We start from the raw sequence: 57,671 nt of genomic DNA on the forward strand, positions 1-57,671 counted from the left end.
TTAGCACATCTGTAAGGTTTTTCATTGAACTTGTTGTGTTCCTGAAAGACCCTGTGCTTCTTCACCTCCTTGGCAATAGTGGTAGGATCTTTGCCGAGCTCTGCACCTATTGCTCTGAAAGATACGGATAAGTCCAACCGTTTCTCAATAACAACGCGGTCATTTTGGTTCATGTGTTTCTGACTGGTCTGTATTTTTTTAGACATGGTTTTCTCTTTCTACTGCGAATAAGAAACCTGTCTAAGAATACACACATATGAATCAGAGTGTAAGACTTAATTCCGCATAATATGGAATTTACTATTTCATTCAATGGCGCTCATTAAGTTTTTATAAAATTCTTGAAAAGTTTTAAACAATCTATTAGTATAGTACCATTGCGCCGATAATCTATTTATCGGCGCCTTTCTAAATATTTGGTGTGGATTTATTCCCGCCGGGCGCGATGCGCTGAGTTCAAAAATCCCTTATCCGGATAAATATCATAGATTAAGAAAGGAGATAAAATGGACGTTGTAAAAACACTTTCAAAGTCCATAAGAGAGTTTAAAAGTGTGGCCTGGAAGTCGCCCTTTTTTGTGGTATTAGAGTCTCTTGTGGAAACCATTATCCCGTTTGTTACTGCTGAACTTATAAATCAGATCAAAGCAGGATGTGGCATGGATGTCATCACAAAATTCGGTGTAGTTTTGATAATCCTTGCAACGATGTCTCTGACCTTCGGTGTCATCGCCGGCAATGCCAGTGCTACAGCCGCAACAGGTTTTTCAAGGAATCTTCGAAAGGATATTTTCTATAAGATACAGGACTTTTCCTTTGAAAATATCGACAGGTTCCAGACCAGTTCCCTGGTTACCCGTATGACCACCGATATCCAGAACGTACAGCTTGCATTCATGATGCTGATACGTATAGGTTTCAGAGCACCTATGATGCTGATCTTTTCCTTTGCAACAGCATTTATCATGGGTGGAAAGATGGCCTGGATCTTCGTTGCGGTTATCCCTATCCTCGGAATAGGACTCGCAATGGTAGTAAGGACAGTTATGCCGTTGTTCCGTGCAGTATTCAAAAAGTATGATGCCCTTAATGACTCTGTCCAGGAAAATGTCACCGGTATGAGAGTTGTGAAGTCATTTGTACGTGAAGAGTACGAAAAGAAGAAGTTTGAAGCTGCAGCAGCAGATGTTCAGAGGGATTTCACCAAGGCGGAGAGAATACTTGCCATCAACAATCCTCTGATGCAGTTCTGCCTCTATGTAGTAATGCTTTTTGTTCTGAGCTTCGGTTCTTATCTTATCATCACAACCAGGGGCTCAGCTCTTGACGTAGGTCAGTTCTCGGCTCTTCTTACATACAGTTTCCAGATACTCATTTCACTCATGATGCTCAGCATGATTTTCGTTATGGTGACCATCTCAGCCGAGTCGGCAGAGCGTATAGCAGAGGTACTGAGAGAAGAGAGTTCTCTTACAAACCCGGAGAATCCCGTTATGGAGGTTCAGAACGGTTCCATAGATTTTGACAACGTAAGCTTTAAATATTCAAAAAAAGCGGAAAGATATGTTCTTTCAGACATTGACCTTCATATAAAGTCCGGAGAGACTATCGGTATCATCGGCGGCACAGGTTCCTCAAAGTCCTCCCTTATCCAGCTCATCCCTAGACTTTATGATGTGACTGAGGGTACTGTCAGAGTAGGAGGTCTGGATGTAAAGCAGTATGATCTCAAGACTCTTCGTGATCAGGTTGCGGTAGTGCTTCAGAAGAATGTCCTTTTCTCAGGTACTATCAAGGAAAACCTTCGCTGGGGAAATCCGAAGGCTACTGATGAGGAGATCATCGAAGCCTGCAAGCTTGCCCAGGCAGACGAGTTTGTTCAGAGATTCCCGGACAAGTACGATACCTACATTACTCAGGGCGGTACCAATGTTTCCGGAGGACAGAAGCAGCGCCTCTGTATCGCAAGAGCACTTCTTAAGAAACCAAAGGTTCTTATTCTCGATGACTCCACCTCGGCGGTAGATACAAAGACAGATGCGCTTATCAGAAAGGGCTTTAAGGAATTTATCCCGGAGACCACAAAGATAATCATTGCACAGCGTGTATCTTCTGTACAGGAGGCAGACCGAATCCTCATCCTTAAGGGTGGAAAGATACAGGATATCGGAAACCATGAGGAGCTTCTTTCAAGAAATACAACCTATCAGGAGCTTTACAAGGCACAGAATAAGGTGACCGAGGATACAGCACCTGCTTCAGATGCTGAAGAAAATAACGAAGGAGGTGTTAACTGATGGAAAAGAAAAGAACACTTCCGAATAGTAAGGTTATGGGCAGACTGATAAAGCTCTTGTTTTCATTCTACCCGAAGCTGATCCCATTTACCCTTGTATGTATATTTATAAATGCCATAGTAAGTGCCATACCATCAATGTTTCAGCAGAAGGTAATTGCAATCATTGAACAGAACTGGCAAAGCGGAGACTGGGATTCGGTATCTGGAGAGATTCTTGGTCTTGTGGCAACATTGGCGGTTCTCTATACAATTTCACTCCTTGCAGGTTTTGTCTACAACCAGTGCATGGCCATCATTACACAGGGTTCTCTCAAGAAGCTCCGTGTTAAGCTTTTTGACGAAATGCAGGATCTTCCCATAAGATATTTTGACAGTCATGAGCATGGAGATATCATGTCTTACTACACCAATGACGTTGATACTTTGAGACAGCTCATATCACAGTCAATTCCTCAGCTTATGGTTTCTGCCATCTCTGTTATCACTATTTTCTGCCTTATGATGTACTACAGCATCTGGCTTACAATCATCGTTGTTGGCGGCGTTTTCGTCATGACAAAGGTAGTAAAGAAGGTGGGCGGAGGCTCAGGAAAATACTTCATGAAGCAGCAGGCAGAACTTGGAAAAACCGAGGGCTTCATCCAGGAGATGATGAACGGACAGAAGGTCATCAAGGTCTTTAACCATGAAGAGGCTGCTAAAGCGGACTTCGATAAGGTAAATGATGAGCTCTTCAGGGTTGCGGAAAAGGCCAATAAATATGCCAATACCCTGATGCCGATCCTTGGAAATATCGGAAACATCATGTATGTTATTCTGGCTTTCGCCGGCGGGCTTTTGCTTTTTCTCAAGGTGCCGAACTTAAGCTTTAGCGGAATTGCTCTGGGCATAAGCATTACCGTTCCTTTCCTTGGAATGGAAAAGCAGTTTGCAGGTCAGATAGGCGGTATATCACAGCAGATCAATGCTATAGTAATGGGACTTGCGGGAGCAGGACGTATATTTGCTCTTATGGATGAAATGCCGGAAGAGGATGAGGGTTACGTGACTCTTGTAAGCTGCAAAGAGGAAAACGGTCAGATATCAGAAACTTCGGAGTCTACGGGAATGTGGGCATGGAAACGTGCTAAAGAGGATGGCAGTTTTGAGTACAGAAAGCTGGCAGGAGACGTAGTTCTCAAGGACGTGGATTTCTCCTATGACGGAAAACACTCAGTTCTTCACAAGGTTAATGTTTTCGCCCGTCCGGGACAGAAGGTTGCATTTGTTGGTGCCACCGGTGCAGGAAAAACCACCATTACAAACCTTATCAACCGTTTCTATGAGATACAGGAAGGTACCATCACCTATGACGGTATCGACATTAAGAAGATAAAGAAGGCGGATCTCAGACATTCCCTCGGAATCATCCTTCAGGACACTGTGCTTTTCACGGGAACTGTTATGGATAATATCCGTTACGGAAAGCTTGATGCCACAGATGAGGAGTGTATGGCTGCGGCAAGACTTGCGGGAGCCGATGATTTTATACAGAGACTTCCTGAGGGCTATAACACGAAGCTCCTGTCCAATGGTTCAAACCTGTCCCAGGGACAGAGACAGCTCATTTCAATCGCAAGAGCAGCAGTTGCAGATCCTCCTGTTATGATCATGGACGAGGCTACCTCATCCATCGACACACATACAGAGGCAATAGTTCAGAGAGGTATGGATGCCCTTATGGCAGGACGTACGGTATTTGTCATTGCCCACAGACTAAGCACTGTCCAGAATTCAGATGTCATCATGGTTCTCGATCACGGTAATATCATCGAGAGAGGTTCTCATGATGAGCTGATAGCTGCAAAGGGAAATTACTATCAGTTGTATACAGGTGCATTTGAACTTGAATAATTGAAGATATGATGGTATAAGTTTAAAGTCCATCTTCCGAACTTGAGGATAACAAGTGGAAGATGGACTTTAACTGCGCTTAGGGGAATAATATGGAGCGCTGAGCAATGGTCCATACCATTGAAAAAACTAATAATCTTAAGAGGTAAGCTTTGAGAGAGCAATCGGGGAATGATCACCTTAGGTCAAACTACAAAGGACCAAGGGCTGAGAGAAATATTGGGGAAAGAGATAAAAATGCGGGCCGGGTAAAAAAGACGGATCGCATAAAAAAGACGGGCCAGATAAAAAAGACGGGGCACGTAAAAAGGACAGTGAAGTATCCTAAAAGAGTATTACTGTCTGAAGGGGAAGTTGAAAGGTTTCTGGAATCAGACTATTACGGGGAAAGTTCTGAATATACAGGACCCGGGAGACAGATAAAAGTAGAGAGTATCGGAAAAACTCTGGGAATAGATAAAAGCGGTGACTATAGTATTGAGAAGGTTGATCGTTCGGATTTCGGCAGGAGCCGTAGAAAATCCGATGGAAAAAGGATAAATAAGAGGAAAAACCCAGATAAGAGAGACAGGACAGTTAAGAGTAATAACATTGAGAATAAAGAAGTTGATCTGATCTTCGGAGAAGACCTGACAAAGGATAAGACCGGGAAATATTTATTTGAAAAAACCGGGGTACATGCAGGCGATAATTCAAAAAGCAGTTTAAATCATGGTTCCGGCAGTGATTCAGTTGTTGATTCTGAGAGAACCAGAGTATTTTTAAATACCAGACAGAGCAACTATTCAGGTTCACGTTCCGAAAGAATCCTGCAAAGCCGGGAAAGAAGAGAAACAGAAGAAAGATTCAGCGATGTAAGACCTTATTTGGAAGAAGATGAAGAGGAAGAAAGACTTAAGGGGAGAAGCCGGTGGAAACTGCTTTTCCTGGCAATAGGTTTGTTCCTTGTGATATATGAGATCATTATGATCACAGTGATTACCCTGAAACCTCAGTCGGGGGACAAAGTAAGATCGGTTATGCTTCAGCTTCAAAGTGCCGCTGCAGACAAAAATAAAGGTGATGAAACGGCGAATGCTGAAGGAGAAATTTTAACAGAATCCACAGAGGCTGCTGCAGAGGAATCATCTGAGCCTGAGACATTAACAGAAGAAACCACAACTCATGTTAATGAAAGCGGCGCCGTTTTTGTGGAAAATCCTGTTATGACTGAGGAAGCCGGAGCCATAGGAGCGGCTGAATTTCAACCTGTGGAACTTATGTTTTCCGGAGATGTGTACCTCAGTGACCATGTAATGGAAGCATATCAGGCTTCCGGAAATATTACGGGAGTGGTTTCTCAGGCATACCTTGATGAAATAAAGTCGGCAGATTACTTTGTTGTCAATGAAGAATTTCCGTTCAGTAACAGAGGAACTCCGGCAGAGGATAAGCAGTACACCTTTGAGGTTGACCCTTCAAAAGTGGACATGTTTAAGGAAATGGGTATCAATCTTGTTACCCTGGCCAATAATCATACTCTGGATTTTGGAACGGATGCCCTTCTGGATACTCTTGATACTTTGGATAAAGCCGGGATCAGTCATGTGGGAGCCGGAGAGAATATAGAAGAGGCATCAGAGCCTGTCATGGTAAACATTAAGGGCAGGAAGATTGCTTTTATCGGAGCAACCAGAGTTATGCCGGTAGGGGAATGGGAAGCAGGTAAAACATCACCGGGGCTTCTGTCAGCCTACGACCCATCAAACCTGATTGAAGAGATTGGGCAGGCTAAAGAGCAGGCTGATCTTGTTGTGGTTTATATTCACTGGGGAGAAGAAAGTAAGGAGATGCCTAATGAGATTCAGACGACATTGGCCCATGATATAGTGGACGCCGGTGCTGATCTTGTTGTGGGAGCTCACCCTCATGTTCTCCAGGGAATTGAGTTTTATAAAGATGTTCCTATCGTATACAGCCTTGGAAACTTTGTATTCGGAAGTTCCATACCGAGGACGGCACTTCTTAAGGTGACTGTCGATGAGACCATGGAAGGTGCGGAAGACCTGAAGCTGCAGCTTATTCCCGGAAAATCCTCGGCAGGATATACAAGAACCCTGTCGGATTCAGCAGACAAGGCGGAACTTTATTCCTACATTGAGAGCATTAGTACAGGAATCTCCATTGGCGAAGATGGTACAGTAACTGCATCGCAATAATTCTCATGTGACAGTAACTACCGGTGAGCAGCAGACAGCTACAATGGGGACGGGGCTGACTGTTATATCAGTGAAGATTTTTCTTTATGTGAGAATGCCATCATTGGTTGACAACCCCTTTTAAAATCGGTAAACTTATGTGGCATGAAAAACGAAGGGCAGAAAACCGTTTCTGCCCGGGTTGGCTACTGTAGCACAGTCGGTAGTGCATCTGATTCGTAATCAGAAGGTCACCGGTTCAAGTCCGGTCAGTAGCTCGATATTCTCTTGTGACAGCAGTATTGCCAATCAAACCATTTTGGCTACCGTTAAATCGTAAAGTGAATATTACCGAAGACAGGTCCTGGTTCCGGATGCGAGGAATCAGGACATTTTTTTGGCTATAAATAAAATATATACCTCGCCTACTTGCATATATAAACCCTTTAAGGTTAAACTAGGAAAGTCGTTGTGGAAAAATTTTTATAGGAGTCATATGAAAAATATTAAAAAAATTGTCACCGGCGTGCTCACAGTAATGATGATCACAGCAGCATCCGGCCTGGCATTTGCAGATAATAATGATATCACATGGATGGACGCCAACAACGATGGCGTTTCAGAACCTTATTATTTCAATGTTGATGGGACTTTTACATTGGCCTCAAACTGGGGAGATGTAAACACGTCATTTTCTTTTTCGCTGGGTGATTCAGCCCAAAGTAAAGCTGTAGGAGAGACTTCCGATGCCAACACAGGCTCCGTGGAGGCAGCCGTTTCTACACCGGCCATGAATATGACCCCGGGTGCCACAGCTTCCTCAGGTCAGTCTGATGCCTCAGCAGAGGTCAGCACAAACACTGCCGGACGTAAGGATATAGTGAATTTTGCGAGACAGTACGTAGGTGTCGGTGTTTTAAGATATGGAACAGGCAACAGCCTCAGCGGTCCGGCGGATTGCTCAGGATTCACACAGGCTGTATACAGAACCTTCGGTATCTCACTTCCGAGAAGCTCCAGAGAACAGGCTGCAAGCGCTCCAAAATATGTAACAGAGGCAGAGATGCTTCCCGGCGACCTGATTTTCTACGGCAGCAGTATTGGCAGTGTCAGACATGTAGCCATCTACACCGGAGATAATTCCATTGTTCACGCTACTAACAGCCGACGCGGATGGGTATTTGAGGATGCAGGCAGCAGTGCTATACACTATGAAAATATAGCTGCCATCGGAAGATACTGGTAAATTGTATAGAGCCTATCAGATCTCAGTCTGAGTGTCAGATATTCAGGCTCAAAAATCAGCGTTAACGGATAAGTTAAGATAAAGATGCAGTTTCCTTCGGGAGACTGCTTTTTTTGTAGCTTTATATGCTATAATTCTAAACGTACATTTTCTTAAAGAAGGACAGAGAATAATGTTTTTTATTTTTGGAATCAATAACGGTCGCAAGGACCTGGAATATAATCAGCAGATGACTTGTGATGTATGCGGGAGGATGGGGAGATTCAAGGTTTTTATGACCTATATGACATTAACCTTGTTTTTTATTCCTGTATTTAAGTGGGGGAAGACTTACTACGTGGAAACCTCCTGCTGCGGATCCCTGTATGAGCTCAGACCTGAGATCGGAAAAGCCATTGAATGGGGTGATAATGTTTCCATCAGTACAAATGACCTGTATCTGAGACAGCGCGGGGCAGGAGCAAAAAGTGAAAAGACTACAACAAAAATCTGCTATGGCTGTGCTTATGAGACTTCTGAGGATTTTGAATACTGCCCGAAGTGTGGGAAGAAGTTTTCAGAAGATAGATATGATTCTTGATTTTACTGTGAGGATGATGTGATATGGAATTGAGTTCAGCAGCTTTAGGACCGCTTTTGAACCTGGCGGTTTTTATAATAATAGGTGGTTTCATTTCTTATAAGATATGGAGATTTCGAAGATCCATCATGGGACAGGCACTGCAAATCCTGGCAAGGTCCATTGTGACCGGTGAAGGCATTACGGACGAAGAGGAAACATCCGCAACACCAAAGTCACTGTCTTCAATGGATTCACTTTACATTCCGAGGATAGAAAAGGACTTTCCGGAGTTCAGCTGGAATGAGTGGAGGTCACGTATCCAGAATGCAGTGGTTCTCAGAATGCAGGCAATTGATGAAAGGGCTCCTGAGCTTCTTAGCGAGTACCCGGTAATTATGAAAGAAGTTGAGACTCTCATAACAAACGATAGTGAAGTTTCTTCCGGGATGGCATACTCTGAGGATAAGCTTGAATACAAAAACAGATATGCTTATAAGACTGTGGTTTCAGGTTACTTACGGGGAGCAGGAGCCTGCACCATACATGCCCAGACTTCAGCCAGCTATGAACGAAAAGTTAAGGTGGGTACCAAAGCCAATGCTTCCAAAGAGTCAGATTCAGGCTGGAAGATGAGAAAGATTCAGACTGTTTTCCATACGGAGCTTGTGTATGTTCAGGATGCTGAGAAAACCCAGGGAAAGATGTTAGGCTATAATTGTCCTAATTGCGGAGCGCCTGTTAAGGGCCTCGGATCGAAAGTATGCCCATATTGCGGCACCGGACTGGAATCCTTAAACATCAGGGTCTGGACCATCAATAAGATAGTTGAAGACAGGAAATAATGATAAGTCATGGAGGTAACATATGAGATTCAGTAAATTTTCAGCGAAGATTCTTTTGACACTTTTAGTCACAGAATCAATGACTGTTCAGGCATTTGCGGGAGTAAAAGCCAGGGGAGTCGATTATATCAATAACCCGTCCGGTATTTCTGAGTCTGTAAGTACACAGGGGATGGAAAATATGCCACAGTCTGTACAAGGGGAGGCTGAAACCGGTGATTCCGCATCCTCAGCAGAGTCTGGCACCGGTTTAGTAACTATTGTAGACGGAATCCGTGTACCGAAATATGTTAAGCCGGATGCAGATATACAGGCGGATCTTTCACAGCTTTCCGGCGGAGGAGCAAATATGGACTGGGGAAACTATTACCCGGTTGCAAACTCAGCGCCTGTGGGAAATGCTGATGAAAGCTGGCTCAGAGCTTTTGACACATATTCCAAGGAGATGACTGCTGAAAAGGTATGCTATCTGACCTTTGACCTTGGATATGAGAACGGGCACACTGCGTCTATAATGAACACCCTTAAGAAGCATAATGCTCCTGCCACCTTCTTCGTCACCGGCGCCTGCACCAGGTCAGATCCCGGAATAGTACTCAGCATTGCCCAAAACGGTTTCACAGTGGGTAATCACACGCTCAGTCATAAAAACATGTCAACTGTCACAACAAAAGAGCTGTTCTATACAGAGGTAAATACTGTAGAGGAACAGTACGAAACACTGACAGGACATCCCATGAACCGTTATTATCGCCCACCTGAGGGAAAGTTTTCCGAGGCTCAGCTGATGCTTGCCCGTGCCATGGGTTACAAGACCATGCTTTGGTCAGTTGCATACAAGGACTATGATGATAAGGCACAGCCAAGCCGCAGCAGTGCCCTGGCAACCCTTAACAAGCGTATCCATCCCGGAGCAATTGTACTTCTGCATGCTACTTCCTCCACCAATGATGCAATCCTGGACGAGCTTCTCACCGGATGGGAAAGTGCCGGTTATACTTTCAAGTCATTGGATGATCTTCCGGAAAATGAATACTTGGGACAATAAGATGAAAGAACCGACAGATGCAAGTGCGACGCATCTGTCGGTTTTTTTGTTCTGTCACGATTTTTTAATCGTCATGCGGCTTTATGAAGCAGTTCAAGCGAAACTTTAACGATTATCAGTCCATCAATTATAAGAGATTTACAGCTGAGGTGTTGTCTCGTGCAGGTAACGTATAAATGTGTTTACTTCATGCTGAGTGCGGAGTCTTGCGACATATCGGGTGATCCCTGTGCCATATTCATCTGTTTCCTTTCGGCGTATCATGAGAACGTCATGGAATTTGTCAGCAATGCGGCTTTCAGGATGAACATAGGACGGGCCTTCCTTACGGCTTGCATATACACAGAAGCAGTCTTCATCATTTTCGGAAGTATGATGTCCAAGCTCCGATGAAGTCTGAAGACGACCGTCCAGGTAGCGCTTGTCTGTTGTGATCATATCTGCCCAGATTTTGTATACATCCACAGAATGAGCGTAGTTCATCATGTCGGGAGCATCACCACCTGCAGGACAGATGGAAGCATTAACGGCAACATAATCACCGGCTTTGCCAAGCTGACCGTGATCCTTTGTAAGATGCAGAAACTCGACGCGCATAAAGCGGGAACCGGTTCCGATTGCCTTCAAAGCTCTACGGCCAAGGAGGCGAAGTTTTGCAGGCATATTAGGGCAGGTGTAGTAGATTTCTCCGGTATCGATCAATACATCCGGATTCGTTGCGGGAGCCCATACGGTCATGGATTCGAACAGTGGATTACAATGACTGTCGGCAATGGCATCATATGAACAGAGCTCTGCTTCCACAGGGGCTGCCGTGGCACCAAAGGCATCTAGGTCTCTTGTGAAAACAGGGATGTCGGTTCTTGAAAAACGCTCCAGCAGTTGTATGGAATCCTTCACCCCTTCCAGCTCATCACTTTTCAGACCGGTTTTGATATTGAAATCGTTACGAAGAGAGGCATCCTGGCTGAGCCAGTATTCATTCATGGACTCAAGGTAGTCAATTCTTCCGTATTTGTAAGTAAAGAATGCAACTGCCCTGTAAACCTGATCGTAGTCGGAAAGATCCGAAACCTTGTAGTATTCTGTCAGACTGTCCTGAAGATCCTGATCCAGTTCAACAAAAGAAGCATCGCCGATTCCTAAAACATTAACACCATTTTCTCTGAGTCTTTTACAGAAATGCCGGTAGTTATGAGGATAATTTGGAGATATAAAAACGAAATTCATTATAGAAGCCTCCTGAATTGTATTATTGAGGTGAGGGACATAAGATTGCTTAGTATCAGATGCATGTCCAAAATACATTATAACCATTTTCGACCTAAATTAATATAAAATTTCGTAATAAAATTGCGCTAAAATGTCATATCATGGTATACTTTTCCTATCTGTTTGACAATGTTCGTGAATTTAAAAAATAGGGAGAGACTGATTATGAAACAGGAGCTTTATACATGGCACAGTAAGCAGTTGGATAAAGATATGTCGCTCTTCGTGTATGGTAAGAAGGGCATTCCTCTTTTGGCTTTTCCGAGTGAGAATGGCTCGGCTAATGATTGGGAAGAGCACGGAATGGTTGAAGCAATTGAAGAGTTTATTGAGAAAGGTCGTGTCCAGCTTTTTACGGTTAATACTGTGGATTCAGAAAGCTGGTTTTGTGAGAACGGTATAAATCCTTGGAGAACGTCCAGACAGGAAGCCTATTATAATTGCATAATAGAGGAAGTGCTGCCTTATATTCATAAGAAGAATAAGTCAAAGACCATGCCTATAGTGGCCGGAGTCGGTATGGGAGCAAATCATGCTGCCATCATTTTCCTGAGGAGACCGGATCTTTTCCAGTCTCTCATGGCGCTTTCGGGAATTTATGATGTCAGGTATTTCTTTGATGATTATATGGATAGTAATCTTTATGACAATGCGCCTGAACGTTTCCTTGAGAATATGCCGCCGGATCACGCGTACATAGAGCTCTATAATAAGAGAAAGATGATTTTCTGTGTAGGGCAGGGATATCAGGAGTTTGACGGTGTTAAGACACTGAAAAGTCTTGAAAGAATTTTTATTACCAAAAGTATCGACGCCTGGTGCGATTATTGGGGATATGATGTAAGTCATGACTGGTACTGGTGGAAAGAGCAGATTCAGTACTTCCTTCCGGAACTCCTGGGTGACAACGATAATTTAGATTGATATCCTGTTTTTGACAGTACAAGTAACTATCAGGTCTTGGGATTGGCTCTGTGAGCCGGTTCCAAGGCTTTTTTATTTTATGTCTTGACCAGGGACTTCCAGACATTTTTGGGGTCTGCTTTCCTTTCCTGGTCAGTTCACAAATTATACACAGTTTTCTCTATATTCTTTCAGTTTTCTTTCAGCTTTGTCTTGTATGATACAGCCATCCTGAGAGGAGGAAATGACATGGCAGGACAGATTTTTGAGAGAATTGAAAAGAAGTTTATGCTTACAGGGGAGCAGCTTGAGAAGTTAAAGCCGATAATTGATAAGTATATGTCTCCCGATAAATTCACTGATTACACCATTTGCAACATATATTTTGATACAGATAATTTTCAGCTTATAAGAACATCTTTGGAGAAGCCAAAGTACAAGGAAAAGCTGAGACTCAGATCCTACGGAGTTCCAACCGAGGATCAGGAGGTTTTCCTTGAACTAAAAAAGAAGTACGCAGGTATAGTTTACAAGCGTCGTGTGGCAATGAAGATGAGTGAGGCAAGAAAATATCTCTACGAAGATAAAACACCGGAAATAGAGATGAACTACGCAAACAAACAGATTTTAAAGGAAATCGATTATGCGAAAAAACTTTACGGTTTAAAGCCAAAGGCATTTATCGGCTATGACAGAGTTGCACTTCACGGAAATGAGAACAACGATTTAAGAGTCACCTTCGATAATGCCATAAGGGCCAGAGAAAATGACCTGGAACTGACACATGGCGACATGGGAGAGCATTTGCTTCCTGAAGGAAAGACACTTATGGAAGTGAAGATTCCCGGTGCCATGCCTATGTGGATGGCAGAGGCATTTGCAGAGCTTGACATTAACATGATGTCTTTTTCAAAATACGGAACTTACTACCAGCAGCATTTTGCCGAACGTACAGGACGGGAGGCAAAAATCATGGCTCTTAAGCAGTTTAATGCTATCGAACTCAGAAAGAATGGCGAGGCAGAGGCATTGAACCACGTCGGAATAGCAGGCCACAGAGCCATGGCGTGAATATGATCGGAATAATCGGATTATTTTATACGTGCTTGAAGATTTAATGAGAATATATCATACCGGGATATTTTTCGGATATTACAAATAAAAACAGTATCATCAGATGATAAAGGTTTGAAAAACTGTTCAGTATGGATTTTGGAGGTATAAAATGTTAGATACAATAATAAACGGAAACAATATCACATCAGAAGGCTTTATCGTATGCCTTATGGCATCACTGGTTTTGGGAGCGGTCATCGCCGCCTTCCACAGCTTCAGAAACAGATACAGCAAGAATTTCCTTATCACACTGGTTCTTCTTCCGGCCATCATTCAGTCGGTTATCATGCTGGTGAATGGTAATGTCGGTACCGGAGTAGCTGTAATGGGAGCCTTTTCTCTCGTGAGATTCAGATCGCTTCCGGGAAACAGCCGTGAGATCGCATCTATCTTTTTGGCTATGGCTGTGGGACTTGCAACAGGTATGGGTTACATCATGCTGGCAGCGGTATTTACTGTAGTCATCGGCGCAGTTACCATGGCCCTTGTGGCAGCGCCTATCAGTGAGACAAAGGAGCTTGAAAGAGAACTTAAGGTTGTGATTCCTGAGAATCTGGATTATGCAGGTATATTTGATGATGTTTTTGCCACTTATGCAGAAGGAACGCAGCTCGTCAAGGTAAAGACAGTTAACATGGGTTCCCTCTACGAGCTGATCTATAAATTGACACTTAAAAATGACAAACAGGAAAAGCAGATGATAGACGATCTTAGGGCAAGAAACGGAAATCTCGAGATAGTTTGCGGAAGAATTCCGGAAAAGACAGAATCACTATAAAATATATGAAATCTCAGTATTCGGTCGGAAATTCAGGTTGAATACAGAATATCAGTTATTAATAATCGGAAAAACCAAGATGGAAAGGATGCCCGGTTTTTAGTATCAGGGCAAAGTAAAAAATGAAAAAGCAGAATATTTCAGAAAAAATGTTTAGAAGAACCTTCAGAGGTGCCGCGTCAGTTCTGACACTGGCATGTGCGGCAGCTATGTTTGGTACCGGCTGCAGTAAGAAGCAGGCAGAGACAACAGCTGCTGTTGAGACAGAGGCTGCAAAAGCGGAAGATACAAAGGCAGAGACTGATAATGTATCAAAGGATGAGACTCTCATAACAGTGGAGTCAGGTGAGATCAAGGTTTCGGGCGCCAATTCAAAGGCCGTAAGCATTAGCGGTACAACCGTGACCATAACAGATGCCGGAATCTACAGGTTAAGCGGTGAGCTTCCGGAAGGTCAGATTTCGGTTGAGGCCGGAGACAAGGATGATGTGAGACTTGTACTTGATAATTTCAGCATTACAAACAGCGAGACAGCGCCGATAAGTGTTGTAACTTCCGGAAACTTTTTCGTGGAGCTTGCGGAGGGCAGTGAGAATCTGGTGGAGGATAAACGCGAAGCTGCTGTTCAGAACAGCAGCGAGACTGCTTCGGATACTCCTGACGCTGCTATTTACAGTAAGTCAGATCTTTACATCACAGGCAGCGGTTCACTTATAGTGAAGGGCGGCTACTGTGATGGTATCCATGGTAAGGATGCCTTGGTGATTTCCGATGATGTGAAGCTTGACATCACTGCGGCCGAGCATGGAATCAACGGTAAGGACAGTCTTGAAATACAGGACGGAAGCATAACCATCACATCAGGTGAGGACGGTCTTCATTCAAAGGGTGACGTTATCATAAGCGACGGAACCATGGAAATTCATGCAGAGGATGACGGTATCCATGCGGAAACTGCTCTGATCATTGACGGCGGAACTGTGGATGTGGCTGATTCCTATGAAGGACTTGAGGGACTTTCCGTGACCATCAACGGCGGTACAGTCAGGGTCAAGGCTTCGGACGATGGTGTCAATTCCGCCGGCGGATCTGATGAAACCGATGACATTTTCGCTGTTACCGAGGGTGCAGCTATCACCATAAATGGCGGTAATGTCTACGTTGCGGCAGCAGGTGACGGTCTGGATTCAAACGGTAATGTAGTTGTGACCGGCGGTGAGATCTACATCGATGGTCCCGAAATCGGCGCAAACGGTTCCCTTGATTATAACGGAACAGGAACTATCACCGGAGGAACCTTCGCGCTGACAGGCTCTTCAGGCATGTTCCAGAGCTTCAGTGAGGATTCAACACAGATCCAGCTTGTGGTTTACTATACTGAGAAGCAGGAAGCGGGAACGAAGATCACTGTAACCGATTCCGAAGGCAATGTGATCTACGAAAATGCCGAGTCTACCCAGGCATTTGAGGCCTTCCTTCTTTCAAGTCCCGAGCTTAAGCAGGGTGAAACCTACACAGTTAAAACCGGTGATCAGGAAGAGACTGTAACTGTGGAAGGAAACATTGCAACCATCGGTGAAAGAACCGGCGGCATGATGGGCGGCCGCATGGGCGGAGGCCACGGCGGTCAGGGTATGCCCAGACAATCAGGAAACAGTGAACAGGGTGAAATGGGCACGCCACCTGAAGGTATGCCTGAAATGAATGCTGCCGATGGCCAAAACGGTGCACCGGAAGGAATGACCGGCGGCTTTGGTCAAGGCGGCCCCGGTGGCCAGGGTGGCCCCGGAGGAAAGGGTGGTCCCGGTGGACATGGCGGAAATCCACCTGCTGACATGGGCGGAACCCCTCCCGATATGAACGGTGCTTTCGGCCAGACAGGAGCCGGAGAGACTCTGCCTGAGACCAGCGCAGCAGCAGGATAATCAATATAATTTATAATTGGGCTTTGGTAATGTACATTTAAACAGATATGTCACTCTAACAGAAAAAATATACTGTTTGAAAAACACCTTCTTGTGTTACACTTGAATACACAGGGAGGTGTTTTTATGTTGGCAGATGAAAGAAGATTAGCTGCAATAGAGAGAATAAAAGACCTTATACCACTACAAAAAAAGTTGAGTTTTGCCTTTCCGGAAGATGTATATAATGTGTTTGTATTTGGGAGTTACCCTACAGTGCGTTACGAAAAGGGCATAAGTGATGTGGATATAGCCGTCTATGCAGATGATATAGATATTTACATGAGAATATCCGTAATCATAGAGGAGTTTTTTGAGGAAAAGGGAATCCCGCTAGACTTATTCTTTATCGATGTAAGAAATCCGGCTCCTATATATCTTGCACCATTACATTCACAGATACAGTTTACTGATTACTATCCGGAAGAATTGATTAGATTTGAACAGGAATGTGAAGCTATGCTTTCACAGGTTATTTGAAGAACCATTCAGAACGAGGCATGTTCGTGTGGCTCTTTTTTTGTTGCCATTTTTTGCTTCTTCAGCATGGTTTAAGCTTCGCAAATTAAGATACAGCCATACAGGTCATGAGAAGAGATGGAAACTTATGATCTGGATTTTATTTCTACGAATATGTGAAACAGCGTTTGACCTTCTGAAAGGAGCAGTAATTATGTATATAGAAACAGCACTTATAAAGATAGCGGTGATACCGGCATATGAGCCGGATGAAATGCTTATAGAAGTTGCATCTGAGGCAGCAGCTTCTGGCTTTGAAGTTGTAGTGGTGGATGACGGATCTGCGTCAGGAAACTCTGTTAAGAGCGGAAAAGTTCCTGTAGAAAAATATGACAGAATTTTCGGAGACGTCATGAGTTTTGCCCATGTGATACGTTATCCTGAAAACAGAGGAAAGGGGTATGCCATGAAGCAGGCTTTTGCCTACATCAAAGAAGAGTACAAATATGAAGACAACTATGCGGTAGTAGTCATCGACTCTGACGGACAGCACAAGATAAGCGACGCCACAAGACTGGTGGAGCATGCTGCTGTACACCCCGGGACTCTTGTACTGGGAAGCCGCAAGCAGGGACCGAGTTCACCGCTCAGAAGCCGTATAGGCAATGGAATAACCAGAAATGTGTTCAGACTTCTTTCGGGAGTCAGAATTTACGACACTCAGACAGGACTCAGGGCCTTTTCAAAAAAACTTATGGACCGGATGCTTTCTGTTCCTGGTGACCGCTATGAATACGAGATGAATATGCTCATGGATCTTGCCCGTGAGCAGGTTCCCATGGAGGAGCTTACCATAGAGACTATCTATATCGATAACAATGCCGGCAGCCACTTTGATCCCCTTAAGGACTCAATCCGTATCTACAAGGAGCTTTTCAGGTTCAGCCTGTCTGGTTTCGCCGGTTTTCTCATAGATTTTGCTATTTTCGGATGCATCGTGGAACTTTTCGGAAAAACAGCTTATGTTATGCTTTGTGCCAATGTTTTCGCCCGTTTGATCAGTGCCACAGCGAATTACAGCATCAACCGGAATTTCGTTTTTGCAGGTACCGACAATGAATATATAGAGGCTGAAAAAAGGAACAAGGATAGTGTGGCAAATTCAGCGGGAAAGTACATGCTTCTTGCAGTAACCATTCTTGCTTTGAATACAACACTTCTTTGTGCAGTGACAAAATTTTTGCCTGTAAACCCCATGATCGCAAAAGTCTGTATAGAGATATTGATGTTTTTTGTGAATTTTACACTTCAGAGACGATTTGTATTTGCAGCATCAGGAAAGGGCGTTGAACAAAATAAAGTTTCTGCACAGCCTATGAGGGTTGAGGCAAAACATACCGGAGAGGATAGAGAATCGGTAAAAGGAAGTCATAGCCCCTTTCAGGATTACGGGGTAGCGTGAAAATAATCAAGGCTGACCTGCTTGAAATGAATCGAAACCCTAATTGAAACGGGAACAGGTCATCAAAAAATAAACAGAACGATAAGGAACATTATATGAAGGATTTTTTCAGCAGCTGGAAATACAGACTTACATCATTTCTGGCTCTTACAGCGTTTACGGGATATGCGCTATTGGATACATTTGTAATCCCAAGAAGCTACACAGAAGGAACAGTGCAGCAGTCGGTGGCATTAAATACAGAAGGAACAGTTGAAGTTGATAAAAGCGTGTTTGAAACCGCAAAGGGAACCGGTGCCAATGCTGAGAACCTGGGCAAATCGGAAGAGGATGCTTCAGAAGCTGAGAGTGGATCTGAAAGTGACACAGAAAATGCTTCAGAAGGGCATTTCAAAAAAGACAGACCGGAAAGACCTGAAGGCAGCAGCGAAGGAGAAAGCACTGAAGGAGAAAGCAAAAAAAGGATGAAAACGGGAGAGGATCTTTCCGGCTTCCCGCCTTCAGAAAACGGAGAGAGACCATCAGGGATGCCGGGGAAAAAGCCTTCGGGTAAGCCCGGCAGTAAATCCTCCGGAACATCTGAAAACAATGAAAGCAGCACATCCAAGGCTGAGGAGACAGTATCAACAACTATAGATACAGTTAGTTCAGATGAAGTTATCGGAACCTATACTGACAGTGTTAAGACCATAACCTTAAGTGAGTACAGGGCAAATGATACCTCCATTTACGTTGCGGACATACAGCTCCTGGGAGATGCCACCGAGCTTGATGAATCAGCCTTCAGTACTGCTGATCTGATACAGACAGCCTTTGCGGATGACACTTACGGTAAAAACGTAAAGGAAGCCACTTCTGTGACAGCAGAGGAAAATGACGCCATCCTTGCCATAAACGGAGATTTTTACGGGGCGCAGAATGACGGTTATGTTATAAGAAACGGAGTTCTTTACAGATCCACCTCTGGCGGAAATGAGGATCTTGCCATACTTGCAGATGGAAGCTTCGAGATTTTTTCGGAAAATGACCTTTCCGCAGAGGAGGTTCTGGCTGCCGGAGCGGTGGACGTACTCAGTTTTGGCCCCGGTCTTGTAGAGAACAGTGAGATAGCAGTAACAAAGGACGAGGAAGTAGGTAAGGCAATGGCTTCAAATCCGAGAACAGCTATCGGCATACTTGAGGATGGACATTACGTATTTGTGGTTACCGACGGAAGAACAGATGAGTCTGAGGGCTTAACATTGTACCAGCTTGCAGAGTTCATGCAGAGCCTGGGTTGCACGTCTGCCTATAATCTTGACGGTGGCGGCTCAAGTACCCTGTATTTCAACGGCGAGATCATCAACAAGCCAACCACAGGTGGTAACAATATAAAGGAAAGATCGGTCAGCGATATAGTTTATCTGGGAAAAGCAGAGGATTCCGCAACAGAAAGTACATGAGGTGTGAAAGTTAAGTGATACCCTTGTATGCAGTTCGATATTAGATTTAGATGGATATCTGAAAGGATAAAGCTAATGAAAGAAAAATGTATAAATGGAAATGTTTATAAGAGCGGTGTTAAAGGATCAGATATAAGCCAAAAGAATGAAATCATGGCAGCGAAGGGAGAGGATAAACCCGGCGAAGCAACTAAAAAAGTACTGGGCTACGTCTTAATCACCATAGCAGTTGCCCTGTTCGGCGCAGTTTATGAGTACTTCAGCTTCGGTGTTTATTCCTACTATATGATATATGCTTTCGCCATCCCGTTGATTTTGGGCGTACTGCCGTGGCTTTTTATCGCCTCTGCCCGAATGGGAAGGGGAGCAACTGAAAAGGATTACCCTCCAATGTACACCATAAATCTATGGGGATCCGGCATTGCCACCCTGACTGTGGGCTCGGTTTTTCACGGAATACTGGATATCTACGGAACCACAAGTTCTTTATCTAAGGTTTATTTCATAGTTGGAGCAGGACTCCTGCTGACAGCCCTCATGACATTTATAGGGTACAGAGAGAAGAAAATGACAGACGCGAGGATAGCATAATACTATATTTCACCAGAATCTGTACTGGAAAAAATCTTTTTTTGCCATTTTTGCTGTCGATCAAAAGCAGCGGAATGAAGATTAATATGAATTTGCAGCCCCCGTGAGTGAAACGCTGATGAAATCCGTTCACTTCGGGGGTTATTCATTATACAAAATCAGGTTATTTTTTTAAATACATATCGCATATTGTTACAATTTTGCAAATATTATGATATTTTTTAAATGCTTTTTATGAAATCACTCTATTTAAAAAGAGGATTGTAAGATATACTTAAGAGGAATGGCGTTTATGCAAAGTTCACAAAAACAGAACAGAGGAGAATCAAATGATTTCGATTTTGGTGAGCCTGATAGGAGGACTTGGTCTTTTTATAGCAGGTATGTACATGATGAGTCATGGTATCGAGAAGGTTGCAGGTAACAAGCTTCGAAAGATACTGGAGACGTTTACGAGAACCAGACTGACGGGAGTGCTTGTCGGAATGTTCTTTACAGCTGTTATCCAGTCGTCCAGTACGGCGACGGTTATGGTTGTAACATTTGTTAATTCCGGGTTGATGGCCCTTTCCAATGCCTGCGGAATTATACTCGGTGCCAACATTGGTACCACAATTACGGCAATGCTCGTAGCCTTCAGGCTATCTGCTATAGCACCTATATTTGTTTTCTTCGGTGCTGTGATGATGAACTTCATCCCCAATCCTACGGTGAAGAAATCCGGTGAGATAGTGATGGGATTCGGACTTTTGTTTGTGGGTATATCCACTATGTCCAGTTCCATGGCAGCCCTCAGAGAGATTCCGGCAGTCATAACCTTCCTGTCAAGCTTTACCAATCCGGTGCTTGGCGTACTTATGGGATTTGTCATAACATCGATTGTTCAGTCATCTTCAGTTACTGTTTCAATCCTCGTTGTTATGGGTTCCATGGGACTTGTGGATCTCAGGATATGTATGTTCATCATCCTTGGATGTAACATCGGAGCCTGCTCAAGTGCGGTTCTTACAGCGCTTCAGGGAAATAATAACGCAAAGCGTGCAGCACTCATTCACTTGCTTTTCAATATTTTCGGTACAATTCTGATGTTTGTTCTGCTGCTTATGTTCGCACCTCAGATCGAAACTATCATCAGAACTATCTCCGGAACCGGAGATGACCCGGGATCTCTGGGACGAAATATTGCGTTTGCCCATTTTATCTTCAAGGTATTCCAGGTAGTTGTATTCTATCCGTTTATGGATCAGATCATCAAGCTTACCTATGTTCTAGTTAAGGACGGCGAGGAACAGGAAGACAGCGAGGATGTTTTCAAGCTCAGATACATCAATCTCAACAAACTTCCAAACCCTGCGGTTGCCATCTATATGGCTAAACAGGAGATGGAGAGGATGGCTAATGCTGCCTTCACCAACCTTTCCACAGCCATGGATTGTCTTCTCAATGAAGATGCTTCGGGAATCGAAAAGGTTTATGAAACAGAAAAGTATATCGACTGGCTCTGTGAGCAGATCAATACTTACATGACTAAGATTAACCAGAACGCCATTCCTTTGCGTGATGCGGATCTCATCGCAGGTTATTTCCATGTTTGCTCGGATATAGAGCGAATCGGAGATCATGCAGAGGATATAGCTGACATTGTTAAGTATTTTAATGAAAAAGACGTTCATCTATCAACGGATGCCAAAGAGGAACTCAAAGGCATGATGGCTATTGTTAGGGAGCTTATGAAGGATTCTTTGGACATGTTTGTTACAGGTGATATGACAAACATGGAAAAGGTAAGAGATCTTGAAAATAAAACCGATGAGCTTGAGCGTGAGCTTCAGAACAAGCATATTCAGCGCCTCAGCGAAGGTTTGTGTTCTGCACAGGCAGGTGTATTCTTCTCAGATATCATTTCCGGAATTGAGCGTGTAGGAGATCACGCAACAAATATCGCTTTTTCACTTTATGATGCGAAAAACCGCAGAAACGAAAAGGCAGGATAATTCAGTTTTAAAAACAGCCAAGGCTGTTTTTTGATACTAAAAAACGTTATATAACAAAAAGCAGATAGAAAAAACGGCCTCCAATCATTAGATCTAAAGATTGGAGGCCGTTTTTTTATCTGCTTTTTTGATGTCTTGGATTATTGATTATCCTGCAATGTTTCCAATTGCATTGCCGTTCAAATCGGTTTCATTTACTGCATAGTCGCCGGAAGCTGCCTGTGTTTCAACTGGAACTTCAAAGCCTGTAGTTTCTGCAGCAGCTGCTTCTGTATAAGCTGTTTCTGCAGGAGTTTCCATAACAGTCTCTGCTGCGGTTTCAGCAACAGTTTCAGCATAAGACTCAGTCATAGCAGTTTCGGCTACTGTGGTTTCTTCAACAGCGGCAGTCTCTGTACCTGCAGCAGAAGAGGAATTAACTACCTCTTTGTTTGTGATTACTTCATGTGCAGATCTTGTAGGAGCTACCTGAGATTTTACTCCGATATCAGGGTTTCCTGTGTCATCATTTATAACTTCGTACCATTCACCATTGTGATACTCATAAAGAGCACCATCGATATATGTTGTGTCACCTTCCTGGTTTCCGTCAGGAACAGCCTCAGTTTCCTCAGAACCGGGTCCTCCTGCAGCGTCTTCGTCTTCACTTTCACCGAAAAGAGCTCTGATTTCCTCAGTGCTTAACTGATGGATTTCCTTTGTTTCGAATTCATCATAAGACATAGGGAGCTTAACATTACCGGAAACTATGATTCCTGCAAATGTATTGGCCTCATCTGCGGAAGCGAAGGACACGGTTATGGTTTCAGCGGGCTCAAAATCATCATTGATCAGTGCGATATGCTGTTCTGACTCTGTTCCCTTAAAATCCACTGTGGAGCGTCCGAAAGGATTGCCGTCAACAGTTACGTAAACATCATTTGAACCCGGAAGATATTCATAGTCGATAGCAAGTAATCCGGATACGGCGTTATCGTCATAATCACGGACATAATCCGCAAGGAGTACGTAAGTAGTGTCATCAACCTTCTCAAAGTCACTTGCAGATATATACGCAAAGTCTTCAAGGGTTTCGGAAGCATCATTGAGAGCATCTGAAGCAGTATTGAGTGTTTCACCATTTTCTGAATGCTCCTTGATTGCTTTAATGATCGCATCTGCAACTGCAGCATTTCCTTCAGCATTCTGATTTACCTTATCGTCATCTGCAGTATCTGCTGCGTTGCTGCCGTTTGCTTCCATTAGCTTTGCTACATCTACAGTCAGACCGTAGTAGTGATCTGTGATATTCTGGATTGCGGAAGCATTATCATCGGCGTAGCCTTCAGGGTTAGTGACAGAAGAAGGTTCGATGAGAGATATGAGGACTGCATCGGGACTCTTGTTTGCAAGAGCACGGATAAGACCTTCATAGATAATTCCGAAGCTTGAAGGATCATCGTAATTTCCAAAGCTAAGAATAATCGCATCATATTCCACATCTTCAGAGAGCTGATTTGCAACGGCATAGCCTGAAAAAACTGTGTTGTCAGAAGGAAGCGACAGGTTCTCCGGCAGAACCTCGGAACCGAAGGTCTCTGTGATCTTTGCAGAAAGAAGCTCGGCCCATGCATTAGAGGAATCCTCAAGATTGTTTCCGGCAGCAAATCCATCGCCTATTACTAAAATGGATACAGGCTTTCCGGCATTGAGTTTTGCGTAAAAATTTCCGGTTACTACGGATTCTCCGGTTTCTTTGGTCTCGTTCTTCTGATCGGATTCAGTTACAGCTATTGTTGTCTCCTGAGGTGTCTTAACGGAATTGTTCTGACCGCTGATAGCGGCGATGCCAAGCAGGATAACTGCTACACCGGCGGCTCCACCGATACAGGCTTTTTTGTTATTCTCAAAAAAAGTTTTAAAATCCATTGTTATCTCCTTAATATCAATGCTGTGGAAGGATAATGCTTTGACCATCCACGTTTGATGCGCAATGATTGTTACTTGTGCGCAAGGTGCTGATTAACACAGTGATTAATAATACTTTCATTGGCGATAAAAATCAATTAACTTTATTTGAATATTCTCGCAAAATCCCGTCATAAGGTAATAGTGCGCTGCGAATACATGCAGGTTGTAGCCGGCAGATATATATTTTACGGATGGATTGCACGTAAAAAACAGAGCCCCCGGTCAGTTTTTAACTGACCGGGGACTCCGAAAGTTCTGTATAGAATAGTTATGGAGCGATAGTAATGCCTATGGTTGGACCTGCGTTATTCCACTGACTTAAATCTATTCCCTGACCGGCCTCGACAGTGTAGGCTGTTGTCGGTATCGTGATTGTGGCAGAATCTGCGGGATCGCTGATGACAGCCTGCTCGGTTGATTCAGGGGTTTCTATAGCAGCAGTTTCAGGAACAACGGTTTCCTGGGGCAGTGCGGCTGTTTCTTCTACAGCAGTCTGTGCAGCAGCAGTTTCAGGAGCGGATGTCTCAGGAGCCGGGGTTTCTGCGGCAGCAGCAGTTGTTTCGGCTGCTTGAGCTTCAGTCTGCTTTGGAGCAGTTTTTTTTGCAGGAGCCTGAGTTTCGGAAGCTTTCTTTGTTTCCTTTGTAGTCTCGTCCTGTTTCTTATTATCATTGTCTGCCTTGGTTTCCTTGGCAGTTGTCTCCGGAACCTTGGTTTCTTCAGCAGTGGTTTCTGCTGCAGTTGTTTCCTTTGCCTTTGTCTCTGCTTCTGTGGTTTCTTCTACAGTTGTCTCTGCCTCTGTGGTCTCCGGAGCCGTAGTTTCAGGTGGAAGAGGAAGCTCATCGTACTTGTCCTTAGGCTGATTGAAATTGAGGTTTCCGGTTATGATGAGACCATGGAAACAGTCTGCCTGTTCTTTTGTGGCGAAGCTGACTGCGATACTGTCATTGATGGAAGCATTGTTATCCACTATACGGATATGTCTTTCCGGGGAAACACCTTCGCTTTCAAAAGAAAGACCTCCGAAGATAGTATTGTCGATGACTACCTGAGCGGTGTTGCTGCCGGTAAGGTAGTCATAATCAAGTCCGATCATACCGACGGTTTCTGAACCGAGAGTTGTAAGCTCCTGTGCGCTGATGATGAAGTTGCAGTCGTCGAGACGCTGGAAACTGTCTGATGCTATGTAATAGTAATGATCGTAAAGAACAGCGTCAGGATTAACAGGTTCTATTGTTCCGTCAGATTCCAATGTTGAAGTTGTTGAAGCCTCAGTATTATTATCAGGAACGATTCCCTCAGGATTCCGGAGCTTGTCGTTTATCTTACGAACTATCCAGTTTGCATAGAGCTTCTGGCCTTCAGCATTTGGAAGAACGCCGTCATCTGTGAAAGAGTTCACATCCTCGCCTGTAACCATAAAGGCTTCGCCCATGTTGGCAACGATGGCACCATAGTGCTCAAGAAGATTTCTGGCATAGGTTGCTGTTTCATCAGAATATCCACCCGGTTCTGTTAATGATGCTGACTCGATCATGCCGATGATCTCTGCGGAAGGATATTGCTGCTTTATGGAACGAAGAAGGCCTTCATACTGAAGATCAAATGTAAATGGCGCGTCATAGTAACCTAAAGCTACGATAACCGCATCATAGACAGAATCCTTGTTCCCTGCCGCCTCGTTCATGAGAGTTACATAGGCAGAATAGGCGTTGTTTCCATTAGGAAGGGAAAGATTCTTTACAGAAGCTTCAGATCCAAAACTTTCATTAATGCCTGATGCCAAAAGGTCTGTCCAGTTTGTTCCATCCTTGGCGCCTGCGCCTGTGCCGAAAACGTCACCGATAACAAGAATTGAAACCGGCTCTTTTGCACTAAGCTTATTAAGAAAACTATTGTCTTCCGGAATAACAGCAGAAGCTGCCTCTGAGCCATTACCCTTTGTGATGATATTTCCGTCTGCATCTGTCTCAAGCTGGAGTCGTTCATTTGCAGCATTGATTCGTTCTGCATTAACAGACTCATCGATGGCATCCTCAGTGATGGCAGTGTTTACCATATAACCAAAGGCACCGATTATGGCAACTATCATCAGTATGAGTACTGCAAGCAGTGCTGAGCCTTTCTTTGTAAGAGTGGAACCGGAGTTGTTCCCGGATCCTGACTCTTGTGGGGCAGATGTAGCTGGCTCGTTTGTTGTTTCGGAAATATTGTTCTTTTCGTCTTTACTCATAATTAAAAATCCCTCATCTATTCATACTTTTTCAATTATAAAAAGGAATAGTAATTTTTTCTAGTTTTTTTAATGCTTTTTCGGGCAATGTGGTATCATGGTAGCTATGTTGTACGATAGAGACATTAGAGAACCCCTGTTTTCCTTTCTTGAAGATACCTATGGGAAAACCAGGATAATAGAAGAAAAGATCATGGGCAAAAGCCGTGCGGATGTGGTTATGGTCACAGAAGACAGCCTTTACGGAATAGAGATCAAGTCGGATGCGGATACTTACGTGCGGCTTTCCGGGCAGGTAAAGGATTATGACAGATTCTTTGACTATAATTACATTGCAGTGGGAACAAGTCATGCCATGCATATAGAGGAGCATGTGCCTGACTACTGGGGCATCATAACCATAGATGAGGAGGATGGGAAACCTGACTTCTACATATTAAGAAAGCCAAAGGAAAACCCTCATATCAGATACGAGGATAAACTGAGCCTTCTGTGGAGGCCGGAGCTACAGCGTATAGTCGGCCGGAATCTCAAAAACAAGTATGACTATCTCAGCAAAAAAGAGGTCATAAAAAGAATATCTGCCCAAATTAGTTATGATTGTCTAAGAAAAGAGATATCGACAGAGCTGTTTGAAAGAGATTATAATACCGTTTTGGACGAAATTAATAAATTCCGTGTGGAGAAGAGGAAGGCGAAGCCCAGGAGAAAGAAAAAGCTTCCTAAAGCAGGACACTCATTGCTGACTTCTGACGGAAAACTGATCAAAAAGCCGGATCTTAAAGTTTCTCATACAGTTAAGGCTAAAAAGAAAAAAGGATCAAAGAAGGGGTAAAGGACAATACGATGCAGAGCTTTTTTATCGCAGCCAATGCAGTAATACCGTTTATTTGTTATATGTTGTATGGATACATCATAAGACATTTGGGATATGGAGACGACTCATTTTATACAAGGCTTAATCAGATAGTATTCAAGGCTTTTTTTCCTATTCTGATGTTTAACAACCTTTATTCTGCTGACATTGACTTAGGAGAAAATGCGTCCCTTATTGCAATATTTACCGGTGTTCTCATAGCGATAATCCTGCTTTGTATAGTACTGGTGCCTGTTTTCGTAAAGGAGAATCCAAGAAAAGGCGTTGTCATTCAGTCTATATGGCGCAGTAATACCCTGATGTTTGCATATCCTTTATGTGTAAGCATGTACGGAGAGGATTACGGAGCACTTGCGTCGCTGGTTATCGCAACGATTGTTCCTGTATACAATATTGGTGCGGTTATCATTTTTACACTTTTTGACAGAAGCGCAGGGGCAAAGGTGGATGTCAAAAAGATACTGATGAATATAATCACAAATCCTCTGATAGTCGGTGCCATTACCGGAGCTGTATTTAAATTTGCAGGCTGGCAGATTCCGGCATCAGTCATGAAACCCATCAGCAACTTTGCGAACATGACAACACCGCTTGCCATCTTTATTCTGGGAGCCACACTTTCATTACCTGATATTGGAAAAAATATGAATATCATTGTTGTGACATTATTCCTGAAGCTTGTGGCGGTGCCGGCATTTATTCTTGGTTTAATGTATATGCTTGGATATAGAGGACCTGAGCTTTTCATTGCGTTTATCCTGTATGCGACCCCTATTGCCGGAGCATCGTTCCCAATGGCCCAGAATATGGGAGGAGACGGGGAACTTCAGGGTCAGCTCCTTGCCATAAGTACGGTTTTATCATTGTTTACCATATTCTTCTGGATAATGAGCCTTACAGCAGTGGGGATTTTCTAAAAATGGTTGATTTTGAAGACGATAATCGTTTTCGACCATATCAAATGCAGAAATCATCAAAGATATGATAAACCGTAGGAAATCCTCGAAAATATGATAGATTAGTCATGTGAATGACGATGTTTCAAGGGGACATTATCGGTATAGACAGGATAGAATATCTAAGATTTTCAGATGTTTTTTCGCGTTGACTACGAAAGTTATCATTTTTATAATGTTCCATGAAAAGGTGACAAATTTTTATCAGTTTATATCAGGTGGGATTTTGTTCCCATACACAGGAGGATACACCTATGGATCTTTCATTTAAAGAAGGCGCTTTAAAAGCATTTCAGGAGAAATTCGGCACAGAAAGCCTTGATGGAGTAAAGTGTTATTTTGCACCCGGCCGTGTGAATCTTATAGGAGAGCATACAGATTATAACGGTGGACATGTTTTTCCATGTGCGCTTACTATAGGAACCTATGCGGCTGCAAAAAAGAGAGATGACCGTAAGCTGCGTTTTTACAGTGTCAATCTTGATAAGATCGGTGTAGTAGAAACCTCCCTTGATGAGTTCAGACCTTTAAAAGATGATAACTGGACATCCTACTTAAAGGGAGTTATGTGGGCCTTCGAAAAGAGGGGCTTTAAAATGGATAAGGGAATTGACTTGGTTATTTACGGAAACATTCCCAACGGATCAGGACTTTCCTCCAGTGCATCTATCGAGGTTCTTACAGGTTTCATTTTGAGAGACCTCTATGGTTTCGATGTGACTAATGTTGACCTTGCTGTCATCGGTCAGGATGCGGAGAATAACTACTGCGGTATGAACTGCGGAATCATGGACCAGTTCGCAAGCGCTATGGGTAAGAAGGATAATGCTATCTTCCTTGACTGCGCAACACTTAATTACGAGTACGCTCCTGTAGTTTTAAATGGAATGAAGCTGGTGGTTACCAATACAAACAAGAAGCATAAGCTCGTGGGTTCAGCTTACAATGACAGAAGAAGAGAATGTGAGGAGGCAAGAGAGATACTTGCTTCCGTTGCAGGAATTAAGACGCTTGGCGACCTAAGCAACGAGGATTTTGAAAAGCATAAGGATGCCATCAAGGATCCGGTAGTTCAGAAGAGAGCAAAGCATGCGGTATATGAGAATAACCGTACTCTGACAGCTGTTGCAGCTTTAAAGGCCGGAGACATTGAAACCTTTGGAAAGCTTATGAATGCATCACATGTTTCCCTGAGAGATGATTTCGAGGTCAGCTGTGAGGAGCTTGATATCCTTGTGGAAGAAGCCTGGAAGGTACCGGGAGTTCTCGGCTCACGTATGACCGGCGGCGGATTCGGCGGCTGTACAGTTTCCATCGTAAAGGATGAGGCGGTTGAAGACTTTAGGAAGCTTGTGGGTGAAGCATATAAGAAACGTGTCGGCTATGATTGTACATTTTATGTTGTAAGCATCGGCGACGGACCACATGTGGTTTAAATAATGCAATGGACTAACAGACAGGTAGTTTATGTGGCGTCAGCTCTTGAGAAGCGATTCTAAATGTGCTGTCGTTCCTATTATAGAGAGGAGACTATATGAGAATTCTTGTAACAGGCGGTGCCGGATACATCGGAAGTCACACATGTGTTGAGCTTCTTAATGAAGGCTATGAAGTAGTTATCATTGACAATCTTTATAATTCCAATCAGAAAGCAGTTGACCGTATCGAAGAGATAAGCGGCAAGAAGGTAAAGTTCTATCAGGAGGATCTTCTGGACAGAGCGGCCGTTAAGAAGATTTTTGATGAGAATGAGATAGATGCGGTTATCCATTTTGCGGGACTCAAGGCTGTAGGTGAGTCAGTTCACAAGCCGGTTGAGTATTACCGTACAAATATCGGCTCAACGCTCAATCTTGTTGAGGAGATGCGTGCTCACGGGGTAAAGAATATCATTTTCTCAAGTTCCGCTACTGTTTACGGAGATCCTGCCGAGATTCCTATCACAGAAAACTGTCCTAAGGGAACCTGCACCAATCCTTACGGTTGGACAAAGTGGATGCAGGAGCAGATTCTAACAGATGTTCATACAGCAGATTCTGAGTGGAATGTTATCCTCTTAAGATACTTTAATCCTATCGGAGCTCATGAGTCAGGTCTCATCGGAGAGGATCCTAAGGGCATCCCTAACAACCTTCTTCCGTATGTTGCACAGGTTGCAATCGGAAAGCTTCCCGAGATCAATGTTTTCGGAAATGACTATCCTACACCTGACGGAACCGGAGTTCGTGATTACATCCATGTAGTTGATCTTGCAAAGGGACACGTAAAGGCTATCGAGAGATTTGCAAAGAATGACGGTGTATTTGTATGTAATCTCGGAACAGGACATGGTTATTCTGTTCTTGATGTTATCCATGCTTTTGAGAAGGCTTGCGGCAAGGAGCTTCCTTATGTTATGAAGCCGAGACGTGACGGTGATATCGCAACCTGCTACTCAAGTCCCGCGAAGGCAGAGAAGGAGCTTGGCTGGAAGGCACAGTTCGATCTCGAGGATATGTGCAGGGATTCCTGGAACTGGCAGCAGAAGAATCCTAACGGGTATAATTCGTAATTCGGTGAAATGGTACAGAAAATGCAAGGGACGTGTGGCGGCCCACGAGATTGAAAGTACATCGCGGCTGTTGTGTTCGCCCCTGTCGCACTCACGTGCGCCCGGATGCGAACACAACATCCACGATGTTCTTTCAACTCGCAAGCCTAGCCACCCATCCCTTGCATTTTCTTCCGATTGTGGCTTAATAAACGTTTTTGAAGGTGCAAATATATGGATTTACAGTGTGGAATAAAAAATTTAGTTGCGTATGCGTACAGAACTACGCTTATAGAGGAAGAAGACATTACATGGGCGCTTAATACTGTTGCGCTGAATTTGAAGGTGGATGAAGTGACATGCACCAAAGACGAGGTCATGGAAGAGGCGGAGAAGATTCCGTTTGATGAGGTTGAGGCAGAGGAGTTTAAGACTACTACGGAAACCGGGATCGTTGACGACGGGTCGTATCTTGAGAATGTTTTGAAGGTTCTTAATGATTATGCGGTGGAGCAGGGCCTTACGGATGGGGATTCTGTTGTATACAGAGATCTGTTCGATACAAAGCTTATGGGGGCTCTGACTCCGAGACCTTCAGAGGTTCAGGCAAATTTCTTTGATCTCTATGAAGAGGATCCGAAGGTTGCCACTGACTGGTACTATACATTTTGCAGAGATACTGACTATATAAGACGCTACAGAGTAAAGAAGGATCTTAAGTGGAAGACTGAGACAGAGTACGGGGAGCTTGACATTACCATAAATCTCAGTAAGCCGGAGAAGGATCCGAAGGCCATTGCGGCAGCAGGAAAGGCTAAGCAGACGGGGTATCCCAAGTGTCAGCTTTGCTGTGAGTGCGAGGGATATGCCGGACGTGTTGACTATCCGGCAAGAGAGAATCACCGTATCATTCCTATCGAGATCCAGGGTCAGGAGTGGGGATTCCAGTATTCACCATATGTTTATTACAACGAGCATTGCATCGTTCTGAATACCAAACATACTCCAATGAAAATCGATAAGAGCGCATTTTTGAAGCTTTTCGATTTTGTCCGTCAGTTCCCGCATTATTTTGTAGGGTCCAATGCTGACCTTCCCATAGTCGGTGGCTCCATCCTTGCACATGAGCATTTCCAGGGGGGTAACTATGAGTTCGCCATGGCAAAGGCTCCTGTAGAGAGAAGCTTCACAATTCCGGGATACGAGGACATTAAGGCAGGAGTTGTAAAGTGGCCTATGTCTGTTATCCGTCTCACCGGTGAGAATATCGCAAAAATGGCTGATCTTGCAGACCATATCCTTGTGGCATGGAGAGGCTACACCGATGAAGCTGCATTTATCTTTGCTGAGACTGATGGTGTTCCTCACTCAACCATCACTCCTATAGCGAGAAAGGTTGGAGAAGAGTACCAGCTTGACCTGGTGCTTCGAAACAATATCACCACCGAGGAGCATCCTCTGGGTGTTTACCATCCACATGCGAAGCTTCACCATATCAAGAAGGAAAACATCGGACTTATAGAGGTTATGGGCCTTGCGGTTCTTCCGAGCAGATTAAAGCAGGAGATGGCAGAACTTAAAGAAGCATTCCTTACAGGCAAGGATCTTCGTGACATTCCTGAACTTGAGAAACACGCCGACTGGTTCGACGCATTCATGGAGGAGTATTACAGACGTGACATCGAGGTCACAGCCGAGAATTTCGATGAAATCCTTCAGGACGAAATCGGAAAAGTCTTCATGCATGTCCTCGAGGACGCCGGAGTTTACAAGCGTACCCCGGAGGGCCAGGCAGCCTTCGACAGGTTTATTAAAACGCTTTGATGTGAAATAAAAAAGAGGCTTCATTCATGAAGCCTCTTTTTTGTATGGCTAGATCATCGAAATTCCGAAAGAGTTAACCAGACCGTCGATGGGCTTGCCGGCCTTGCAAAGCGGGCAATCATTGTAGTCGGCAAAAGCATAGTCCGGAAGATCATTTGTGCCGTAAACCGAAACCACAGGGATGCCGTTATAAGAAGTGATAGCACTGAATACAGCGGAGACACCACTTAACTTGCCGCCGTAGTATTTTACAGCCTCGATGACCTTGTTGATTGATTTACCGGTGGAAACGGAGCCTTCAAGGATGAGAACATTCTTGCCTCTCACCATGGGCTTAATGTTATCTCTGAAAATGATCTGTGAGTTGGAATTGAACTCCGGCTTTATTATATAGATTGTCTTATGGGCGTTGGTGTTCATGGCACCGCTCTTGGTAAGCTCCTCAGCAACGAAAGCGCCGATAACCTCTGTTCCTTCGTCACAAATGATGGTATCCACCACCAGACCGAAAAGGTATCTCTCTACAAGCTTGGCAGCAACCATATGAGCTTCGGACGCTCTGGTCTTAACTGTTGTGAGGTCTATGTAATAGTTTGTGTGAGAATGGTTTGTGGCAAAATGTCCCCTTGTAACCTTCAGTGGTAATGATATTCCCGTAACTTCGATTTTCTGATAGCTGTTTTCCATTTTTACTCCTTATCCTGTTTCCTGATGAAACATAATTTGATCATATTCTATGATCCGTGTCACGTAACCTGATGAATTCATTATATCATCTAGGTTGATAAAATAAATATTATTTTCAAAAATACATAAATTTGGAACATCATATCCCTGGATGGGATTTCGGATGAAGGAGACTGACGGATATGTAAGAAAAACGTAAGTATAAAAAAGAACGTACGTGTGGAAAATTCGGAGAAGAGAGGGTATTATTAAGAAAGCAGGTGGTTTTGATAAAATGCCACAGCTTGATAAAAATGTCATATTTATGATATAGTTCAAGAAATTGCGTGCAAAAAAACAGCAAGATTTTTAAGGAGTTTTTACATGGCAGAGAAATACGATGCGTCGAGTATCACGGTCCTGGAGGGACTTGAACCGGTCAGAGTGAGACCCGGTATGTACATCGGTTCCGTAGGTTCAAGAGGTCTAAATCACCTCATTTACGAAATCCTGGACAATTCGGTGGATGAGCATCTGGCGGGATATGCCAAGAATATATGGATAACATTGGGAAAGGATGGCTCCTGTACCGTTCGTGATGACGGTCGAGGCATTCCTGTAGGCATGCACCAGAAGGGAGTTTCCGCAGAGCGAGTAGTTCTTACCACACTTCATGCCGGCGGAAAGTTCGACAGCAAGGCATACAAAACCTCCGGCGGTCTTCACGGTGTAGGTTCATCAGTTGTTAATGCTCTGTCATCCTACCTCAGGATCCGTGTTTATCAGGACGGAAAGATTTCGGAAGATACTTATGAGCGCGGAAAACCAACAACCGAGCTTGTAAAGGGACTTCTTCCTGTTGTGGGAAAGACAAAGGAGACCGGAACAGAGACCACATTTATACCGGATCCGGAGATATTTGAAAAGACAAGATTCAAGGAGGACTGGCTTCAGTCAAGACTCCATGAGACTGCATATCTTAACCCGGAGCTTACCATTCATTATCGGGATGACAGAGATGAGATTCCTGTTATCAAGGAGTTCCATGAGCCGGAAGGAATCATTGCCTTTGTTAAGGATGTCAATAAAGAGAAAGAAAAGGTTACTCCCGAGATTTACTTCAAGGGCGAGTCCGAGGGTACAACACTTGAGTGCTGTATTCAGTTTACGGATGACTTTGAAGAGAATGTTCACGGCTTCTGTAACAACATTTTCACCCAGGAGGGCGGAACACATATCACGGGATTCAAGACCAAGTTTGCCCAGCTTATAAACAGCTATGCAAGACAGCTTGGACTTCTCAAGGAAAAGGATGATAACTACACCGGTGCTGATACCCGTAACGGTATGATGGCTGTAGTTGCTATAAAGTATCCGGATCCTATTTTTGAAGGACAGACCAAGACAAAGCTTGCAAGCCAGGAAGCAGGAAAGCATGTTGCGGCCATAGTGGATTCAGAGCTTCAGCATTATTTCGACAGAAATGTTGAAGTTGTGAAGTCCATCATCACCTGCGCAGAGAAATCAGCAAAGATCAGAAAACAGGAACAGAAAGCCAAGAGCAACATGCTCAGCAAGTCAAAATACAGTTTTGACTCAAACGGAAAACTCGCTAACTGCATTTCCAAAAATCCCGAGGAGTGTGAGATTTTCATCGTAGAGGGAGATTCTGCGGGCGGTTCTGCAAAAAATCACAGAGACAGACGTACCCAGGCTATTCTTCCCCTTCGTGGAAAGATCCTGAACGTTGAGAAAGCTTCCATAGATAAGGTTCTTGCCAATGCTGAGATCAAGACCATGATCAATACCTTTGGATGTGGATTCTCAGAGGGTTACGGTAATGACTTTGATATCACAAAGCTCCGCTATGACAAGATCATACTTATGACCGATGCGGACGTTGATGGTTCACATATCGATACATTGCTCCTTACCTTCCTTTACAGGTTTATGCCTGACCTTATCACAGAAGGACATGTTTATGTTTCCATGCCGCCTCTTTATCAGGCTATACCTCACAATAAAAAAGAGGCACCGGAGTACCTTTATGATGAATCTGCGCTTGTAAAGTATCAGAAGAACCACAAGGTTGGAAGCTATGAGCTGAAGCGATTCAAGGGTCTTGGTGAGATGAATCCGGAGCAGCTTTGGGAGACAACCCTCAATCCGGAAAACAGAATTTTAAAGAGAGTTGAGATAGAGGACGGACGTCTGGCATCGGAGGTTACCAGTATGCTCATGGGATCAGAGGTAGGACCTCGCCGTGATTTCATTCATGATCACGCTGATGAGGCTGAGATTGATGCTTAAAAAGTTCATCGGTTAATGTCCTTCGCATATGACGGTTTTGTGAGAAAAACGTACTGCGTAAGCAGAATTCGCAGGCATCAAACGAAGGGTGACCGTGAAACCCCAAAGTAAAGAGAATAGATATAATTAAGGATTAATTATGGCAGAACAGATTTTAACAACCGAATATTCGGAGGAGATGCAGAAAAGCTACCTGGATTATTCCATGAGCGTTATCACTTCAAGAGCGGTACCGGATATTCGTGACGGACTTAAGCCGGTACAGAGAAGAGTACTTTTCGACATGGATCAGCTTCATGCTAACCATGACCACCCAACCTATAAGTCAGCCCGAATAGTGGGTGACACCATGGGTAAGTATCACCCTCACGGAGATGCATCCATATACGATACACTGGTTGTCATGGCGCAGGATTTCAAGCGTATGCAGCCGGTTATCCATGGACAGGGTAATTTCGGTTCCATAGAGGGAGATTCCGCAGCGGCTCCACGATATACAGAGGCGAAGCTTGAAAAGTTTACCGATGACTGCATGCTGGCAGATCTTGATAAGTCGGTGGAGTTTCAGGCGAACTATGATGAGACTCTGACAGAACCGGTTGTGCTTCCTGCCAGAATACCGTATTTCCTTTTGAATGGTTCCGAGGGTATCGCGGTAGGTATGGCTACATCAACTCCAAGCCACAATCTGGGAGAGATCATTGACCTTATCCTTGCTTATCTCAGAAATCCTGCCATGGGAACTGCTGATATGATGGAGTATCTTAAGGGACCTGATTTTCCTACAGGCGGAATCATCGCCAACAAGTCGGAGCTTGTGGATATTTACCGTTCCGGAACCGGAAAGCTGAAGCTCAGAGGAAAGCTTGTATTCGAAAAGAAGGAAGGAAGATCCGACAGAGATAAGCTTGTGGTGACTGAGATACCATACACAATGATCGGTCAGGGTATCATGAAGTTCATGCAGGATACGGCACAGCTTGTGGAGAACAGAGTGCTTCCTGAAATCACAGACATTTCCAACCAGTCAGACAAGAACGGTATACGTATCGTTCTTGACCTTAAGAACGGCGCTGACATTGAAAGGATACAGAATGTCCTTTATAAGAAAACAAAGTTGGAGGATACCTTCGGCGTAAATATGCTTGCCATCAATGAAGGACGTCCGGAGACCATGTCTCTTCGCGGAATCATCAAGGCATACCTTAAGTTCCAGTATGAGATTCTCGGAAAGAAGTACAAGAATTTACTTGATGCCGAGATAGACAAGAAGGAGATTCAGGACGGTCTCATCAAGGCAGTTGACCTTATTGATGCCATCATTGCACTTCTCAGAAGCTGTAAGTCCCAGGCTGATGCAAAGAAAGCTCTTATGACGGGAGACATTGAAGGCATCAAGTTCCGTGACAGAGATAAAGAGTTTGAAGCAACCATTAGGGAGTTTACATTTACAGAGCGACAGGCTCAGGCAATCCTTGACATGAAGCTCAGCAAGCTCATCGGTCTCGAGCTTATCGAACTGAAAAAGCGTCATGCAGAGACTCTCAAGAAGATAAAGGAGTACAGGGGTATCCTTGGAAGCCGTGACCGTATGAACGAGGTTATTTCCGAAGACCTTATGTTCATAAAGTCCCAGTATGCAAAGCCCAGAAGAACACTTATAGAGGACGGTAGGGAAGCTGTATTCAATGATAAGGAAGTCCAGGAGATAGACGGATACTATGTTCAGGATAAGTTTGGATACTGCAAGATGATAGATGATGCTACTTACCAGCGTAATCAGGAAACTCTTGAGTCTGAAAGCAGATTTATCTTTAAGTGTAAGTCTACAGACAGAGTGCTTATATTTACCGATAAGGGCAATATGCATCAGATAAAGTGCCAGGATGTGCCCCTCGGTAAATTCAAGGACAAGGGTATACCTATCGACAACATCAGTAAGTACAATGCAAATGACGAAGAGATTGTTTATGTAAATGTTAAATCTGTACTTAACGGCAAGACTCTTGTATTCGCTACAAAGGATGCTATGGTGAAGCTGGTTGAGGCAAGCGAGTTTGAAACAGCAAATAAACTGGTGGCTGCCACAAAGCTTAATGATGGTGATAAAGTGGTAAGCATTCAGGTGATGGGTTACGAGACGGACATCGTATTCAGAACCAGAGACGGTTATTTCCTGAGATGCTCCCTCAGTGATGTGCCTTTACAGAAGAAGAACAGTAAGGGCGTTGTTGCTATCAAACTCGGAAAGGGTGATGTACTCAGAGACGTTTATCTTATGGGAGTTGATCCTTTGGATATAAAGGTCAGCGGAAAGATGCTGTCACTTAACAGACTTAAGCTTGCCAACAGAGCAGGTAAAGGAACTAAACATTAAACATAATCGCGGGTTATGGTAAAAAAATCGCCATATAATTCACGTTATAGCCACAGCTTAGATTAGATATAATTAAAAGTTTATTGATTTAGGCAGCTTTTAGTAATATAAAAGAGCAAAGGGGTATCTTTACGTTAATCAGACGTGCTAAACAGACTGGCATCTGTCTGTCAGAAGAAACCTGCGAAAACATGAGTTTAAAGAGGAGAAAACAGTTATGGAGAAATTAAAAGTTGGCGTTCTCGGTGCAACAGGTATGGTTGGACAGAGATTCATCACACTTCTTGAGAATCACCCATGGTTTGAGCTTACAACACTTGCTGCTTCACCAAGATCTGCAGGACAGACCTATGAGAAGGCAGTTGAGGGAAGATGGAAGCTTGACGTTCCGATGCCTGAGTCGGTTAAGAGCATGATCGTAAAGGACGTTTCCAAGATTGATGAAGTTGTAAAGGACGTCGATTTTGTATTTTCTGCAGTAGATATGAAGAAGGATGAGATCCGTGTATTTGAGGAGGCTTATGCCAAGACAGAGACTCCGGTTGTCTCCAACAACTCTGCTCACAGATGGACACCTGATGTTCCGATGGTAGTACCTGAGATCAATCCGGATCATTATCAGCTTATCGAAGCTCAGAAGAAGAGACTCGGTACAACCCGCGGATTTATCGCTGTTAAGCCTAACTGTTCCATTCAGTCATATGCACCGGCCCTTGCTGCATGGCGTAAGTTCGAGCCGTATGAGGTTATCGTTTCCACATATCAGGCTATTTCCGGCGCAGGAAAGAACTTTGAATCATGGCCTGAGATGGAGCATAATATCATCCCATACATCGGCGGTGAGGAAGAGAAGTCAGAAAAAGAGCCTTTAAGAGTTCTCGGTACTTTTAAGGGAGATCATATCGATCTTGCAGAGGATATAAAGATTTCCGCACAGTGCATCCGTGTTCCTATCCTTAACGGACACACTGCAACAGTATTTGTTAAGTTCCACAAGAACCCGACAAAGGAAGAGCTTGTACAGGCACTGAGAGACTATTCAGGTGAGCCTCAGGCACTTAAGCTTCCTTCAGCTCCTGAGCATTTTATCCAATATCTTGAGGATGATAACCGTCCACAGGTTGATCTCGATGTTAACTACGAGAGAGGAATGGGTATCTCCATCGGACGTATCCGTGAGGATTCCATCTATGACTGGAAGTTTGTAGGACTCAGCCACAACACACTTCGCGGCGCAGCAGGCGGCGGAGTTGAGGCAGCAGAGTACCTTGCAGCCAAGGGATATATTACAAAGAAATAAAATATATGATGCAACGTTTCGGCAGGGGATAAGACTCGAGTCGGCGAGTGTCAATTAAAAACGGGATCTTCAAAGTTTATTGAGGTTTCCTAAAGATAGTCAGAGTCAGGCTTTAGGGTCTGGCTCTTTTTATTTCTCAACAGTTCAGTCGGTGGCTGCCTGTCGTTTACTGCCATAAATCTCAAAATAAGTGAGAGTCAGGATGTGCATTTATGATATGATTGATATAAGTGTTGAAATACATCGGGGGAGGTCTAAAGATGTCAAAGATTAGTTTAACGTATTATGGTCATTCGTGTTTTAAGGCGGATTCAAAAGACGGTTCAGTTGTATTTGATCCCTATGAAAACGGCAGTGTACCGGGATTAAAGGTGCCGTCGGGTTTGACAGCGGATATGGTTATCTGCTCTCATGAACACCATGACCATAATGCTGCCTCACTTATTTCTCTGAGCAGAAAAGATCATGGTCTCAGATACCATAACATTCTTGTGCCTCATGATGATGCAAGCGGAAGCAAGAGAGGCATGACAAAGATATCTTTTGTAAAGATGGATGATCTTGTGATTGCCCACATGGGAGACATTGGCAGACTGCCAAGTGAAGATGAGTATGAAGAATTGAAAAAAGCTGATGTTGTTCTTCTTCCTTGTGCCGGCTTCTATACCATAGATTCAGCTCAGGCACTGGAAATCATGAAACATTTGAAGACACCTTGTTTAAAGGTACTTATGCATTTCAGAGAAGGTGCAACGGGATATGATGCCCAGGAAGACATTCAGCAGGTAATGTCGGTGATCCCGGGGGTTCACAGAATCAAGGAGCCGACATTCGAGATAGATACCCGGAATGTTCCGGATGAAATCATTACCCTTATACCCAAACAGAATTGAGGCTGAAACCTTATGAACGATAGTAGTAATGAGCAGAAGACCTATGAGGGAAGAAAAGAAACACAAAATGGTATAAAACGGTTGATTTTTGTGGGGATAGCCCTGCTGATCGAAATCGTACTTGTTCTTTTACTGTTTACAAAATTATGGGATTACGCCGAATGGATAAACATAGGCATGAGGATACTGGCTTTAGTGCTGGTACTGGGAATCTATGCCCAAAACAAAACGGCAGCCATGAAGATGCCCTGGATCATTCTGATACTTGTGCTTCCTATCATGGGGGTTTCACTGTATCTTCTGGTAGGGTTGAATGGGTATACGTGGAAGATGAGAGACCGTTATCAGAGAATTGATGAGGTACTTCTGCCCATACTTCCGAAAAATACTGAGACTATAGAAAAGCTAAGGGAGACTGACAGCGCTGCAGCAGGAGTTTCGCAATATATCGCCTCCAAGGCATTATATCCGGTTTATCAGAATACCCGAATCGAATATTATGACGATGCTGCAAAGGGGCTGGAAGCACAGCTTGATGCTTTGGCCAAGGCAAAATCCTTTATATTTATGGAGTATCATGCCATAGAGGATTCTGTTTCCTGGAACAGAATAGAGGAGGTTTTGGCTGAAAAGGTAAAAGAGGGGGTTGAGGTAAGGGTCTTCTATGACGATATGGGAAGCATTGGTTTCATTAATACGGATTTCTGCAGGAAGCTTGAGGCCCGTGGAATCCAGTGCCGTGTGTTTAATCCCCTGGCTCCGGGACTTAATGCTTTTCTGAACAACAGAGACCACCGAAAGATAACTGTAATTGACGGTTACGTTGGTTTCACCGGAGGTTATAATCTTGCGGATGAGTATTTCGGCCTGACACATCCCTTTGGATTATGGAAGGATACGGGAATAAGGCTTGAGGGAGAGGCGGTAAAGTCCCTGACCGTTACTTTTCTTGAAATGTGGAATGCTGTAAGTGATACGGATAAGGATGATGTTGAGTTTGGAAGGTTCTTTCCCAATGATGCATCGGTTGCCGGAGAAGAAGCATTTATCCAGCCCTATGCAGACAGTCCCATGGATGATATACATGTTGGAGAGGATGTATATATAAGTATCGTTGAGAAGGCGGTTAAGTACTGTTATTTTGTGACTCCCTATCTCATTATCACCGATGAGATGGCCCACGCCATGGCTCTTGCGGCAGAAAGAGGCGTTGATGTCCGTGTTATCACTCCGGGAATCCCGGACAAAAAGATGGTTTACAGTGTGACACGCTCCTTCTATAACTCGCTGGCAAGACACGGAGTCAGGATGTATGAATGGACTCCCGGATTCTGCCATGCGAAGATGTGTGTTGCAGATGATGTCATGGCCACCTGCGGTACCATAAATCTCGATTACAGAAGCCTGTATCACCATTTTGAGAATGGATGTTTCATCGCCCACAGTGAAGTGGTACCAGCTATCCGTCGCGATTTTGAAAAAATGTTTTCGGAAAGTACAGAGGTCACTGAAGAATACAGTACTGTTAAAAGCTCATATCTTAAATTATCGCAGCTGTTCCTGAGGCTCTTTGCAGAGCTGATGTGAATGCTGTAAATCTATCGGGGGGATTCTCACGGTTGAGAATCTCCCCCGATGGCTTCTGTATGGATGATTTCGGGATGGTTCCCAATAGAAGAGAATCATCCCGTTTTTTTGTTTATAAATACTGGTTCAGGGAAATGTTCGAGAAGGCCGATGCCATTCCGGAAAAATATGTCCATGCGTTTTCTGAGATATTGAAAGATATGGGAAAGAGTATCTCGGAGATGGAAAAGTCAGAGTAAATTATACCCCCGGGAGATGATTCCATAAGGATCATTTTCCGGGGGTTTTAATATTGCCCAATGTTTTAATGGTACATGTACTATGATGTTAACCGTAAAGCAGCACTATTACTGCTTTTACAAAGATGATACCCCTGCTTCAATGCTCCTTTCTTTTATACTATTTCACGGTAATGCTGCATCTAAATCATCATCCACGCACCTATACTAAATGCTATGTAGTTATAAACGGCTTATATGTCAAAAAAATAAGAAAAATAAGATAAAAAAATAAAAAAATTTGTTATTCTCACATATATTCCTTTCTCTTTAAGAGCGCAGGGATGATTTTGTTTCTTATTTGTTACTTTTTCACATGTACCTGATGTCTTGATGGCATACATTCATCCCTCGTGTAAAATCCTATGGCTCATTTTTTGAGGCGAAACTTGAGAGATAGTAATCTTATAAAATAATATTTTTGGATTATTTTTAGACCTCAAGAAAGTGGGTGATATTTTTATGTGTAAAAGAAATCCAAATGGTTATGGTTGTGTGACCAGACTATCGGGGAACAGAACAAGACCCTGGATCATCAAGGTGACTGTATCTGATGAAGCCGGAAAAACGCATCAGATACCTGTGGGGTATGCAGAAACAAGGGAATCTGCATTGATAATGCTTGCACAGTACAATAACAATCCCTGGAATATTGATCGGGACAAGGTTACTCTTGCAATACTTTTTCAGCAATGGGCAAATATCAAACTCCCCAAACTGTCAAAAAGCAGCCGGGGAGCGTTGAAATCAGCATTTAAGCATTGTTCCAAATACTATGGTGTGAAGTATCGTTTAATCAAAGCCTATCAGATGCAGGAAAGTATTGATAATTGCGGCTATGGATATGCAACTCAGGGTGCAATCAAGGCCCTTTGGGGGCATCTCGATAGATTTGCTTTTGAATGTGACATTATAGATAAGATGTACAGTCAACTGATAACCGCTGCTCCGGTTCCGGATACAAAAAGAACACCATTTACAGAAAAGCAACTTGAAGATCTGTGGTATTTTGTTTCTGAACCCTGGGTAGATACGGTTCTCATTTTTTTATATACCGGATTCAGATTAAATGAACTTCTGACCATGAAAACAGGACAGATCGATATGGAGCAGAAGATATTTATAGGAGGATTTAAGACCCGAAGCGGTAAAGACAGGATCGTTCCCATCCATCCAAGGATCCAACCGCTTGTAAGAAAATGGGTTGACAAGGGTGAAGAATATTTTTTCACATATCAGAGCAGGAAAATCAGCACGACGGTGTATTACAGATTATGGAAGTCTGTGATGACCCTCATAAATGCTGATAAGACCCCACATGAAGCCAGACATACCATGGAAACCATGCTTGATAATGCCGGTGCCAATCGCAAGTGCATAGATATGATCATGGGGCATAAATCCAAGGATGTTGGGAACAGAGTTTACAATCATAAAACACTGGAACAGTTAAGGGAAACTATTGCCCTTTTGAAGTAGGATCAGTGGGGGATAGTATAGTGTAAATGATTTTACAGGAACACATCCCTGGATTTATGGCGAACTATAACGTTGACATCAGTTTGGTAACAAATCAGTAACAAAAAAACGGAAAGCTCCGAAACAACGGGAGTTTTCCGTTTTTTTGTTCATTTATTGGGCAATATTAGCGGAAACGAAAACTGTATGGGTTTAAGGTATTTCGGATTTTTGCCGGAAACTTCTTTAAGAAAGGATTCTAAAGCATGAGAAGAAAATTTGTAAAGGCAACCAGCATACTGACAGCGGTTACTATCGCAGTGACACCGGTAACATCATTAGCGTACACTTATGATGATAATGAAAGTGGTCATGAAATTGATATAAGTTCACAAGACACCTATAAGCATAATCATGGTACGGTGAATGTTAACAATGGTACCGTGGAACAAAATGAAGGTACTGTGACTAATAATAATAATAAGGTTAAAGACAATGACAATCTTGTAAGCACAAATAATGGGACTGTTGATATAAATGACGGTACTGTAACGGATAACAACAAGACTGTAAGTGCTAATAATGGTACAGTAAAACATAATAATGCTTCAGACGGTGAAGTAACTGATAATAAAGGTGAAGTAACTGACAATAGTGGAACGGTAACAACCAACCACAACGGTGGTAAGGTGACAACCAATAACGGAACCGTTCAAGATAACTATAACGGTGGTGAAGTGACAACCAATAATAAGACTGTTACTAACAACGCTGGAACAGTTGGAAGCAATACTAGCACAGGTTCAGTAGGAACAAATACCGGAACTATTAATGATAATGCAGGAAATGTAGGATCTAACTCAGGGACTATAGGTGTTGATAATGGAGGCAATTCCGGAAACGTAGGAACAAATACCGGAACTATTAATAACAACTCAGGAACGGTCACAACCAATAATGGATCAGGAAGTGTCAACAATATAGCAGATGGTGAAGTGACATATAACTATAGTGGTGTGAATAACGCCGGAGGAACTGTAGAATACAATTACTCTGGTGCTACGGTCACAAACACTGATGGAGGTGTTGTTGTCACTAACGAAACAGGTGGTAGAGTTACCAATGAAAGCGGTACTGTAAAAACAAATAAAAGTACCGGATATGGGACAGACGGTTATGGTGTAGTTAATACAGGAACAAGCGCAAATGATAAAGGTATTGTTGAAATTAACAACGGCACAGTAGATAATGGTCCATTTGGTGAAGTAACCACAAATAATCCCAATGCTACAGTAAACAATACCGGAACAGCAGATGGCGCTGCAACCGTAGGAACAAATAACGGCACAGTTAACAATGGAGCATATGGTGTGGTGAATACCAATAATGCCAATGCTACAGTAAACAATAACGGAACGAGTGCGGCAGCAGTTGCAGCCGTAGGAACAAATATTGGATCTGTAAACAATGGTGAATTTGGTGAAGTAACTAATAATGGTACTCAGGATGCCAGCGGAACCGTTGATAATAAGGGCGGTACTGTTGTAAACAATATAAATGGTACAGTCACCAATACTGAAGGCGGTTCAGTAACAAACAATTTGGCTAATGGTAAAGTAACCAATACTAAAGGAACTGTTGGGAACAATACCGGTTCTGTAGCAAATGATGTTAATGGTAAAGTAACTAATAATGGTACTCAGGATGCCAGCGGAACCGTTGATAATAAGGGCGGTAAGGTTGTAAACAATATAAATGGTACAGTCACCAATACTGAAGGCGGTTCAGTAACAAACAATTTGGCTAATGGTTCAGTAACCAACACAAACGGAACCGTAGGAACTAATGAAGGACATGTCGATAATGCTACTGAAGGAACCGTAACAACCAATGCATCAGGCGGAAAAGTTACAAATAACGGCGGAACTGTTATAAACAATAATGCCGGCGGTGATGTTACTAATAATCAAGGTGGTACTGTAAAGGAGAACGCCGGAACAGTAACCAATGCATCAGGTGGCATCGTAGAGAAGAATCTTGAAGGTGGTTTAGTAGATTTTAACGATGTTACTATGGCGTCCAATGCAGGAACATTAACATCCAATGCAGGAACTGTTACAACCAACGAGTCTACCGGTATTGTAACCAACACAGCGGATGGTACGGTTGATACCAACAAGGGTACAGTAAATAATGAGGCCGGTGGTGTTATCAAAATAAATGCTGTGGGCGGTTATGTAGATTTTAACAGTAAGACCATGGATAGCAATGCAGGTGAGTTGGGTGAAAATAAAGCCGGCGGAACTGTAACTATTAATACAGGCGCTGTTACAACTAATGCCGGAACAGTTACTACTAACGATGGCGATATCAATACAAACTCAGGAACAGTTAATGCCAACAATCATGACATTACCAATAATACCGGAACAGTTAACAATAATAATGCGAATGCTGAAATAGGAACTAACGATGGTACTGTAAACACTAATGCGGGAACTGTAAATGACAATAATTCTATCATCAAGGATAACACCAGCATAGTTGTTAGAAATGACGGAACCATCGAGATCAACACAGGCTATGTTGGGGAAAGCACAGGCTTAATTCAGTCAAATAAGGGAGCCGGTGATGTAGAACAGAACTCCGGACAGGTTTTGAATAACGAGGCTAAAGTTGGTATTAACACAGACACAGGTCTCGTTGAGAACCTTACAGGCGGTGTTGTAGATACCAATAACGGTACTGTTTACAACTATGGCGGACGTGTTAACAATAACATCGGAACAGAGTACTTCTCAGTTTCCATTGCTGATGGAAGTAATTCAACTCATTCCGGCGGAACATTTGCTTCTTATAAAGATGCAAGCTGGCTCGGAACCACAGGTGAAACACAGTCCTCCACAACTATCGTTGTTACGCCGACGAATGGCTACAAGATTTACTCTTTTAATATTCCTGATGAATACAAGGAATATGTTACTGCAACAAAGAATGATGACGGGTCTTGGAACCTTACAGTTAAGTCAGGTTTGAATATCAGTCTTTCTTTACCTGATGCTACGAGGACTTATACCTCCGGCGGAGGTACCAGATCCAGCTCCGGTTCAGGATCAGGTGGATCAGGTGGCAAAGGAGTTACAAGCACAGTACTCAATCAGACAATTAATCCTGTAAACGATCTTACAGTTGTTGCGGTTGCAACTACAGGTACGACTCTTGCTGCTCCTGTATCGAACGTAGTGACAGGTATTGATATAGCATCAGCTTTCAATAACTTTGCTGCAGCTAACGTTCAGACATATGGCTCAGAGAACATCTTCGGTACAGGTGCCGTTGATTTCCATAATATATTCGATACTGCAGCTTCAAATATTGTTGATGTGCCTATAACCGCTAATGTTAAATACGGTAATACGTATAAGGTACTTTTTAGTGACTCATCAAGTATCGATGTTCTGTGTACCTGCGATGGTATACTTTACCTACCGGTATCAAAGATGGCAGCAGGACTTACATACATCATTTACGGAACAGCTACAGATCCATTTACAGCTATGATGGCTGCACAGCAGTTGGCTGCTACAGAAGCTTCGGCACAGCAGATGACAGGTACAGTTGTAACCAATCCTGCAGCTAACCTGGGAATATTTGATCCGGCAACACTTGCACTTGCAGGTCTTGCATCATGATCTGTACCAAAGGTTATGAATCGTAAAGGAAAGTGGATTTTGAACACATATTTATGATCACGTTCAGAAACCTCTTTTAAAAACCGGGGACGGCTTCCGAGAGGAGGACCGTCCCCCGTTTTTTCCCTTAATCCCCCCTACTCCAAGGGGGGATTTTGGTGTATAATGGTCGGAGCAAATTCGGGGGGCAGGCAGGTTTTGTTTTGAATCAGGCAAAACGCGTGAATCTTTCACTGAAGGAAAAAATCTTCCCCGTTGAAAATGGAGGAATCTGAAATGGCAGTAAAAGAATCGGTTTTAGGAAAGCTTCAGGACGGAACTGAGGTTAAGAGATATACATTGACAAACGGTAATGGTACAGAGGCCAGCTTCACAGATTTGGGTGCAATCTGGCTTACCATGCTGGTAAAGGATAAAGAGGGAAACAGGAGAGATGTGGTTCTCGGCGTTGATAATGTTGAGATGCTGCTCAGGAACCCCGGTCACATGGGAGAGCCTCTGGGCCGTAACGCAAACCGTATCGGCGGCGGATCCTTTGAGATCAACGGAAAGACCTATGAGCTTACGAAGAATGACAAGGGCGTTAACAATCTTCACTCAGGACTTGATTACTGGAGAAACAGAGTATGGGATGCAGAGTATGATAATGCAGGACTCGGCAGCTATGTAATGTTCTCACTTATTTCACCTGACGGTGACCAGGGATTTCCCGGTGAAGCCAGGGTTTCTGTGACATATACATTGTCAGAAGACGACAGTCTCAGCATCCACTATACAGGAACAGCCGATCAGGACACAGTATTTAACATGACAAATCATGCTTACTTTAATCTCGACGGATATGACAGCGGAGATGCCATGGACCAGATAGTATGGATCAATGCTGACCGCTTTACACCTGCCAACAAGAATTCTATTCCTTACGGTGATATAGTATCTGTTCAGGGTACACCTATGGATTTCACCACAGCGAAGCCTATAAAGAGAGATCTCAGAACAGATTTTGACCAGCTTAATTTTGCCGGCGGTTTCGATCACAACTGGGTGCTTAATGATTTCGACGGAAATGTAAGGCTTGCGGCCACAGCTTTCTCCGAAAAGTCAGGCATCAAAATGTCAGTATACACAGACCTTGAGGGAATGCAGTTCTATACAACCAATTCCATGGCTACTGACTTTGAAGGAAAGGGCGGAGTTCATTTCGGACCGCACCACGGATACTGTTTCGAAACACAGCATTATCCTGACTGCCTGCATAAGGCAGATTGGCCGACATCTATAGTCAAAGTCGGTGAAGAATACGACACCACCACGGTTTTCAAGTGGGAAGTGAAGTGATCATAGTTACTATTCAGAGCATTTAAGGATTAAACTGAATAATAATTGATATTATAAAGAGGTTTTATTGAAAAAGTTATTTATAGCGGAAAAGCCCTCCGTTGCGCAGCAGTTCTCTCAGGCTCTCGGTATGAATAATGTCAGGAGAGGCGACGGATTTCTGGAAGATGAAAACTATGTCATTACCTGGTGTGTAGGACATCTGGTGCAGTTGTCCTATCCCGAGGCTTATGATGAGTCTTTGAAAAAGTGGAGTTTTGACACGCTGCCCTTTATTCCCGGGGATTCCGAGTGGAGATACGAAGTCGGAAAGAGTACGAAAAAGCAGTTTCAGGTAGTTTCCAAACAGCTTAATCGTGAGGATGTGGACACCATATATGTCTGCACCGATAGTGCCCGGGAGGGAGAATACATTTACCGCCTTGTGGAGATGATGGCGAAGGTGCCGGAATCCAAGGAGAAAAGGAGAGTCTGGATAGACTCTCAGACTAATGAAGAAATCCTTCGCGGCATCCGTGAAGCAAAGCCCGAGAGTGCTTATGACAATCTTTCGGCCGCCGCCTTTTCACGTGCCAAAGAAGATTATCTCATGGGCATAAACTTCAGCAGAGCTTTGTCCCTTAAATACAGTAACCGCATAAGACGGGAGCTCAACATAGATCATAAGGACAAGATGGTGGTGGCAGTGGGACGTGTCATGACCTGTGTCCTGGGAATGATAGTAAAGCGTGAGCAGGAGATCAGAGCCTTTCAGAAGACGGTTTTCTACCGTATCCTGGGGGATTTTGACATCGGAAACGGTGCCGTGATCACCGCGGACTGGAAGGAAACAGAAGGCTCAAAGAAGTACGCACCAACAGAGATATATGACGGAAAGGGATTCCTCAAGCAGGGTCGTGCCGTGGAGTTTATGAAGAGCTTCATGCCCTTCCCAAGAGATGCGGAGGTTACAGGACTCGAAAAAAAGAAGGAGACAAAGAATCCTCCGCTTTTATATAATCTTGCAGAGCTTCAGAATGACTGCTCAAAGATGTTTAAGATAAGTCCGGATGAGACTCTGGCTATAGCTCAGGAGCTTTATGAAAAGAAATTAACCACCTATCCCCGTACTGATGCGAGAGTTTTATCTACTGCGGTATCAAAGGAGATAGCAAAAAACATAAAGGGTCTTTCCACCTATGAGCCGGTGGCTGCAGCGGCACAGGAAATACTTGAGAACGGGTCCTGTAAAAACATCGGAAAAACCAGATATGTGGATGACAAGAAGATCGCCGATCACTATGCGATCATTCCTACCGGTCAGGGACAGAGGGAGTATCAGTCCTTAAAACCTCTGGCTAAGAAAGTATATGAGTTGATTTGCCGTAGGTTTCTTGCTATCTTTTATCCGCCGGCAGTATATCAGAAGATTTCATTATCTATAATCTGTAATGATGAAATGTTTACAGCCGGAACCAGAGCCCTGAAAGAGGAGGGGTATCTGAAGGTTGCCAATGTAAAGAAAGATGCTGCGAAGGCCATGGAGGGAGCCGGTGACGCAGGAAGTGCTGCCGGTGACGGACAGCCGGAGGGCGGACAGGATTCTGAAGAAACCGGAGACAAAGACGGACGCCTGAGTGAAGCGCTTTTGAAGCTTAAAAAGGGCCAGAAGATAAGTCTTCGTACACTGCAGGTTAAAGAAGGCGAGACCTCACCGCCTAAGAGATATACTTCCGGTTCAATGATCCTTGCCATGGAAAATGCGGGAAATCTCATAGAAGATGAGGATCTGAGAGCTCAGATCAAGGGCGCCGGAATCGGCACAAGTGCGACCAGGGCAGGAATACTCACAAAGCTTGTGGATGATAAGTATGTGTCACTTCAGAAAAAGACACAGATTCTGACACCTACAAAGCTTGGCGAACATATAGCCTATTATGTTAAGATATCCATACCACATCTTCTCAATCCGAAGCTTACGGCCTCATGGGAAATGGGCCTTAGTTCGGTGGCGGAAGGAAAGATAACCGAGCGGGAATACATGGATAAGCTGGAGCAGTTTGTGAGAGAAAAGACTGAGAAGATCAGATCAATGTAAAGCTATGCGGCAGTTTCGGCTGATTACCGGATCAAAAAACACAGAGAAACATCAAACAACTGTCTCATTTGAGATGAAAACAGGAGAACAAAGTGAAAAAGAGCGATATGACAATAGAGGCCATGTATGACCTCAGTTACACAGAGGCGGGGGAGGCATTTTCAGGATGCACTTACCCTTGGGAGGTACTTCCGAAAATTCATGATTTTATCGCGGCCTACGGACCGACTCTTCCAAAGGAGGAGTATGATGAAGTAAAGCCCAATGTCTGGATCCACAAGACTGCCAAGGTCTTTGATTCTGCTTATTTTGCGGAGTATATCATTATCGGACCCGAGACAGAGGTCAGACAGTGTGCATTTCTCCGGGGCAATATCATTGCCGGTAAGGGTTGCGTCATAGGTAATTCCTGTGAGCTTAAAAATGTTATTATCTTTGACGGAGTGCAGACACCACACTATAATTATGTGGGAGATTCCATTCTTGGATATAAATCACACATGGGAGCTGCGTCACTTACATCAAATGTAAAGTCCGACAAGAAGCTTGTGAAAGTGCATGCTGAGGACGGAGACATTGAAACCGGACTCAAGAAGTTCGGTGCCATGCTCAGTGACCATGTTGAGGTAGGCTGCGGTTCGGTACTTAATCCCGGCACGGTTATCGGAAGGAATACCAACATTTACCCCCTTAGTTCCGTAAGGGGCTGTGTGGATTCCGATTCCATCTATAAGTCAAAGGATGAGATCATCAGAAAAACAGAAGATTAAACTTTTTTATAAAGGAGATTTTAAATGGATAACAATTATGGATCAAATGTAACAGTTCTCAATCACCCTCTGCTTACTCACAAGATTTCACTTCTTCGTGATAAGGCAACGGGAACAAATGAGTTCAGACAGCTTGTGGAAGAGATCGCCATGCTTATGGGGTTTGAGGCTCTTCATGATCTTCCCACAAAGCTTGTAGAGATCGATACACCTATCGAGACAGCAAGTGTTCCTATGCTTGCCGGAAGAAAGCTTGCCATCGTTCCGATCTTAAGAGCAGGACTCGGCATGGTTTCCGGACTCACAGCTCTTGTGCCAAGCGCAAAGATCGGTCATATCGGTTTGTACAGAGATGAGTCTACACATCAGCCGGTTGAGTATTTCTGTAAGCTTCCTCATCCTATCGAGGAGAGACAGATAGTTGTATGCGACCCTATGCTTGCAACAGGCGGATCTGCTGTTGATGCTATCACTCAGATCAAGAGACACGGCGGAAAGAAGATCAAATTTATCTGCATTATTGCTGCTCCTGAGGGTATTAAGAAACTTGTTGAGGCACATCCTGATGTTCAGGTTTATGTAGGAAACGTAGATCGCTGCCTTAATGAAAATGCTTATATCTGTCCGGGACTTGGTGATGCCGGAGACCGTATTTTCGGAACCAAGTAATGAAATGAAAAAAGTAGGGAGCATGCTCCCTACTTTTGTAGCATAATAGTGAGTATAAACCCTGTATTGCTTCGTTCCGACTGCCGGGTTTATGATAAAAAAAGAAGCGGATCGGTTTAAAACCAATCCACTTTCTGTCTGCCGCCAGCCGGACTTGAACCGGCATGGATAAACCGCGCGATTTTGAGTCGCGTGCGTCTGCCAATTCCGCCATGGCGGCTTAAGACTTATATAAATTAGCACATTATCGAAAGGTTTTCAAGTCGAATCGATGCCGATTTTGACCCATAAATAACATTATGACATGCCTGGATGCCCGAAAAAAAATATATGATTATCTGAATAACAAGCTGACAGATGCGGAGCTTAAGGATTTCATCGATCATGTGAACGGATGTGATGAATGTATGGATGAGCTCAGGATCACCCATATGGTTTACAGAGGTGCGGCGGAGCTGGATTCCGATGTGGACACCAACCTGAACATTGATGAGGCGCTTAAAAAGACCATAAGTGATTCCAGATTCTACCTGTTCCGTTTGTTTACCAGAAGGATAGCTGCTATGGTTGTGGATACCATAGCTTTTTGGGCAGTGCTGATCATTTTTATAATGCAGATCAGGATGTGGATCATGTGAAGAGGAGATAATTTTGTCAGATAAACTTTTACTTATAGACGGACACAGTATCATGTCCCGTGCCTTCTACGGGATTCCGGAGCTTACCAATTCTCAGGGCCTGCATACAAATGCGGTATATGGATTTTTAAACATTCTTCTGAAGGTTCTGGATGAGGAACAGGCAGACCATCTTGCGGTAGCATTTGATGTTCATGAGCCTACCTTCAGACATAAGATGTTTGAAGGCTATAAGGGAACCCGTAAGCCTATGCCTCAGGAACTTCACGAGCAGATACCCGTTATTCAGGAGGTTCTCACGGCTATGCACATTCCGCTTCTGAAAAAAGGCGGATTTGAGGCGGATGATCTTTTGGGAACCGTTGCAAAAAAAGCTCAGGCAAAGGGAGTGGATGTAACCATAGTTTCCGGAGACAGAGACCTCCTTCAGTTAAGTGATGAGCATATCAAAATCTATCTTCCTAAAACTTCCAAGGGAGTGACTACTGAGGAAATCTATTATCCTGATGATGTGAAGAAAACCTGGGGAGTAACCCCGTCGGAATTCATCGATCTGAAGGCTCTTATGGGTGACACCTCGGATAATATTCCCGGAGTGGCAGGCCTCGGCCCAAAGTCTGCAGAGTGGATCATTCAAAAGTATCATGACATTGAAACTGCACATGAAGCAGCCGTTTCCGGGGATCCTGAATTCAAGGTGCCCCGGAAGCCAAAGGCTGCACAGATGCTTATCGATGAGTGGGATAATGCAAAGCTCTCCAAAACTCTCGCCACCATCAACATTGATTCGCCCATAGATTTTGAATATGATGACGCGAAGGTGGAGAATATGTTTAACGAAGAGTCTTTTGAAATGATAAAAAGACTCGAGCTTAAATCTCTCATTAAACGTTTTGATGTAACCTCTCTTAACATTGAACAGCATCAGGATTTTGATCTTTCAGAGATAAAGTCAGTGGATGATCCTTTTATGGCGAAGATTGCCTTTAAGGATGCTGCAAGTCAGGGGGCTGCAGGATTCTGTATAGTTCATAAACCATCGGTTCTGGAAAGTGCTTCAGGACAGATGGAAATGGTATTTGATGAAGAGCCGGATGCTGAAGCTTCAGATCAGGAAACATCAGATGCCACAGAACTCTTTTTTGCGCTTGAGGGCGGCAGATACTTCAAATTCCATGGCTTTGACTGGAAAAAGGAGCTTAAGGAGCTGTCTCTTAAAGAGGGAATGCATCTCTATACCATGAACCTTAAGTCTCAGCTTTATGATTGTGAATTCTCGTCTGAGAGCAATGTTCTCGATCTGTCACTTGGAGCTTATGTCATTAATCCTCTGAAGGATACCTATACCTATGAGGATCTGGCCAGAGACTTTATGTCGGTGACATTACCATCGGAAAAGGAACTCAGGGATCGTTTCAAGGCGGCTTCAAAATCGGACACATCCTGCGGACACGATCTTCCCGGAACAGTTGAGGAAACCATGGGGGCATATACTGCCATAGTCGCAGAGTGGTCTTTTAAGGCGGTTATGGAAAAGCTTGAAGAGCTTCAGGAGACGGAGCTTTTCAGAGACATTGAGATGCCTCTTGTATATACCCTTTACAATATGCAGGTGGCAGGAATTCTGGTCGATAAAGCGGCTCTTCTTGAGTATGGAAAAGAGCTTAAGGCCGGTATAGAAAAGCTTCAGAAAAGTATTTATGAAGATGCCGGAATAGAATTCAATATCAACTCGCCGAAACAGCTTGGTGAGATTTTGTTTGAAAGACTTGGACTAAAGGGTGGAAAGAAGACCAAATCAGGATATTCTACAGCTGCGGATGTGCTTGAAAAGCTTGCGGAGGAGAATCCGATAGTCAGAGATATACTTGAGTATCGTACACTCAGTAAGCTGAATTCGACATATGCGGAGGGCCTCCTGGGATTCATCCGTGAGGATGGCAGAATCCACGGAGAGTTTAACCAGATGGTTACCGCCACAGGACGTATTTCCTCCACAAACCCGAACCTTCAGAACATTCCTATCAGAACAGAGCTTGGAAGAAGGTTCAGAAAGGTATTTGTACCGTCGCCGGGATGTGTTTTCATTGATGCCGACTATTCCCAGGTGGAGCTTCGTATACTGGCTTCACTTTCGGGAGATCCGAAGCTTATTGAGGCATACAAAGATGCCAGGGATATCCATGCGGTTACAGCATCCCAGGTATTCCATATACCGCTTTCGGAAGTTACAGAGCAGCAGAGGCGTAATGCCAAGGCCGTAAACTTCGGTATAGTTTACGGTATTTCCGCCTTCGGACTCAGTGAAGGTCTGTCCATCAGCCGGATGGAGGCAAAGGAATATATCGAAAGATACTTTGAAACATATCCGGATGTTAAAAAATATCTGGACGGTGAAGTTGAATTTGCCAGGAAACATGGCTATATAAAGACCGTTTTCGGAAGACGGAGACCGGTTCCGGATATCAATGCTTCCAACTTTATGAGAAGATCCTTCAGTGAAAGAGTTGCGATGAACAGCCCTATCCAGGGATCTGCAGCTGATATCATGAAGAAAGCCATGAACGAAGTTGACAGAGCACTTCGCGAAGGCGGTTACAAGTCAAGGATCGTTGTTCAGGTTCATGATGAGCTTTTGATAGAAGCGCCTGTAGAAGAGAAGGATAAGGTGAAAGAGCTTCTGGTTGAAAAGATGCAGAATGCCGTAGAACTTAAAGTACTTCTGGTGGCTGATGCAAGCGAAGGATATAACTGGGACGAGGCTCACTGACATTTTCGGATATTTAGTGGGAGAAACCGGCCCGGCTAATATTGGGAGCTTATTGAGAGCTGATAACATTTATAAATGTCCGGTGAGAGAAATGCTGAATAATAAGTTTCTATCACCGGAACTTAGATCTATCGAAATTAAGAAGAAAGACTAAACGGTTTCAAGAAAATGGCTTTAATAGAAAAAACAGATATAATGCACCTGGGCTTTTTGAAAAAGGAGAGCTTTACGGGTTCCTCCGAAGGCATGCGTTATCGTATGTCCAAGGTGATTTATAAGGATCCTGATACTGAACTTTTGAAAAAAATCGAAGCAGGGGAAGCGGATTATCCGGTGGATAAAAAGACCGGAGAAAAGATCATGAATCCTACAAAGGAAAGGCTTCGCCTGGGTGTCTGGGTTTGGCCGGAACCCTTTTCCTTTGACAAGACGCCGGAGGATAAAAAGCTATATAAAGAGCTTGCTTTTGATGAAGCCGGAGTGATGGAAGGACTTGCATGGCTGAATGCTCAGAAGAGTGAGAATGATTGGACTGAGCTTAGGATATCATGGAAAGACCGGCCATGACGGACAGGGGTTAAGATGACTTACGGAGGCTGCCCTTTGGAAGGCAGCATTGGCGAATGAGGCAAAGATAAAGATGATAATCGGAGTTATAGGAGGCGTCGGTGCAGGTAAGTCTACAGTACTTGACACCCTGGAAAAAGACTATGGGTTTGTGATCCTGAAGACGGATGACATAGCCAAGTCTTTTTATGTTGATGGAAATTCTGTTTTTGAAAAACTGAAAGAGCTTCTGGGTGAAGACATTCAAAAAGAGGATGGCACTGCGGATCTTAAAGCGATTGCAAAAAAGCTGTATGGAAGCGGGAAGAATCACATTCGAAAAAAGGTCGATGGAATAGTGCATCCTGCTGTGTGGGAATATGTCAGAAAAGAGACCGGCTCCCGGGATGCGGATTTTGCGGTAGAGACAGCATTACCAAATGAAGCTTTTACAGATTTATGTGATGAGATCTGGGCGGTATATGCGGAAAGGTCAGTCAGAGTTAAGCGCCTTATGGAAACAAGGGGCTATACAGAAGAAAAAGCCCATGATATGATTCATTCGCAAATCGGGGATGACGAATACGGGAAGATCGCCACATTCGGGATCGACAATACAGGCTCCCCGGAAGAGACGGTTAAAATGATCAGGAAGCACATGAGGGATTTTTTCGGTGAACACAATCAGGCTGTTCAGATGCTGTAATCCTTCCCGGAAGGGTGGATGCACCCCGGTGTTCCGGATTATGAAGTTATTGAAAGGTTTTGATTTTAATGAGGTTTACAAGCATTGCCAGCGGTTCAGGCGGGAACAGCACATACATAGGCACAGAGAGTACCCATATACTCGTAGATGTGGGCGTGACAATGAAGGCTATTAATACAGGACTTCATGAGTTGGATCTGGATCTTAAGGACATTAATGCCATATTCCTTACCCATGAGCATATTGATCATGTAAGGGCGGTGGGAACAATAGCAAGAAAATACGGCATACCGATGTACGGAACTCTCGGAACCCTCAGGGAGGTAATGCTCAATAAGACATTGGGGGATGTCCATAAAGACAATCTTTTCCCGATTCTTCCCGACAGTACCATGGAAATAGGTGACCTCCGGATATGTCCTTTCAGCATATATCATGATGCTGCGGATCCGGTGGGCTACAGAGTGGAGACAATGGGTGAAGGAAAACCGAATTCGGCTAAAAGAGTAGCGGTTGCTACGGATCTCGGGCATTATGACGATTACATCGCTGAGCATTTGAGAGATCTGGATGGTATGGTGATCGAATCCAATCATGATGTTAAAATGCTCAGCACCGGGCCGTATCCAATGTCTCTGAAACGACGCATATTAAGCGACCATGGACATCTCAGCAATGACAATTGCGGACTTCTTCTGGATTCCATACTCTCAAGACGCGTAAAGCATGTTTTCCTGGGGCACCTCAGTAAGGAGAACAATCTTCCGGTGTTAGCATTAAACACAGTCAGGCGGGAGATAGACAAGTCTGATTCCGAGCACAAATCTGAAGAGATAAACATTACCGTTGCCCACAGGGACCGGATTTCGGAAATTGTTGAGATTTAAGAAGTTAAAGTCTGACGTTTCATCCGGTGTGGTTTAACGATATATGTTTCCGACCTGTCCTGAGAAAAGGATTTCCATAATAAAGGCTTGTGTGCTTATAGGTGCCATAACTCCGGGTGATTGTATTTAAAAATGAAGGCAAATTATGGAATATTAAACTTGTTTTTTTATTGCATCGATGCTTATTATAGAAGAAACTTGCAGGCTGAAATGTGTCAGCGGCTTAATGGATTCAAGGAGGTTTTATGAAAAAGGCGATTATTACCGTTGTTGGTAAGGACAGTGTAGGTATCA

General features: G+C 43.7%; 44 protein-coding genes and 2 tRNA genes (1 of these 46 running past the window's edge). 40 read left to right on the forward strand and 6 right to left on the reverse strand.

Translation table 11 applies throughout. The annotated features are described in order from the left end of the window. The coding region (locus tag T357_RS0114785; RefSeq protein ID WP_031554275.1) for a helix-turn-helix domain-containing protein at positions 1 to 206 on the reverse strand (206 nt) is incomplete at its 3' end. Positions 207 to 506: 300 nt separating this feature from the next. On the opposite strand from T357_RS0114785, the gene T357_RS0114790 reads away from it, so the two are divergent. From T357_RS0114790 to T357_RS0114825, 8 genes are all read left to right on the forward strand, one after another. Continuing rightward, a complete protein-coding gene (locus tag T357_RS0114790; RefSeq protein ID WP_044917117.1) occupies positions 507 to 2,297 on the forward strand; it encodes an ABC transporter ATP-binding protein in 1,791 nt (596 codons plus the stop codon). Continuing rightward, entirely contained in the window at positions 2,297 to 4,192 is a 1,896-nt protein-coding gene (locus T357_RS0114795; protein ID WP_031554280.1) for an ABC transporter ATP-binding protein, read from the forward strand. Before T357_RS0114790 ends, T357_RS0114795 begins: the two co-directional genes overlap by 1 nt. Positions 4,193 to 4,506: 314 nt before the next feature. Beyond that, the gene (locus T357_RS21280; RefSeq protein ID WP_242840127.1) at positions 4,507 to 6,390 is read left to right on the forward strand and encodes a CapA family protein; all 1,884 of its coding nucleotides are present in this window, start codon (positions 4,507 to 4,509) and stop codon (positions 6,388 to 6,390) included. Between the two features lie 184 nt (positions 6,391 to 6,574). Then, positions 6,575 to 6,647, forward strand: a tRNA-Thr gene (locus T357_RS0114805). Between the two features lie 218 nt (positions 6,648 to 6,865). Next, positions 6,866 to 7,615, forward strand: a complete 750-nt coding sequence (locus tag T357_RS20495) for a C40 family peptidase (RefSeq protein WP_031554286.1) — start codon at positions 6,866 to 6,868, stop codon at positions 7,613 to 7,615. A gap of 172 nt (positions 7,616 to 7,787) precedes the next feature. Further along, the gene (locus tag T357_RS0114815) at positions 7,788 to 8,195 is read left to right on the forward strand and encodes a zinc ribbon domain-containing protein (protein ID WP_031554289.1); all 408 of its coding nucleotides are present in this window, start codon (positions 7,788 to 7,790) and stop codon (positions 8,193 to 8,195) included. Between the two features lie 23 nt (positions 8,196 to 8,218). Then, a complete protein-coding gene (locus tag T357_RS0114820) occupies positions 8,219 to 9,019 on the forward strand; it encodes a zinc ribbon domain-containing protein (RefSeq protein WP_031554292.1) in 801 nt (266 codons plus the stop codon). A 22-nt stretch (positions 9,020 to 9,041) separates the two neighbouring features. After that, positions 9,042 to 10,067: a polysaccharide deacetylase family protein gene (locus tag T357_RS0114825; RefSeq protein ID WP_049962466.1), complete on the forward strand. Its 1,026-nt coding sequence runs from the start codon at positions 9,042 to 9,044 to the stop codon at positions 10,065 to 10,067. Positions 10,068 to 10,205: 138 nt separating this feature from the next. Here the strand turns inward: T357_RS0114825 and T357_RS0114830 are convergent, their stop codons facing one another. Next, positions 10,206 to 11,297, reverse strand: a complete 1,092-nt coding sequence (locus T357_RS0114830; protein WP_031554298.1) for a hypothetical protein — start codon at positions 11,295 to 11,297, stop codon at positions 10,206 to 10,208. 207 nt (positions 11,298 to 11,504) lie between these two features. Between T357_RS0114830 and T357_RS0114835 the strand changes: the two genes are divergently transcribed. The 9 genes from T357_RS0114835 (at position 11,505) to T357_RS0114875 (ending at position 22,048) form a co-directional block, all read left to right on the forward strand. Continuing rightward, positions 11,505 to 12,263: an esterase family protein gene (locus tag T357_RS0114835; RefSeq protein WP_044917120.1), complete on the forward strand. Its 759-nt coding sequence runs from the start codon at positions 11,505 to 11,507 to the stop codon at positions 12,261 to 12,263. A 228-nt stretch (positions 12,264 to 12,491) separates the two neighbouring features. Beyond that, on the forward strand, positions 12,492 to 13,313 hold the full coding sequence (locus T357_RS0114840; protein ID WP_081828195.1) for a polyphosphate polymerase domain-containing protein: 822 nt from the start codon (positions 12,492 to 12,494) through the stop codon (positions 13,311 to 13,313). Between the two features lie 154 nt (positions 13,314 to 13,467). Next, entirely contained in the window at positions 13,468 to 14,136 is a 669-nt protein-coding gene (locus tag T357_RS0114845) for a DUF4956 domain-containing protein (RefSeq protein ID WP_031554305.1), read from the forward strand. A gap of 122 nt (positions 14,137 to 14,258) precedes the next feature. Then, positions 14,259 to 16,061 carry a carbohydrate-binding domain-containing protein gene (locus tag T357_RS0114850; protein ID WP_049962467.1) on the forward strand — a complete coding sequence of 601 codons (1,803 nt, stop codon included), beginning with the start codon at positions 14,259 to 14,261 and terminating at the stop codon, positions 16,059 to 16,061. Positions 16,062 to 16,187: 126 nt separating this feature from the next. Further along, complete coding sequence (locus T357_RS0114855) at positions 16,188 to 16,580, forward strand: nucleotidyltransferase domain-containing protein (RefSeq protein WP_031554311.1); 393 nt, start codon at positions 16,188 to 16,190, stop codon at positions 16,578 to 16,580. 193 nt (positions 16,581 to 16,773) lie between these two features. Continuing rightward, the gene (locus T357_RS0114860; RefSeq protein WP_049962468.1) at positions 16,774 to 18,021 is read left to right on the forward strand and encodes a bifunctional glycosyltransferase family 2/GtrA family protein; all 1,248 of its coding nucleotides are present in this window, start codon (positions 16,774 to 16,776) and stop codon (positions 18,019 to 18,021) included. A gap of 95 nt (positions 18,022 to 18,116) precedes the next feature. Beyond that, the gene (locus T357_RS0114865; protein ID WP_031554316.1) at positions 18,117 to 19,463 is read left to right on the forward strand and encodes a phosphodiester glycosidase family protein; all 1,347 of its coding nucleotides are present in this window, start codon (positions 18,117 to 18,119) and stop codon (positions 19,461 to 19,463) included. A gap of 27 nt (positions 19,464 to 19,490) precedes the next feature. After that, positions 19,491 to 20,054, forward strand: coding sequence for a hypothetical protein (locus tag T357_RS0114870; RefSeq protein WP_155991480.1), 564 nt, complete (start codon positions 19,491 to 19,493; stop codon positions 20,052 to 20,054). Positions 20,055 to 20,383: 329 nt separating this feature from the next. Continuing rightward, complete coding sequence (locus tag T357_RS0114875) at positions 20,384 to 22,048, forward strand: Na/Pi cotransporter family protein (protein WP_031554321.1); 1,665 nt, start codon at positions 20,384 to 20,386, stop codon at positions 22,046 to 22,048. Positions 22,049 to 22,195: 147 nt separating this feature from the next. Here the strand turns inward: T357_RS0114875 and T357_RS0114880 are convergent, their stop codons facing one another. Together T357_RS0114880 and T357_RS0114885 are read right to left on the reverse strand one after the other, a co-directional pair. Further along, positions 22,196 to 23,956: an SGNH/GDSL hydrolase family protein gene (locus tag T357_RS0114880; protein ID WP_031554324.1), complete on the reverse strand. Its 1,761-nt coding sequence runs from the start codon at positions 23,954 to 23,956 to the stop codon at positions 22,196 to 22,198. 310 nt (positions 23,957 to 24,266) lie between these two features. Next, positions 24,267 to 26,228, reverse strand: a complete 1,962-nt coding sequence (locus T357_RS0114885; protein ID WP_031554327.1) for an SGNH/GDSL hydrolase family protein — start codon at positions 26,226 to 26,228, stop codon at positions 24,267 to 24,269. Between the two features lie 97 nt (positions 26,229 to 26,325). Between T357_RS0114885 and T357_RS0114890 the strand changes: the two genes are divergently transcribed. From T357_RS0114890 to T357_RS0114910, 5 genes are all read left to right on the forward strand, one after another. Next, on the forward strand, positions 26,326 to 27,063 hold the full coding sequence (locus T357_RS0114890) for a sce7726 family protein (protein WP_330373135.1): 738 nt from the start codon (positions 26,326 to 26,328) through the stop codon (positions 27,061 to 27,063). An 11-nt stretch (positions 27,064 to 27,074) separates the two neighbouring features. Continuing rightward, a complete protein-coding gene (locus T357_RS0114895; protein ID WP_031554333.1) occupies positions 27,075 to 28,022 on the forward strand; it encodes an AEC family transporter in 948 nt (315 codons plus the stop codon). Between the two features lie 293 nt (positions 28,023 to 28,315). Then, positions 28,316 to 29,497, forward strand: coding sequence for a galactokinase (locus tag T357_RS0114900; protein ID WP_031554335.1), 1,182 nt, complete (start codon positions 28,316 to 28,318; stop codon positions 29,495 to 29,497). Between the two features lie 98 nt (positions 29,498 to 29,595). Further along, entirely contained in the window at positions 29,596 to 30,612 is a 1,017-nt protein-coding gene (gene galE / locus T357_RS0114905; protein ID WP_031554338.1) for a UDP-glucose 4-epimerase GalE, read from the forward strand. Positions 30,613 to 30,825: 213 nt separating this feature from the next. Further along, on the forward strand, positions 30,826 to 32,415 hold the full coding sequence (locus T357_RS0114910; RefSeq protein WP_031554341.1) for a UDP-glucose--hexose-1-phosphate uridylyltransferase: 1,590 nt from the start codon (positions 30,826 to 30,828) through the stop codon (positions 32,413 to 32,415). Positions 32,416 to 32,463: 48 nt separating this feature from the next. Here T357_RS0114910 and T357_RS0114915 read toward each other — a convergent pair whose 3' ends face one another. Further along, entirely contained in the window at positions 32,464 to 33,102 is a 639-nt protein-coding gene (locus T357_RS0114915; protein ID WP_031554345.1) for a type I phosphoribosyltransferase, read from the reverse strand. A 363-nt stretch (positions 33,103 to 33,465) separates the two neighbouring features. Here T357_RS0114915 and T357_RS0114920 point away from each other — a divergent pair, with 363 nt between their 5' ends. The 12 genes from T357_RS0114920 to upp all read left to right on the forward strand — a co-directional run bounded on the left by T357_RS0114920 (position 33,466) and on the right by upp (position 51,830). Beyond that, entirely contained in the window at positions 33,466 to 35,391 is a 1,926-nt protein-coding gene (locus tag T357_RS0114920) for a DNA gyrase/topoisomerase IV subunit B (protein WP_031554348.1), read from the forward strand. Between the two features lie 139 nt (positions 35,392 to 35,530). Continuing rightward, positions 35,531 to 37,768: a DNA gyrase/topoisomerase IV subunit A gene (locus tag T357_RS0114925; protein WP_031554352.1), complete on the forward strand. Its 2,238-nt coding sequence runs from the start codon at positions 35,531 to 35,533 to the stop codon at positions 37,766 to 37,768. 217 nt (positions 37,769 to 37,985) lie between these two features. Continuing rightward, entirely contained in the window at positions 37,986 to 39,068 is a 1,083-nt protein-coding gene (gene asd, locus T357_RS0114930; protein ID WP_031554355.1) for an aspartate-semialdehyde dehydrogenase, read from the forward strand. Between the two features lie 260 nt (positions 39,069 to 39,328). Beyond that, positions 39,329 to 39,961, forward strand: coding sequence for an MBL fold metallo-hydrolase (locus tag T357_RS0114935; RefSeq protein ID WP_049962471.1), 633 nt, complete (start codon positions 39,329 to 39,331; stop codon positions 39,959 to 39,961). A gap of 12 nt (positions 39,962 to 39,973) precedes the next feature. Beyond that, positions 39,974 to 41,548, forward strand: a complete 1,575-nt coding sequence (cls, locus tag T357_RS0114940) for a cardiolipin synthase (RefSeq protein WP_031554374.1) — start codon at positions 39,974 to 39,976, stop codon at positions 41,546 to 41,548. A gap of 32 nt (positions 41,549 to 41,580) precedes the next feature. Continuing rightward, positions 41,581 to 41,787, forward strand: a complete 207-nt coding sequence (locus tag T357_RS0114945; protein ID WP_031554377.1) for a hypothetical protein — start codon at positions 41,581 to 41,583, stop codon at positions 41,785 to 41,787. A 501-nt stretch (positions 41,788 to 42,288) separates the two neighbouring features. Continuing rightward, entirely contained in the window at positions 42,289 to 43,305 is a 1,017-nt protein-coding gene (locus T357_RS0114955; RefSeq protein WP_031554379.1) for a tyrosine-type recombinase/integrase, read from the forward strand. A gap of 245 nt (positions 43,306 to 43,550) precedes the next feature. Further along, entirely contained in the window at positions 43,551 to 46,976 is a 3,426-nt protein-coding gene (locus tag T357_RS0114960; protein WP_031554382.1) for a beta strand repeat-containing protein, read from the forward strand. Positions 46,977 to 47,252: 276 nt separating this feature from the next. Next, on the forward strand, positions 47,253 to 48,314 hold the full coding sequence (locus T357_RS0114970; RefSeq protein WP_031554385.1) for an aldose epimerase family protein: 1,062 nt from the start codon (positions 47,253 to 47,255) through the stop codon (positions 48,312 to 48,314). 67 nt (positions 48,315 to 48,381) lie between these two features. Continuing rightward, positions 48,382 to 50,391, forward strand: a complete 2,010-nt coding sequence (locus T357_RS0114975; RefSeq protein WP_031554387.1) for a DNA topoisomerase — start codon at positions 48,382 to 48,384, stop codon at positions 50,389 to 50,391. Between the two features lie 92 nt (positions 50,392 to 50,483). Next, complete coding sequence (locus tag T357_RS0114980; RefSeq protein ID WP_031554389.1) at positions 50,484 to 51,161, forward strand: acyltransferase; 678 nt, start codon at positions 50,484 to 50,486, stop codon at positions 51,159 to 51,161. Positions 51,162 to 51,185: 24 nt separating this feature from the next. Beyond that, positions 51,186 to 51,830: a uracil phosphoribosyltransferase gene (upp, locus tag T357_RS0114985; protein ID WP_031554391.1), complete on the forward strand. Its 645-nt coding sequence runs from the start codon at positions 51,186 to 51,188 to the stop codon at positions 51,828 to 51,830. 139 nt (positions 51,831 to 51,969) lie between these two features. Here upp and T357_RS0114990 read toward each other — a convergent pair. Continuing rightward, positions 51,970 to 52,050, reverse strand: a tRNA-Leu gene (locus tag T357_RS0114990). 79 nt (positions 52,051 to 52,129) lie between these two features. Here T357_RS0114990 and T357_RS0114995 point away from each other — a divergent pair. From T357_RS0114995 to T357_RS0115020, 6 genes are all read left to right on the forward strand, one after another. Further along, positions 52,130 to 52,468, forward strand: a complete 339-nt coding sequence (locus T357_RS0114995; RefSeq protein WP_031554393.1) for a zf-HC2 domain-containing protein — start codon at positions 52,130 to 52,132, stop codon at positions 52,466 to 52,468. A gap of 10 nt (positions 52,469 to 52,478) precedes the next feature. Continuing rightward, entirely contained in the window at positions 52,479 to 55,238 is a 2,760-nt protein-coding gene (polA, locus tag T357_RS0115000) for a DNA polymerase I (RefSeq protein ID WP_155991486.1), read from the forward strand. Between the two features lie 168 nt (positions 55,239 to 55,406). Continuing rightward, the gene (locus T357_RS0115005; protein ID WP_044917123.1) at positions 55,407 to 55,805 is read left to right on the forward strand and encodes a hypothetical protein; all 399 of its coding nucleotides are present in this window, start codon (positions 55,407 to 55,409) and stop codon (positions 55,803 to 55,805) included. 49 nt (positions 55,806 to 55,854) lie between these two features. Continuing rightward, on the forward strand, positions 55,855 to 56,490 hold the full coding sequence (gene coaE / locus T357_RS0115010) for a dephospho-CoA kinase (RefSeq protein WP_049962472.1): 636 nt from the start codon (positions 55,855 to 55,857) through the stop codon (positions 56,488 to 56,490). A 68-nt stretch (positions 56,491 to 56,558) separates the two neighbouring features. Beyond that, the gene (locus T357_RS0115015) at positions 56,559 to 57,377 is read left to right on the forward strand and encodes an MBL fold metallo-hydrolase (RefSeq protein ID WP_031554404.1); all 819 of its coding nucleotides are present in this window, start codon (positions 56,559 to 56,561) and stop codon (positions 57,375 to 57,377) included. A gap of 245 nt (positions 57,378 to 57,622) precedes the next feature. Then, positions 57,623 to 57,671, forward strand: partial view of an ACT domain-containing protein gene (locus T357_RS0115020; RefSeq protein WP_031554406.1) — the 5' end (the start) only. 227 nt of this gene lie beyond the right edge of the window; 49 of the gene's 276 nt are visible here — the first part of the coding sequence; it begins with the start codon at positions 57,623 to 57,625; the stop codon falls past the right edge of the window.

This window comes from Oribacterium sp. FC2011, from assembly GCF_000701645.1.
Lineage (GTDB): Bacteria > Bacillota > Clostridia > Lachnospirales > Lachnospiraceae > Oribacterium.

What these genes read in the sequence shown, in the direction of transcription:
- asd (WP_031554355.1), top strand. Translation starts at nt 37,986, where the DNA reads ATGGAGAAATTAAAAGTTGGCGTTCTCGGTGCAACAGGTATGGTTGGA.
- T357_RS0114820 (WP_031554292.1), top strand. Translation starts at nt 8,219, where the DNA reads ATGGAATTGAGTTCAGCAGCTTTAGGACCGCTTTTGAACCTGGCGGTT.
- T357_RS0114870 (WP_155991480.1), top strand. Translation starts at nt 19,491, where the DNA reads ATGCAGTTCGATATTAGATTTAGATGGATATCTGAAAGGATAAAGCTA.
- T357_RS0114900 (WP_031554335.1), top strand. Translation starts at nt 28,316, where the DNA reads ATGGATCTTTCATTTAAAGAAGGCGCTTTAAAAGCATTTCAGGAGAAA.
- cls (WP_031554374.1), top strand. Translation starts at nt 39,974, where the DNA reads ATGAACGATAGTAGTAATGAGCAGAAGACCTATGAGGGAAGAAAAGAA.
- T357_RS0114880 (WP_031554324.1), bottom strand. Translation starts at nt 23,956, where the DNA reads ATGGATTTTAAAACTTTTTTTGAGAATAACAAAAAAGCCTGTATCGGT.
- T357_RS0115005 (WP_044917123.1), top strand. Translation starts at nt 55,407, where the DNA reads ATGGCTTTAATAGAAAAAACAGATATAATGCACCTGGGCTTTTTGAAA.
- T357_RS0114840 (WP_081828195.1), top strand. Translation starts at nt 12,492, where the DNA reads ATGGCAGGACAGATTTTTGAGAGAATTGAAAAGAAGTTTATGCTTACA.
- upp (WP_031554391.1), top strand. Translation starts at nt 51,186, where the DNA reads ATGGATAACAATTATGGATCAAATGTAACAGTTCTCAATCACCCTCTG.
- galE (WP_031554338.1), top strand. Translation starts at nt 29,596, where the DNA reads ATGAGAATTCTTGTAACAGGCGGTGCCGGATACATCGGAAGTCACACA.
- T357_RS0114960 (WP_031554382.1), top strand. Translation starts at nt 43,551, where the DNA reads ATGAGAAGAAAATTTGTAAAGGCAACCAGCATACTGACAGCGGTTACT.
- T357_RS0114890 (WP_330373135.1), top strand. Translation starts at nt 26,326, where the DNA reads ATGGTAGCTATGTTGTACGATAGAGACATTAGAGAACCCCTGTTTTCC.
- T357_RS0115015 (WP_031554404.1), top strand. Translation starts at nt 56,559, where the DNA reads ATGAGGTTTACAAGCATTGCCAGCGGTTCAGGCGGGAACAGCACATAC.
- T357_RS0114825 (WP_049962466.1), top strand. Translation starts at nt 9,042, where the DNA reads ATGAGATTCAGTAAATTTTCAGCGAAGATTCTTTTGACACTTTTAGTC.
- T357_RS0114855 (WP_031554311.1), top strand. Translation starts at nt 16,188, where the DNA reads ATGTTGGCAGATGAAAGAAGATTAGCTGCAATAGAGAGAATAAAAGAC.
- T357_RS0114830 (WP_031554298.1), bottom strand. Translation starts at nt 11,297, where the DNA reads ATGAATTTCGTTTTTATATCTCCAAATTATCCTCATAACTACCGGCAT.
- T357_RS0114995 (WP_031554393.1), top strand. Translation starts at nt 52,130, where the DNA reads ATGACATGCCTGGATGCCCGAAAAAAAATATATGATTATCTGAATAAC.
- T357_RS0114865 (WP_031554316.1), top strand. Translation starts at nt 18,117, where the DNA reads ATGAAGGATTTTTTCAGCAGCTGGAAATACAGACTTACATCATTTCTG.
- T357_RS0114920 (WP_031554348.1), top strand. Translation starts at nt 33,466, where the DNA reads ATGGCAGAGAAATACGATGCGTCGAGTATCACGGTCCTGGAGGGACTT.
- T357_RS0114875 (WP_031554321.1), top strand. Translation starts at nt 20,384, where the DNA reads ATGATTTCGATTTTGGTGAGCCTGATAGGAGGACTTGGTCTTTTTATA.
- T357_RS0114955 (WP_031554379.1), top strand. Translation starts at nt 42,289, where the DNA reads ATGTGTAAAAGAAATCCAAATGGTTATGGTTGTGTGACCAGACTATCG.
- T357_RS0114845 (WP_031554305.1), top strand. Translation starts at nt 13,468, where the DNA reads ATGTTAGATACAATAATAAACGGAAACAATATCACATCAGAAGGCTTT.
- T357_RS0114910 (WP_031554341.1), top strand. Translation starts at nt 30,826, where the DNA reads ATGGATTTACAGTGTGGAATAAAAAATTTAGTTGCGTATGCGTACAGA.
- T357_RS0114885 (WP_031554327.1), bottom strand. Translation starts at nt 26,228, where the DNA reads ATGAGTAAAGACGAAAAGAACAATATTTCCGAAACAACAAACGAGCCA.
- T357_RS0114790 (WP_044917117.1), top strand. Translation starts at nt 507, where the DNA reads ATGGACGTTGTAAAAACACTTTCAAAGTCCATAAGAGAGTTTAAAAGT.
- T357_RS0114795 (WP_031554280.1), top strand. Translation starts at nt 2,297, where the DNA reads ATGGAAAAGAAAAGAACACTTCCGAATAGTAAGGTTATGGGCAGACTG.
- T357_RS20495 (WP_031554286.1), top strand. Translation starts at nt 6,866, where the DNA reads ATGAAAAATATTAAAAAAATTGTCACCGGCGTGCTCACAGTAATGATG.
- T357_RS0114935 (WP_049962471.1), top strand. Translation starts at nt 39,329, where the DNA reads ATGTCAAAGATTAGTTTAACGTATTATGGTCATTCGTGTTTTAAGGCG.
- T357_RS0114815 (WP_031554289.1), top strand. Translation starts at nt 7,788, where the DNA reads ATGTTTTTTATTTTTGGAATCAATAACGGTCGCAAGGACCTGGAATAT.
- T357_RS0114970 (WP_031554385.1), top strand. Translation starts at nt 47,253, where the DNA reads ATGGCAGTAAAAGAATCGGTTTTAGGAAAGCTTCAGGACGGAACTGAG.
- T357_RS0114835 (WP_044917120.1), top strand. Translation starts at nt 11,505, where the DNA reads ATGAAACAGGAGCTTTATACATGGCACAGTAAGCAGTTGGATAAAGAT.
- T357_RS0114915 (WP_031554345.1), bottom strand. Translation starts at nt 33,102, where the DNA reads ATGGAAAACAGCTATCAGAAAATCGAAGTTACGGGAATATCATTACCA.
- T357_RS0114895 (WP_031554333.1), top strand. Translation starts at nt 27,075, where the DNA reads ATGCAGAGCTTTTTTATCGCAGCCAATGCAGTAATACCGTTTATTTGT.
- T357_RS0114860 (WP_049962468.1), top strand. Translation starts at nt 16,774, where the DNA reads ATGTATATAGAAACAGCACTTATAAAGATAGCGGTGATACCGGCATAT.
- T357_RS0114850 (WP_049962467.1), top strand. Translation starts at nt 14,259, where the DNA reads ATGAAAAAGCAGAATATTTCAGAAAAAATGTTTAGAAGAACCTTCAGA.
- T357_RS0114925 (WP_031554352.1), top strand. Translation starts at nt 35,531, where the DNA reads ATGGCAGAACAGATTTTAACAACCGAATATTCGGAGGAGATGCAGAAA.